At 60.2% G+C, this 56211-nt stretch carries 60 protein-coding genes (2 of these 60 running past the window's edge); 36 read left to right on the top strand and 24 right to left on the bottom strand.

The window, feature by feature from the left end; translation table 11 throughout:
- The 4 genes in view from ICL81_RS05380 to ICL81_RS05365 are tightly spaced (at most 27 nt apart) and all read left to right on the top strand, a layout consistent with a single transcriptional unit that may run on beyond the window.
- Positions 1-490 carry the end of a methyltransferase gene (locus ICL81_RS05380; RefSeq protein WP_188033917.1) on the top strand. Its footprint begins 1082 nt before the window's first position, so only the last 490 of its 1572 coding nucleotides appear in the window; the start codon falls outside the window, past its left edge; it ends in the stop codon at positions 488-490.
- Positions 491-517: 27 nt separating this feature from the next.
- Positions 518-1828 (top strand): histidinol dehydrogenase, encoded by a 1311-nt coding sequence (gene hisD / locus ICL81_RS05375; protein WP_188034140.1) that lies wholly within the window; start codon positions 518-520, stop codon positions 1826-1828.
- Complete coding sequence (gene nrdR, locus ICL81_RS05370) at positions 1828-2310, top strand: transcriptional regulator NrdR (RefSeq protein ID WP_188033916.1); 483 nt, start codon at positions 1828-1830, stop codon at positions 2308-2310. The genes hisD and nrdR overlap by 1 nt, the downstream gene beginning before the upstream one ends.
- A 13-nt stretch (positions 2311-2323) precedes the next feature.
- Positions 2324-3358 carry a quinone-dependent dihydroorotate dehydrogenase gene (locus ICL81_RS05365; protein WP_370566856.1) on the top strand — a complete coding sequence of 345 codons (1035 nt, stop codon included), beginning with the start codon at positions 2324-2326 and terminating at the stop codon, positions 3356-3358.
- A gap of 117 nt (positions 3359-3475) precedes the next feature.
- On the opposite strand, the gene ICL81_RS05360 is transcribed toward ICL81_RS05365, so the two are convergent.
- A complete protein-coding gene (locus ICL81_RS05360) occupies positions 3476-4009 on the bottom strand; it encodes a DUF3043 domain-containing protein (RefSeq protein ID WP_251381823.1) in 534 nt (177 codons plus the stop codon).
- A 206-nt stretch (positions 4010-4215) separates the two neighbouring features.
- Here ICL81_RS05360 and ICL81_RS05355 point away from each other — a divergent pair, with 206 nt between their 5' ends.
- The 6 genes from ICL81_RS05355 to ICL81_RS12165 all read left to right on the top strand — a co-directional run bounded on the left by ICL81_RS05355 (position 4216) and on the right by ICL81_RS12165 (position 8597).
- Positions 4216-4578 (top strand): iron-sulfur cluster assembly accessory protein, encoded by a 363-nt coding sequence (locus tag ICL81_RS05355; RefSeq protein ID WP_251381821.1) that lies wholly within the window; start codon positions 4216-4218, stop codon positions 4576-4578.
- Between the two features lie 162 nt (positions 4579-4740).
- Positions 4741-5592: a cytochrome c oxidase subunit II gene (gene coxB / locus ICL81_RS05350; protein ID WP_188033913.1), complete on the top strand. Its 852-nt coding sequence runs from the start codon at positions 4741-4743 to the stop codon at positions 5590-5592.
- Positions 5593-5609: 17 nt separating this feature from the next.
- Positions 5610-7244, top strand: coding sequence for a cytochrome c oxidase subunit I (ctaD, locus tag ICL81_RS05345; protein WP_188033912.1), 1635 nt, complete (start codon positions 5610-5612; stop codon positions 7242-7244).
- A gap of 18 nt (positions 7245-7262) precedes the next feature.
- Positions 7263-7685, top strand: coding sequence for a cytochrome c oxidase subunit 4 (locus tag ICL81_RS05340; RefSeq protein WP_188033911.1), 423 nt, complete (start codon positions 7263-7265; stop codon positions 7683-7685).
- A gap of 18 nt (positions 7686-7703) precedes the next feature.
- Complete coding sequence (locus ICL81_RS05335; RefSeq protein WP_188033910.1) at positions 7704-8147, top strand: GNAT family N-acetyltransferase; 444 nt, start codon at positions 7704-7706, stop codon at positions 8145-8147.
- Positions 8148-8150: 3 nt separating this feature from the next.
- Positions 8151-8597 (top strand): TetR/AcrR family transcriptional regulator, encoded by a 447-nt coding sequence (locus ICL81_RS12165; RefSeq protein ID WP_188033909.1) that lies wholly within the window; start codon positions 8151-8153, stop codon positions 8595-8597.
- Positions 8598-8661: 64 nt separating this feature from the next.
- On the opposite strand, the gene ICL81_RS05325 is transcribed toward ICL81_RS12165, so the two are convergent.
- Positions 8662-9498, bottom strand: coding sequence for an aldo/keto reductase (locus ICL81_RS05325; RefSeq protein WP_188033908.1), 837 nt, complete (start codon positions 9496-9498; stop codon positions 8662-8664).
- Positions 9499-9718: 220 nt separating this feature from the next.
- A complete protein-coding gene (serB, locus tag ICL81_RS05320; protein ID WP_188033907.1) occupies positions 9719-10366 on the bottom strand; it encodes a phosphoserine phosphatase SerB in 648 nt (215 codons plus the stop codon).
- A 77-nt stretch (positions 10367-10443) separates the two neighbouring features.
- On the opposite strand from serB, the gene ICL81_RS05315 reads away from it, so the two are divergent.
- Together ICL81_RS05315 and ICL81_RS05310 are read left to right on the top strand one after the other, a co-directional pair.
- Positions 10444-11229: an ABC transporter ATP-binding protein gene (locus ICL81_RS05315; protein WP_188033906.1), complete on the top strand. Its 786-nt coding sequence runs from the start codon at positions 10444-10446 to the stop codon at positions 11227-11229.
- Positions 11230-11400: 171 nt separating this feature from the next.
- Complete coding sequence (locus tag ICL81_RS05310) at positions 11401-11649, top strand: type B 50S ribosomal protein L31 (RefSeq protein ID WP_188024045.1); 249 nt, start codon at positions 11401-11403, stop codon at positions 11647-11649.
- A 243-nt stretch (positions 11650-11892) separates the two neighbouring features.
- Here the strand turns inward: ICL81_RS05310 and ICL81_RS05305 are convergent, their stop codons facing one another.
- Positions 11893-12597: an exonuclease domain-containing protein gene (locus ICL81_RS05305; RefSeq protein WP_188033905.1), complete on the bottom strand. Its 705-nt coding sequence runs from the start codon at positions 12595-12597 to the stop codon at positions 11893-11895.
- Between the two features lie 108 nt (positions 12598-12705).
- Between ICL81_RS05305 and ICL81_RS05300 the strand changes: the two genes are divergently transcribed.
- From ICL81_RS05300 to ICL81_RS05290, 3 genes are read left to right on the top strand one after another with little or no spacing between them, the layout of a single operon-like run.
- Entirely contained in the window at positions 12706-13569 is an 864-nt protein-coding gene (locus ICL81_RS05300) for an alpha/beta hydrolase (protein ID WP_353055426.1), read from the top strand.
- Positions 13566-14393, top strand: a complete 828-nt coding sequence (locus tag ICL81_RS05295; protein WP_188033904.1) for an RNA methyltransferase — start codon at positions 13566-13568, stop codon at positions 14391-14393. Before ICL81_RS05300 ends, ICL81_RS05295 begins: the two co-directional genes overlap by 4 nt.
- Before the next feature lie 17 nt (positions 14394-14410).
- Positions 14411-15061, top strand: coding sequence for a hypothetical protein (locus tag ICL81_RS05290; protein ID WP_188033903.1), 651 nt, complete (start codon positions 14411-14413; stop codon positions 15059-15061).
- 42 nt (positions 15062-15103) lie between these two features.
- On the opposite strand, the gene ICL81_RS11950 is transcribed toward ICL81_RS05290, so the two are convergent.
- Together ICL81_RS11950 and ICL81_RS05285 are read right to left on the bottom strand one after the other, a co-directional pair.
- Positions 15104-15466 carry a P1 family peptidase gene (locus ICL81_RS11950; RefSeq protein WP_353055425.1) on the bottom strand — a complete coding sequence of 121 codons (363 nt, stop codon included), beginning with the start codon at positions 15464-15466 and terminating at the stop codon, positions 15104-15106.
- A 40-nt stretch (positions 15467-15506) separates the two neighbouring features.
- On the bottom strand, positions 15507-16265 hold the full coding sequence (locus ICL81_RS05285; RefSeq protein WP_251381817.1) for a P1 family peptidase: 759 nt from the start codon (positions 16263-16265) through the stop codon (positions 15507-15509).
- A 110-nt stretch (positions 16266-16375) separates the two neighbouring features.
- On the opposite strand from ICL81_RS05285, the gene ICL81_RS05280 reads away from it, so the two are divergent.
- The 7 genes from ICL81_RS05280 to ICL81_RS05250 all read left to right on the top strand — a co-directional run bounded on the left by ICL81_RS05280 (position 16376) and on the right by ICL81_RS05250 (position 22308).
- Positions 16376-17836, top strand: a complete 1461-nt coding sequence (locus ICL81_RS05280; RefSeq protein WP_188033902.1) for an APC family permease — start codon at positions 16376-16378, stop codon at positions 17834-17836.
- A 77-nt stretch (positions 17837-17913) separates the two neighbouring features.
- Positions 17914-18519 (top strand): hypothetical protein, encoded by a 606-nt coding sequence (locus tag ICL81_RS05275; RefSeq protein WP_188033901.1) that lies wholly within the window; start codon positions 17914-17916, stop codon positions 18517-18519.
- A 15-nt stretch (positions 18520-18534) separates the two neighbouring features.
- Positions 18535-19323 (top strand): phosphatase PAP2 family protein, encoded by a 789-nt coding sequence (locus tag ICL81_RS05270; protein ID WP_188033900.1) that lies wholly within the window; start codon positions 18535-18537, stop codon positions 19321-19323.
- A 97-nt stretch (positions 19324-19420) separates the two neighbouring features.
- The gene (locus ICL81_RS05265) at positions 19421-19603 is read left to right on the top strand and encodes a hypothetical protein (RefSeq protein ID WP_188033899.1); all 183 of its coding nucleotides are present in this window, start codon (positions 19421-19423) and stop codon (positions 19601-19603) included.
- Between the two features lie 181 nt (positions 19604-19784).
- Positions 19785-20663 (top strand): hypothetical protein, encoded by an 879-nt coding sequence (locus tag ICL81_RS05260; protein ID WP_188033898.1) that lies wholly within the window; start codon positions 19785-19787, stop codon positions 20661-20663.
- Positions 20664-20670: 7 nt separating this feature from the next.
- A complete protein-coding gene (locus tag ICL81_RS05255) occupies positions 20671-21339 on the top strand; it encodes a phosphoribosylanthranilate isomerase (RefSeq protein WP_251381815.1) in 669 nt (222 codons plus the stop codon).
- A gap of 168 nt (positions 21340-21507) precedes the next feature.
- Entirely contained in the window at positions 21508-22308 is an 801-nt protein-coding gene (locus ICL81_RS05250; RefSeq protein ID WP_188033897.1) for a M23 family metallopeptidase, read from the top strand.
- A 65-nt stretch (positions 22309-22373) separates the two neighbouring features.
- Here the strand turns inward: ICL81_RS05250 and trpD are convergent, their stop codons facing one another.
- Positions 22374-23441: an anthranilate phosphoribosyltransferase gene (trpD, locus tag ICL81_RS05245; protein WP_188033896.1), complete on the bottom strand. Its 1068-nt coding sequence runs from the start codon at positions 23439-23441 to the stop codon at positions 22374-22376.
- A gap of 161 nt (positions 23442-23602) precedes the next feature.
- On the opposite strand from trpD, the gene ICL81_RS05240 reads away from it, so the two are divergent.
- The 5 genes from ICL81_RS05240 to ICL81_RS11945 all read left to right on the top strand — a co-directional run bounded on the left by ICL81_RS05240 (position 23603) and on the right by ICL81_RS11945 (position 28864).
- Entirely contained in the window at positions 23603-24217 is a 615-nt protein-coding gene (locus tag ICL81_RS05240; RefSeq protein ID WP_188024237.1) for a heme-copper oxidase subunit III, read from the top strand.
- Positions 24218-24237: 20 nt separating this feature from the next.
- The gene (locus ICL81_RS05235; RefSeq protein WP_188033895.1) at positions 24238-25035 is read left to right on the top strand and encodes a c-type cytochrome; all 798 of its coding nucleotides are present in this window, start codon (positions 24238-24240) and stop codon (positions 25033-25035) included.
- Between the two features lie 42 nt (positions 25036-25077).
- On the top strand, positions 25078-26166 hold the full coding sequence (locus tag ICL81_RS05230; protein ID WP_188033894.1) for a ubiquinol-cytochrome c reductase iron-sulfur subunit: 1089 nt from the start codon (positions 25078-25080) through the stop codon (positions 26164-26166).
- Positions 26163-27773: a ubiquinol-cytochrome c reductase cytochrome b subunit gene (locus tag ICL81_RS05225; protein WP_188033893.1), complete on the top strand. Its 1611-nt coding sequence runs from the start codon at positions 26163-26165 to the stop codon at positions 27771-27773. The genes ICL81_RS05230 and ICL81_RS05225 overlap by 4 nt, the downstream gene beginning before the upstream one ends.
- 404 nt (positions 27774-28177) lie before the next feature.
- Positions 28178-28864, top strand: coding sequence for a CPBP family intramembrane glutamic endopeptidase (locus tag ICL81_RS11945; protein ID WP_353055424.1), 687 nt, complete (start codon positions 28178-28180; stop codon positions 28862-28864).
- A 73-nt stretch (positions 28865-28937) separates the two neighbouring features.
- Here the strand turns inward: ICL81_RS11945 and fabG are convergent, their stop codons facing one another.
- Positions 28938-29648 (bottom strand): 3-oxoacyl-ACP reductase FabG, encoded by a 711-nt coding sequence (fabG, locus tag ICL81_RS05215; protein ID WP_188033892.1) that lies wholly within the window; start codon positions 29646-29648, stop codon positions 28938-28940.
- Positions 29649-29790: 142 nt separating this feature from the next.
- Here fabG and ICL81_RS05210 point away from each other — a divergent pair, with 142 nt between their 5' ends.
- The 3 genes from ICL81_RS05210 to ICL81_RS05200 all read left to right on the top strand — a co-directional run bounded on the left by ICL81_RS05210 (position 29791) and on the right by ICL81_RS05200 (position 32392).
- Positions 29791-30168 carry a DUF3099 domain-containing protein gene (locus ICL81_RS05210; protein ID WP_188033891.1) on the top strand — a complete coding sequence of 126 codons (378 nt, stop codon included), beginning with the start codon at positions 29791-29793 and terminating at the stop codon, positions 30166-30168.
- A gap of 259 nt (positions 30169-30427) precedes the next feature.
- Entirely contained in the window at positions 30428-31339 is a 912-nt protein-coding gene (locus tag ICL81_RS05205; RefSeq protein ID WP_353055423.1) for an SURF1 family protein, read from the top strand.
- Between the two features lie 42 nt (positions 31340-31381).
- On the top strand, positions 31382-32392 hold the full coding sequence (locus ICL81_RS05200; protein WP_188033890.1) for a cutinase family protein: 1011 nt from the start codon (positions 31382-31384) through the stop codon (positions 32390-32392).
- Positions 32393-32457: 65 nt separating this feature from the next.
- On the opposite strand, the gene ICL81_RS05195 is transcribed toward ICL81_RS05200, so the two are convergent.
- The 6 genes from ICL81_RS05195 to sufB all read right to left on the bottom strand — a co-directional run bounded on the left by ICL81_RS05195 (position 32458) and on the right by sufB (position 38306).
- Entirely contained in the window at positions 32458-34056 is a 1599-nt protein-coding gene (locus tag ICL81_RS05195; protein ID WP_188033889.1) for an ABC-F family ATP-binding cassette domain-containing protein, read from the bottom strand.
- Positions 34057-34259: 203 nt separating this feature from the next.
- Complete coding sequence (locus ICL81_RS05190) at positions 34260-34610, bottom strand: metal-sulfur cluster assembly factor (RefSeq protein ID WP_223160387.1); 351 nt, start codon at positions 34608-34610, stop codon at positions 34260-34262.
- A 9-nt stretch (positions 34611-34619) separates the two neighbouring features.
- Positions 34620-35378 carry a Fe-S cluster assembly ATPase SufC gene (gene sufC / locus ICL81_RS05185; protein WP_188033888.1) on the bottom strand — a complete coding sequence of 253 codons (759 nt, stop codon included), beginning with the start codon at positions 35376-35378 and terminating at the stop codon, positions 34620-34622.
- Positions 35375-35707 carry a non-heme iron oxygenase ferredoxin subunit gene (locus ICL81_RS05180; protein WP_188024026.1) on the bottom strand — a complete coding sequence of 111 codons (333 nt, stop codon included), beginning with the start codon at positions 35705-35707 and terminating at the stop codon, positions 35375-35377. The genes sufC and ICL81_RS05180 overlap by 4 nt, the downstream gene beginning before the upstream one ends.
- The gene (gene sufD, locus ICL81_RS05175) at positions 35707-36885 is read right to left on the bottom strand and encodes a Fe-S cluster assembly protein SufD (RefSeq protein WP_188033887.1); all 1179 of its coding nucleotides are present in this window, start codon (positions 36883-36885) and stop codon (positions 35707-35709) included. Before sufD ends, ICL81_RS05180 begins: the two co-directional genes overlap by 1 nt.
- Before the next feature lie 2 nt (positions 36886-36887).
- Positions 36888-38306: a Fe-S cluster assembly protein SufB gene (sufB, locus tag ICL81_RS05170; RefSeq protein ID WP_188024024.1), complete on the bottom strand. Its 1419-nt coding sequence runs from the start codon at positions 38304-38306 to the stop codon at positions 36888-36890.
- A 253-nt stretch (positions 38307-38559) separates the two neighbouring features.
- Here sufB and ICL81_RS05165 point away from each other — a divergent pair, with 253 nt between their 5' ends.
- Complete coding sequence (locus tag ICL81_RS05165; RefSeq protein ID WP_353055422.1) at positions 38560-39480, top strand: COX15/CtaA family protein; 921 nt, start codon at positions 38560-38562, stop codon at positions 39478-39480.
- Here the strand turns inward: ICL81_RS05165 and ICL81_RS05160 are convergent.
- A complete protein-coding gene (locus ICL81_RS05160; RefSeq protein ID WP_188033885.1) occupies positions 39477-40928 on the bottom strand; it encodes a CdaR family transcriptional regulator in 1452 nt (483 codons plus the stop codon). The genes ICL81_RS05165 and ICL81_RS05160 overlap by 4 nt on opposite strands.
- Positions 40929-41071: 143 nt before the next feature.
- Here ICL81_RS05160 and ICL81_RS05155 point away from each other — a divergent pair, with 143 nt between their 5' ends.
- On the top strand, positions 41072-42175 hold the full coding sequence (locus tag ICL81_RS05155; protein ID WP_188033884.1) for an alcohol dehydrogenase catalytic domain-containing protein: 1104 nt from the start codon (positions 41072-41074) through the stop codon (positions 42173-42175).
- A gap of 48 nt (positions 42176-42223) precedes the next feature.
- Positions 42224-43651 (top strand): APC family permease, encoded by a 1428-nt coding sequence (locus ICL81_RS05150; RefSeq protein WP_188033883.1) that lies wholly within the window; start codon positions 42224-42226, stop codon positions 43649-43651.
- 397 nt (positions 43652-44048) lie between these two features.
- Here the strand turns inward: ICL81_RS05150 and ICL81_RS05145 are convergent, their stop codons facing one another.
- Positions 44049-44975, bottom strand: a complete 927-nt coding sequence (locus tag ICL81_RS05145) for a heme o synthase (protein ID WP_188033882.1) — start codon at positions 44973-44975, stop codon at positions 44049-44051.
- A gap of 84 nt (positions 44976-45059) precedes the next feature.
- On the opposite strand from ICL81_RS05145, the gene tkt reads away from it, so the two are divergent.
- The 3 genes from tkt to ICL81_RS05130 are packed head-to-tail and all read left to right on the top strand — an operon-like array spanning position 45060 to position 49872.
- Positions 45060-47129, top strand: a complete 2070-nt coding sequence (gene tkt, locus ICL81_RS05140; RefSeq protein ID WP_188033881.1) for a transketolase — start codon at positions 45060-45062, stop codon at positions 47127-47129.
- Positions 47130-47137: 8 nt separating this feature from the next.
- Complete coding sequence (gene tal, locus ICL81_RS05135) at positions 47138-48250, top strand: transaldolase (RefSeq protein ID WP_188033880.1); 1113 nt, start codon at positions 47138-47140, stop codon at positions 48248-48250.
- Positions 48247-49872: a glucose-6-phosphate isomerase gene (locus ICL81_RS05130; RefSeq protein ID WP_188033879.1), complete on the top strand. Its 1626-nt coding sequence runs from the start codon at positions 48247-48249 to the stop codon at positions 49870-49872. Before tal ends, ICL81_RS05130 begins: the two co-directional genes overlap by 4 nt.
- An 82-nt stretch (positions 49873-49954) precedes the next feature.
- On the opposite strand, the gene ICL81_RS05125 is transcribed toward ICL81_RS05130, so the two are convergent.
- From ICL81_RS05125 to uvrC, 8 genes are all read right to left on the bottom strand, one after another.
- The gene (locus tag ICL81_RS05125) at positions 49955-50311 is read right to left on the bottom strand and encodes an RNA polymerase-binding protein RbpA (protein WP_188033878.1); all 357 of its coding nucleotides are present in this window, start codon (positions 50309-50311) and stop codon (positions 49955-49957) included.
- A 28-nt stretch (positions 50312-50339) separates the two neighbouring features.
- Positions 50340-50588 (bottom strand): preprotein translocase subunit SecG, encoded by a 249-nt coding sequence (gene secG / locus ICL81_RS05120; protein WP_188024016.1) that lies wholly within the window; start codon positions 50586-50588, stop codon positions 50340-50342.
- Between the two features lie 87 nt (positions 50589-50675).
- Positions 50676-51470, bottom strand: coding sequence for a triose-phosphate isomerase (tpiA, locus tag ICL81_RS05115; protein WP_188033877.1), 795 nt, complete (start codon positions 51468-51470; stop codon positions 50676-50678).
- Positions 51467-52669 carry a phosphoglycerate kinase gene (gene pgk, locus ICL81_RS05110; RefSeq protein WP_188033876.1) on the bottom strand — a complete coding sequence of 401 codons (1203 nt, stop codon included), beginning with the start codon at positions 52667-52669 and terminating at the stop codon, positions 51467-51469. Before pgk ends, tpiA begins: the two co-directional genes overlap by 4 nt.
- 85 nt (positions 52670-52754) lie before the next feature.
- Positions 52755-53369: a superoxide dismutase gene (locus ICL81_RS05105; RefSeq protein ID WP_188033875.1), complete on the bottom strand. Its 615-nt coding sequence runs from the start codon at positions 53367-53369 to the stop codon at positions 52755-52757.
- Between the two features lie 127 nt (positions 53370-53496).
- Positions 53497-54477 carry a DNA-binding protein WhiA gene (gene whiA / locus ICL81_RS05100; protein WP_188024012.1) on the bottom strand — a complete coding sequence of 327 codons (981 nt, stop codon included), beginning with the start codon at positions 54475-54477 and terminating at the stop codon, positions 53497-53499.
- 50 nt (positions 54478-54527) lie between these two features.
- Positions 54528-55406 carry an RNase adapter RapZ gene (gene rapZ / locus ICL81_RS05095; RefSeq protein ID WP_188033874.1) on the bottom strand — a complete coding sequence of 293 codons (879 nt, stop codon included), beginning with the start codon at positions 55404-55406 and terminating at the stop codon, positions 54528-54530.
- Positions 55403-56211, bottom strand: partial view of an excinuclease ABC subunit UvrC gene (gene uvrC / locus ICL81_RS05090; RefSeq protein ID WP_188033873.1) — the 3' portion only. Its footprint extends 1123 nt past the window's final position; the window shows 809 of its 1932 coding nt (coding positions 1124-1932); the start codon falls outside the window, past its right edge; it ends in the stop codon at positions 55403-55405. Before uvrC ends, rapZ begins: the two co-directional genes overlap by 4 nt.

Here is a 56211-nt window from a genome sequence, read left to right as displayed (position 1 = left end):
TGCTGCGCGCCGCATCGCTGGGGTGGGGCTTGGATCGATCCGCATCCGTCGGGAAGTCACGCCGGAAGTCGATCCGCTCGTGCACATCGAGCAGGTTGCCGGCGCGTACGGTGGGCCCCGTACGGGTGACCTGCTCGCATCAGCGTTTGCGAACGGCGTCATTGCCGCGCGAATGAGCGACGCAGACGTGCTGGCGACGCACTGGCTACGGTCACGCGACGTCGTTGAGGAACGCGAACACACTCCGGGCGAAGAGTCGCCGCGCGCGCTTGCTCTCACGATTGACCGCCCGCTCGCGCGGCGCGTCGGAGCGGACCCCCTCATTGCCGCCGCGGTAGGCGCGTGCGATGGTGACCTTGACCTCGGCCAGATTGCAGACGCGCTTGCGACGATCCTTGAGGTCGACGGCGGCGCGGCTGCTGAGGCGCTCGTATCAGCGGTGCGTGAGCTCGCATGGCTCGGAATGCTCGCGCCGTCGACGGGAGTGTGACCGGCCGCCAGGTAGACTGGAAGGGTGATGCGAACGATTGATCTGCGGGGGCGCGAGCTTACCCGCGCTGACCTGCTCAAACTCGTCCCGCGTGCTGCCCTCGGAGCAGAGGTCGCCGTAGAGCGTGTCCGTCCGCTTGTCCAGGACGTAGCCGTCCGCGGCGAGCTCGCCCTGCGTGAACAGGCACGCGACTTTGACGGCGTGGGAGGGCATGTGCTCCGTGTTCCCGAAGCTGCTGTGCAGGAGTCGCTTGCCGACTGCCCGCCCGAGGTTGAGGCCGCACTTCGCGAGCTAATTGTGCGTCTGCGTCAAGGCTCTGCGGCGCAGGTTCCTGCCGAGCAGGTCACCCGCATCGCTGACGGTGCCACCATCACGCAGCGCTGGCAGCCCGTCTCCCGGGTAGGGCTGTACGCGCCGGGCGGCAAGGCAGCATATCCGTCGTCGGTCATCATGAACGCCGTCTCTGCCCAGACCGCAGGCGTTCCCGAACTTGCCCTTGCCTCGCCTGCCCAGGCGGACAACAACGGTCTTCCGCACCCTGCTGTGTTGTGGGCAGCTGCGCTGTGTGGAGTGACTGAGGTGTACGCCATTGGCGGCGCTGGCGCGATCGCAGCGTTTGCCCACGGTGTCCCGAGCATCGACCTTGCCCCCGTTGACGTCGTTACTGGCCCGGGCAACGTGTTCGTCGCTGCTGCGAAGCGCGTCGTGAGCGGCCTCGTTGGCATTGACTCTGAAGCAGGAACGACTGAGATCCTTGTCCTCGCAGACTCGAGCGCTGATCCCCGCTTCGTCGCTGCCGACCTCATCAGCCAGGCTGAGCATGACGAGGCAGCAGCTTCGGTGCTCGTAACCGATTCAGAAGAGTTTGCGACGCGCGTTGCCGCAGAGATTGCGGCGCGTGCGGGGGAGACCCGGCATGCCGAGCGTGTCGCCGTGGCACTCGGTGGCCCGCAGTCGGCAATTGTGCTGGTAGACGACATGACTGTTGGCGCGCGCGTGAGCAACGCATACGGTCCTGAGCACCTCGAGATCCAGACCAGCAATGATGACGAAATTCTCTCGCTCATCACCGACGCAGGTGCGATCTTCGTCGGGAGCTACACTCCGGTCAGCCTTGGCGACTACCTCGCGGGTTCGAACCATGTACTTCCCACCGGTGGTACCGCACGCTTTGCCTCCGGCCTCGGTGCACACACCTTCCTGCGTCCGCAACAGATCATTTCGTATGACCGCGATGCGCTGGCACAGGTCGAGGCACCATTGCTCTCACTCGCAGGCGCCGAGGGCCTTCCCGCCCACGGCGAGGCAGTCTCGGCGCGATTCGAAGAGGCACGCTAATGCACTGCCCATTCTGCCGTCACTCAGACTCGCGCGTGATCGATTCGCGTACCGCCGATGACGGTATGTCGATCCGCCGCCGCCGTCAGTGCCCCGAGTGTGGTCGCAGGTTTACCACGACCGAGACTGCGAGTCTCACGGTCATCAAGCGTTCGGGTGTTGTTGAGCCGTTCAGCCGTGAGAAGGTCGTGAGCGGTGTTCGCAAGGCCTGCCAGGGGCGCCCGGTCACCGACGCGGATCTTGCAGTGCTTGCACAGCGGGTGGAGGAGTCGGTACGTTCGGCTGGCATTGCTCAGTTTGAAGCCAATGAGATTGGCCTTGCGATTCTGCCGCACCTGCGCGAGCTTGATGAGGTCGCCTTCCTGCGATTTGCAAGCGTCTACCAGGCCTTCGATTCGCTCGCAGATTTTGAGAGCGCGATCAGTGATTTGCGCTCAAACGCTTCGTCCCCGAGCGCAAGCTCAGAACCCATCAAGGAGTAACTCCGGCATGCGCCTGTACCCCGCACTGTTCAACATCTTTTTCAAGCCGATGGACCCCGAGGTGGCACACCACCTCGCGTTCCGCGTGATCCGCGCATCGCCGCTGCTTGGTGGACTCGTGCGGCGCTACTGCGCTCCCGATCCCTCGCTCCAGGTTGAGGCACTTGGCCTCACCTTCCCGAGCCCGTTCGGTCTGGCAGCAGGCTTTGACAAGAACGCAGAGGGTATCCGCGGGCTCGGCGAGATTGGCTTCGGCCACGTTGAGGTTGGCACCGTCACGATGCATGCACAGCCCGGCAATCCGAAGCCGCGTATGTTCCGCTTCGTTGCAGACCGCGGTCTCATCAACCGCATGGGCTTCAACAACGGCGGATCGGCAGCCGCGGTTCCTCGCATCGAGCGGGCCCGTCTGCGCAAGGATCGCCCCATCATCGGCGCAAACATCGGTAAGAGCCGAGTGACCCCGGTCGACAACGCGATCGACGATTACGTGTGGAGCGCCGGCCGGCTCGCGCCGATCTCTGACTACCTCGCCGTGAACGTCAGCTCGCCCAACACGCCCGGCCTGCGAGGCTTGCAGGAGATCGACATGCTCGAGCCGCTGCTCGCTGCGGTGCGTGAAGCTGCGGGGGAGACCCCACTGCTTGTGAAGATCGCACCCGACATGGGGGACGAGCAGATTGACGGCATTGTCGCGCTCGCTGTGCGTCTCGGGCTTGACGGGATTATTGCGACCAACACTACGATCTCGCGCGAAGGCCTCTCTGTGACGCCCGCTGAGATTGAAGCAATCGGAGCTGGTGGCCTCTCGGGTGCTCCGCTCAAGGATCGCTCGCTTGAAGTCCTCACGCAGATTCGCAAGACCGCTCCCGCTGACTTCTGCGTTATCTCGGTAGGTGGCGTCACGACTGCTGCCGACGTCATCGAACGCCTCGACGCCGGCGCCACCCTGGTGCAGGGCTTCACCGCGTTCATCTACGAAGGGCCGCTGTGGGCACGTGCGATCAACCGCGGCCTGAAGAAGGCTGGTTGGCGCCAGGCCGCTTAGCGGTGAGGGGGTGGATCCGCTCACGCGATCGGTAGCCCCGCAACGACTGAGCCCCGGGTGAGAATCAATCTCACCCGGGGCTCAGTCGTTGCTTCGTGCACCGCGCGGTGTACGAGCTTATGCGGGGTAGCTGCCGCGCTTGACCTGAGGCTTCGGTACGCGAAGCGGACGGAACTGCATCGCACGCATAGCGCCGTACCAGCGGAACCCGCCCTGAACGTTTTCTTCACCGAACTTCTCTGCGAGCTTCTTCTTGAGCCGGAAGCCGAGGAAGACAGCGTCGAGAATCGCGAGTGCCACGAACGCCCAGATGAGCACGAGGCTCAGAACCTGAATGATGCCCGGAATGAAGGTCATGACGAGCACAACCAACATAAGGGGGATCAGCAGCTCGCCGACACTCCAACGTGCGTCGACGTAGTCGCGAACGTAGCGGCGCTGCGGGCCGCGGTCACGTGCGGTGAGGAAGCGTTCCTCACCCTGCATCATGCCGACGCGAGCGCGTTCACGCTCGGCGACCTGATTACGCCGCATCTCTTTCTGCTGCGCCTTGTCTTTCGAACCGACGATCGGGCGTGCGTTTGCTGCCTGGGCAGCCTTACGCGAGGGGGTAGGGCGTCCCTTACCGTTTGCTTCTTCGTTGGAGCTCATCCCGGAGTCCTGGGCCTGTGGCTGCTCTGCGCGACTCATTATTCTCGTCGTTATTCCTTTCGAGTCCGAAACCCGTTGGCTCCGGGGCCGTGCCTCGCGCATACGCGTGAGGGAAACGGGCCACCTAACAGCGTACCCTCTCCCTCTGAGAGGCGTAGACTTGTCGAGATACGAATTCGCTGAGTTTTATACGTAAAGGAGCAGCCATGGAAATGGAGACTGCTGAGGGCGCCGTTGATCAGGCGCACGGCGTTGCGTTGAGTGATGCGGCGCGAGAAAAGGTTCGCAGCCTGCTCGCGCAGGAAGGTCGAGATGACCTTCGTCTGCGAATCGCCGTGCAGCCCGGTGGTTGCTCAGGCTTGATTTACCAGTTGTACTTCGATGAGCGCACGCTCGAGAACGACGCGATTGTCGATTTCGATGGCGTTGAGGTCGCAGTTGACATGATGAGCGTGCCCTACCTCAGTGGCGCAACCATCGGTTTCGAAGACACCATCGAGAAGCAGGGCTTCACGATTGACAATCCAAACGCCGAGGGCAGCTGCGCCTGTGGCGACAGTTTCAGCTAAAACTGTTGAATTTTCGCGTTCCTGTTTGCGACACCCGTACATCCGTGTTCGGGGAACGTTCAGGTTCGCGCTAAGCTAACAGGTAGTCATCAGATTCGTCTGCCCGAAATGGGGCGACGAGAAGTAGATATCGAAAGGTATGCGGTGCGTTCCAATCGTCTAATGAAATGGGTCGCGGCCCCTGTGGCGCTGTCCGCGGCACTTGTGCTCGCGGGCTGCACGCCCGAAGAGCAGCGCGGATTCCTCCCCGAGGGATCCACTAATGCGACGAACCACACCGAAGGTATTACTGGCCTCTGGGTAACCTCGTGGATTGTGCTCCTTATTGTGGGCGTAATCACCTGGGCACTCATCATTTGGGCGACGATTGCTTACCGTCGTCGCAAGGGTCAGACTGGTCTCCCCGTTCAGCTGCGTTACAACATGCCGATCGAGACCTTCTTCACCGTGGTCCCCGTTCTCCTTGTCCTCGGCTTCTTCGCCTTCACCGCTCAGGAGATGGCAAAGATTGAAGCTCGATACGACAACCCGGAGAACGTCGTAGAGGTTATTGGCAAGCGTTGGGCGTGGGACTTCAACTACGTCAACGAGGATGTCCACTTCCAGGGCGTTCAGGTCCAGACCGATGAGACCGGTGAAGCAACCGAAGAGACCATGCCGGTTCTCTACCTCCCGGTTGATACCAAGACCGAGATTCGTCTCGAAACCCGTGACGTCATTCACTCCTTCTGGATCGTAGAGTTCCTCTACAAGAAGGACATGATCCCGGGTCAGACCAACTACATGAGCTTCGAGCCCAAGGAAATCGGCACCTTCATGGGTAAGTGTGCTGAGCTCTGCGGTGAGTACCACTCAATGATGCTCTTCCAGGTCAAGGTTGTCTCGCAGGAAGATTACGATCAGTACATCGATACCCTGAAGGCAAACCCGGAGAACCAGGGTCTGGTTGGCGAAGAGTACAACCCGAACCAGGCTTCGTTCACCTCGGACGAGGCTAAGGCTCAGAACGACTAATAGGGGATAGCAGAAAGATGAAGAAGGGCAACGTAGTTGTCACGTGGATGACTTCCACGGACCATAAGGTGATCGGGTACATGTACCTGATCAGCTCCTTCGTGTGGTTCCTCATTGGCGGCCTGATGGCCCTGGTGATCCGCGCGCAGCTGTTCCAGCCTGGCCTCGAGGTCATTGCTACCAAGGAACAGTACAACCAGCTGTTTACCATGCACGGCACGATCATGCTGCTGATGTTTGCAACGCCGCTCTTCGCTGGCTTCGCAAACGTTATGATGCCGCTTCAGATCGGTGCACCGGACGTGGCTTTCCCCCGCCTCAACGCCTTCGCGTTCTGGCTCTACACCTTCGGCTCGCTTATCGCGGTCGGTGGCTTCCTTACCCCGCAGGGTGCTGCTTCGTTCGGTTGGTTCGCCTATGCGCCGCTGTCTGAAATGACGTACTCACCTGGCGTTGGTGGAAACCTCTGGGTTCTTGGCCTGGGCATCGGCGGCTTCGGCACCATCCTCGGTGGCGTGAACTTCATCACGACCATCATCACGATGCGTGCCCCCGGCATGACCATGTGGCGTATGTCGATCTTCACCTGGAACACCCTGGTGACCTCGATCCTCGTGCTCCTCGTCTTCCCCGTTCTCGCAGCAGCATTCTTCAGCCTCGCAGCTGACCGTATCTTCGGTGCTCACGTGTTTAACGGTGAGGGTGGCGCCATTCTCTGGCAGCATCTGTTCTGGTTCTTCGGCCACCCCGAGGTGTACATCATTGCGCTGCCGTTCTTCGGTATCGTCTCTGAGATCTTCCCGGTATTCAGCCGTAAGCCGATCTTCGGTTACAAGACCCTGATCTACGCGACCATCGCAATTGCTGCGCTCTCGATGACGGTGTGGGCTCACCACATGTACGTCACCGGTTCGGTGCTCCTGCCGTTCTTCGCCCTGATGACGATGCTGATCGCGGTTCCGACCGGCGTGAAGATCTTCAACTGGATCGGAACAATGTGGCGCGGATCGATCACCTTCGAAACTCCGATGCTCTGGTCGCTTGGCTTCCTCGTGACCTTCGTCTTCGGCGGCCTCACCGGTGTTATCCTCGCTTCGCCTGCGCTTGACTTCCACCTCTCTGATACTTACTTCGTGGTCGCTCACTTCCACTACGTGATCTTCGGTACGGTCGTCTTCGCGATGTTCGCTGGCTTCTACTTCTGGTGGCCGAAGTGGACCGGCAAGATGCTCAACGAGCGTCTTGGCAAGATCCACTTCTGGGTGCTGTTCATCGGCTTCCACACCACCTTCCTCGTGCAGCACTGGCTTGGCGTCATGGCTATGCCTCGCCGTTACTACACCTACATGCCGAGCGATGGCATTACCTGGGGTAACCAGCTCTCGACCGTTGGCGCAATGATCCTCGGTGCATCGATGATTCCGTTCCTTGTGAACGTATACGTCACCGCGCGCCGCGCTCCCAAGGTCACTGTTGATGACCCCTGGGGCTACGGCCGCTCGCTCGAGTGGGCAACCTCTTGCCCGCCCCCGCGCCACAACTTCACCTCGATCCCGCGTATTCGTTCGGAATCACCTGCTTTCGACCTGCATCACCCTGAGGTGAGCGGTGTTGAGCAGCCCGTCGTGCGTGAAATCGCAGAAGCTAAGTAGTAAGGAAGGAACAAGGCTATGAAATCAAACATCGTAATCTTCTGGATCCTTGCGATTTACTTCGCTCTCCTTGCAACGGTGTACACCGCATGGAACTTCATCGTCCACGGCTACCTCGAGTGGTCAGGTTCGATGTCGATCTTCGGTGCGGCATTCCTTGCCGGTATGATCGCCGTGTACCTGGGCCTCGTTCAGAAGAAGCAGGGCGGCCTTGCGATTGAGGATCGTCTTGATTCTGACATCGATGATGGCGATCCCGAGCTCGGCGACTTCAGCCCCTGGAGCTGGTGGCCGTTCATGCTCGCACTTGCGTGTGCACTCGTCGTTCTCGGCATGTGCCTCTCGTTCAACTTCTGGATCTCGTTCTTCTCGGTTCCTCTGCTGATTGTTTCGGTCGTGGGCTGGGTGTACGAGTACTACCGCGGTAACTTCGCCCGGTAATCAGATCTGGATGATTTCGTGAGCATCACGATTCGACGCGGCCAGGCCGAAGACGCAAAATCTGTCTTCGGCCTGGCCCGCCAGTTTTCCACCGGTCGCGAGCCGATCGGTCGAGATGAGTTCATGGTTGCGTACGACAACGTCATGATCCGCCGCGAACAAGAGACCAACGTGCTCTTCGTCGCGGAGATTGATGGAAAAGTTGTCGGCTATTCGCTTCTCACCGTGTCTCGTCTCCTCCATGCACCGGGCCTCACCGCCCATCTGCAGGAGATCGTTGTAGATGAATCCGCACGTGAAAACGGCATCGGAGATCGACTCATGTCAGCTAATGAGCACTATTGCTCTGGGCGTGGCGTGCGACAGATCTCTGCTTCCACTGCTCGTATGGGTTCGTTCTACAACCATCGAGGTTTCGAAGCGGTAGGCGAGCACTACCGCAAACTTGTCGATATCTATTAACGGATGACAGACGCTTACAAGGGTCGAAGACGCCCAGGTGAAAATCGTCGCCGCCTGGTAGAGGCCGGACTCGTAGAGTTCGGCCTCTACGGCTATCACGGCACTTCAACTGGTCGTATAGCAGCTCGGGCTGACGTGCCTCAGCCCCATCTGTACGCAAATTTCTCGTCTAAGCGCGCATTGTTGCTTGCTTGTGCAGAGGACTCAATTGAGCGCTTATGTGCGCTCACAGAGGCTTCTGGAGCTTCACCAGAAGATCTTCTCTTACTCGTTCAATTGATTGCTGCGATGCCAGACAATGAGGTTGGTCCAGCGATCGCTCCGTTGATTCACGAGCTTTCTGACCTGTACGGCCCAACTGAGTTCACGCTGCTGACTCAGCTTGGGGTCACAGCCTTGTTAGCGCATGGCAGTGATGTGAGTTCGGCGCCAGCCGAGTCCTCTGGGTGAAATTGCAATACGGCCGGTACATCTCCACGGATGTACCGGCCGTATCGTTGTGCACTGCTGAGCTCTAGCCGTTGAATTCTGCTGGGTTCGGGCCGACACGACCTTCAGCGCTGTCCAAGCTATCGATGACAGCGAGATCGGTCTCCGAGAGTTCGAAACCGAAGAGGTCAAGATTCGAAGCCATACGTGACGGGGTCTGCGACTTCGGGATGATGACGCGACCCTGCTGCAGGTGCCAGTGCAGGATGACCTGCGCCGAGGTAACTCCTAGCCGATCCGCGATTTCGACCACAGCCGGGTGTGAGAGCGCGGCACCCTGTGCGAGCGGGCTCCAGGCCTCGGTGACGATGCCACGCGCGGTGTTTGCAGCCACGCTCGCTCGATTCTGGAACAACGGGTGCAGCTCGATCTGGTTCACAACGGGGACGATGTCACTGACTTCACCCAGGCGCGCCAGGTGCTCGGGGAGGAAGTTGGAGACACCGATAGCGCCGACGCGTCCCTCCGCGTACAACTGGGTGAGCGCGCGCCAAGCCTCAAGGTAGGAGTCGGTCGCAGGTGCGGGCCAATGCAGCAGGTAAAGGTCGAGCTTTTCAAGGCCGAGCTTTTCGAGTGAGGTTTCGTAGCCGCGCAGCGCACCTTCGTAGGTGAAGTCTTTTGGCCACAGCTTTGAGGTGATGAAGAGGTCTTCACGCGTAACACTTGTCTGCGCAATTGCCTGTCCCACCCCCTGCTCGTTGCCGTACAGTGCCGCAGTATCGATGCTGCGATAACCGGCCTCGATCGCATGCGTAACGACCGTCGCCGCGTCGTCGTTTGACACCTTGTATACCCCGAAGCCGAGCTGCGGCATTTCGAGCCCGTTGTTGAGCGTGACAGTGGGGACTGACGTATGAGGCATGCCGTCTCTTTCTCGCGTGTGAATAACGTCGCCATAGGGCGCTTCGTGGACAACGATAACGAGGACAGCGCGTCATGGGAATAGAAATGTGGCAAAGAAGGCCGGCTCAGCCGTCTTGGGTGCTTGGAGAATGCACATGGCGGTCGTGCTTCCCGCTGTGCAGAGAATCACGACCGCCATGGAGATGCTTTCACCCAAATGGTGAAGCTTGTGCGTGAACCTACTCCTGCATAGGCAGGCGATCAAGGAATGGGATCGCCAGCTGGAGATCTCCCTCAATCGCTTCGTCAGCCTGCTCCTGCACGATGGGCTTTGCGTTGTAACCAACACCGATCGCAGCAATCTTCATCATTTCGAGGTCGTTCGCGCCGTCGCCGATTGCAACCGAAGAATCGAGCGCGATCCCGCTCTCGCTCGACCACAGGCGGAGCTTCTCAGCCTTCGCCTGTGCGTGGATCACGGGGCCAACGGTGCGGCCAGTGAGCACACCGTTCTCGACCTCGAGGCGGTTTGCCGACCAGAAGTCGAGCTTCAGATCCTTGGCCAGAAGATCGAGCACCTCGTGGAAGCCGCCCGACACAACACCAACCTTGCCACCTCGCGCGTGAACCTCGCTGATCAACTCAACGATGCCAGGGGAGAGGCGGATCCGCGCATATACATCGGCAAACACGCTCTCGGGCGTGCCGGCGAGCGTCGCAACGCGCTCAGCGAGACTCTCAGCGAAGTCGAGCTCGCCGCGCATCGCGCGTTCGGTGACCTCCGCCACCTGCTCGCGGGTGCCTGCGGCCTCCGCGATAAGTTCAATCACCTCGTCCTGGATCGTCGTGGAATCACAGTCGAGTACTACAAGCGGTGCAACGGTCATGGAAGACAGTTTAGAGAATTCCGACGCACTGCGTTTCATGTACGCGCGGGCGCGCGACAAGTCGTTAGTGTGGAGGCATGGCAACTGTTCTCGAGCTTTCCGACGTTTCGTACGTCCGTAATGGCCGTCCGATTCTTGACGGCATCAATTGGTCGATCGATTCGGCGGATCGCTGGGTCATTCTCGGCCCCAACGGCGCGGGTAAGACCACGCTGATGAAGCTCGCAACTGGGCAGGACTACCCGTCGAAGGGCACGGTCGATGTGCTCGATCAGCGCCTCGGTCGTGTCGATGTGCGCGAACTGCGCACCCGCATCGGCTTTGTGTCGTCGGCTGCAATGCGCCGAATTCCCGCGGACGAGACCGTGCTCAACCTCGTTCTCACCGCGGCATACGCGGTCGAGGGTCGTTGGAACGAGTCGTACGACGAGATCGATGTGCGTCAGGCGCGTCGTGTGCTCGCTGAGTGGGATCTCGAAGCACTGGCGGATCGTCGCTTCGGTACCCTCAGCGATGGCGAACGCAAGCGCGCAATGATTGCTCGTGCGGTGATGGCTGATCCCGAGATGTTGCTCCTCGATGAGCCGGGCTCGAGCCTCGATCTCGGTGCTCGTGAGCGTCTCATTCAGATGCTCTCGGGTTTCGCGCAGTCGGAGTACTCGCCCGCGATGATCCTCGTGACGCACCACGTTGAGGAGATCCCACCAGGGTTCACCCATCTCATGCTCATTGCAGACGGTAAGGTGCAGGCAGCCGGCCCGATCGCTGAGACGCTGACCGCAGAGAACCTTGAGCGCACGTTCGACTTGCCGCTTGTGCTGACCGAGTCGAACGGCCGCTACAACGCGACTGCGCGCGCTTAGGGAGCTCGCCAAGCAGCTTTGCTGGGTGGCCGTTTTAGGTGCCCAGCGAATTGCGTCTGAAATGCGGCGAATCTTTGCGAATCGTCTGCTAAACTAGACGCTTGTTGCGGCTCTGGCCGCAGGCCCACGGTGTGCTGTTACACACCATCATCAAGGCAAAAGGATTATTCCATGAAGACCGCAATTCACCCCGAGTACAACGCAATCGTTTTCCGCGACCTGGCTTCGGGCGAGACCTTCCTCACCCGTTCGACCCTCAAGAGCGACAAGACGATCGAGCTTGACGGTGTGACCTACCCGGTTCTCGATGTGGAAATCTCGAGCGCTTCGCACCCGTTCTACACCGGTAAGCAGCGTATCCTCGACTCGGCTGGCCGCGTTGAGAAGTTCAACCAGCGCTTCAAGGGCTTCGGCGCCTAAGTCTCGCTTCACGAAAGCCCGGGTTCTTCGGAACCCGGGCTTTCGTGCGTTTGGGCGCTGTTCTGCGGGCTCAACCCCGCGAATCATGCGCCCCACCCCGAAACGTGAGCCAACCCCGCGAAATTGCCTGTTTCTCTCGAAGCAAGGCGTTTCTGGCGCAAGAAAGGGCCCTTCTCGAGAGAAAGGCCCCTTTTTGCGGGGTTCGCGGGGATTTAGCGAGGAGCGCTACGCGTGCCGCCCCTCCTAGCCGCGACGAATCGGCCAGCGGCCGTCCGCGGTGAAGTTCGGATCCCGGTTCTTACGCATGTAGTCCTGGAAGTTTTCGGCCTGATCCGCCGCCCACTTGATCTGCGCGGCATGGATGGACTCAAGGTCGTCCGCCATCGATTCGCCAAACTTGGCTGCGATCTGCTGCATGACGCGGCCAGCTGCGATTGCATCATCGCCAGCATCATGCGCCGTGCCCAGCTCGACTCCGTAGTGCGCTGACGCCGCCTCGAGGGTGCGTTTTCCACGACGGTACTTGTCGACCTGCTTGTCGATGATGAGCGGATCGAGAATCGGCATCGTCGGGACGCCCGCATCGATGTTGTGACGCTCCAGTTCGGAAGCGAGCAGCGACAGGTCGTAGGGCGCGTTGTAGATGACGACGGGGAATCCGCGATCAACCATTTCGGCGAGGCGTGCGGCGATCTGAGCAACGCCCACGGCCGCATTGGTGCCGCTTGTGCGCGCGATTGCGGTCGTGATGCCGTGTACACGCGCCGCTGCGTCAGGAATCTCCACGCCCGGATCCAACAGCCAGTCGTAGCGCTCAAGCACCTCTCCCTGGTCGCCAAGCAGAGCGACCGTCGCGCTCACAATGCGTGACGTGTCAGTGTCGATGCCTGTGGTTTCGGTATCGAACACGGCAATTTGTGAGGCCCAGAGGGGGAGTGGTCGCTGCAACGGAAGTCCTTTCGAGCTGCGGGCGCGTTGACTTCGATGCTATCGGCTCACTGTGGCGCGCGGGCGGCGGCGAGCTGGAATGTCAGGGGTGGCCGATACGATAAACAGGTGAATACGAGCACGGTACACACGTTCGAGGTGGCAGGAACCCACACCCATGTGTGGGAGTACGGCTCAGCCGATGGCTGGCCGGTGTTCCTGGTGCACGGTTTCCGAGGCGATCATCACGGTCTCGAGGGGCTCGCTGAATCGCTTGCCGAGAAGAACCCTGGCAAGCGTTTCCTGGTACCTGATCTGCCCGGCTTCGGCGAGACCGGGCCGATGGCTGGCACCGAGCACAACCTCGCTGCGTACGGCGACTGGTTGGTCGCGCTGGTTGCTGAGGCTGCGCCCGAGGGGCACACGATGCTGGGCCACTCGTTCGGCTCACTGGTCGTCTCTGCTGCTCTCCGTGCCGGTCTCTCGCCCGACCAGGTCATTCTGGTGAACCCCATCGCTTCTCCCGCGCTAGAGGGCCCGCAGGCAGTACTCACGCAACTTGCCATCGGTTACTACAAGGCCGGCAGCCTGCTTCCCGAGCGTGCCGCGAAGGAGCTGCTCGGCAACCGCCTGATTGTGCGAGTGATGAGTGAGGTCATGGCCAAGACTCGTGACCCCGAGCTCCGCGCCTGGATCCACGCCCAGCACCACGCCTACTTCAGCGCTTTCTCTGACTCAGCGACGCTGCTTGAAGCCTTCAAAGCCTCGGTCTCGCACACTGTGCGCGAGTTCGCGGGGGAGTATCGCGTCCCAACGCTCCTCATCGTGGGCGATCGTGACGACATCACGCCGCTCGCGGCGCAGCTCGACCTTGAGCGACGAATCCCGGGCGCAACGCTGCGCATCATCCCCGGCACTGGACACCTTGTGCACTACGAAGCCGTGGCAGACGCGGCCGCATGGATCACCGATGCGTTGGGAGGCGCCGAATGAACCTCATTCCGATCACAGACATCAATGCCCCCGAGCTCAACGACTTTACGCAGCTGACTGACGTCGCGCTGCGCCGCGTTCGTGAGCCCGAAGAAGGTCTCTACCTCGCGGAATCTTCGAAGGTCATCGCGCGCGCGATCGCGGCCGGCCACAAGCCTCGTGCCGTGCTCACGACCGAGGCCTGGCTGTCACAGCTGGGGGAGTCACTCGCCGAGCACCCCGACGTGCCCGTCTATGTCGGCAGTGAGGCGCAGCTCGAGCAGCTCACCGGCTTCCATATGCACCGCGGCGTGCTTGCTTCCATGCACCGTCCGGCGGATCGCGACCCGTTCGAACTCCTGCAGGCTTCAAAGCGCGTGGTCGTCCTCGAAGACCTCATGGACCACACCAACGTTGGTGCGATCTTCCGATCGGTCGCCGCGCTAGGTGCGGACGCCGTGCTGCTGTCGCCTGGCTGCGCCGATCCGCTGTATCGCCGCGCGGTGCGTGTGAGCATGGGTGCCGTGTTGCAGGTGCCGTGGGCGCGCCTCCCTGACTGGCGCGAGGCAGGTCCGATGTTCCGCGACGCGGGCTACGATCTCACCGCGTTCGCGCTGCGCGACGACGCTGAGGACCTTGCTGATTTCGTCGGCAACGTCCCCGATAAGCTCGCGCTCATGTTCGGCTCAGAGGGTCCCGGACTCTCGCGCCGTGCGCTCGCATCGTCGGCACGTACCGTGCTGATCCCGATGGAGCACAGCGTCGACTCACTCAACGTTGCGACCGCCGCGGCGCTCGCGCTTTGGGCGGTTCGTTCGGCAGATCAGGGCAAGTTCTCGGCGTAGCGGCTGACGATAGCGATATGAAGCTCTCCAACACTTGGCGTTCAGCAGCGGCACTGACTGTCGCGCTCATCGGTGCTGCATCGCTGTCGGGGTGTATCCAGGAGGTTCCGGTCGTGTCGCGCGAATCGGGGAATCCGACCACAAACATGACGTTGGATGAGCAACGGGCGTGGGTAGCAGCTCAGTTCGACGAGGCCGTTGACGCCACCGGCGTCTCCGAGGGATGGCACTGGGGCAGTGACACAGTGGTTTCATGGGATGCGAACGCAGAGCACCGCGAAACCATTTTGGGTTCTTGGTTCCCGCGCAGCTGTAGCGCGGGTGGCAAGCTGGTTGAGTCGTTGCGCTTCAAAGACACTGTTGCCGATCCGGCCGCGACCGCAGCGGCCGTGCGCGCGTTCTGGGAATCGGAAGGCTGGGTCGTGACCGACGTGCGCGAGGATGCCGCCAATCGCGATCCCTACATTCGAGCGGATCGCGAAGACGGCGCCGGTCTGGGATTCCAAGCAAGCGATCTCGGTATGTCCTTGACCGCTACGTCGGCCTGCTCCGTCAACAACACAGTGACAAATTGGCAAGACCATGTCGGCACAGAGGCGACTGCGTTCGAGGAAGAGCTCGATCGCAAGGTGGCGGAGCACGTGCGTCAATACGAGGAAACCGACTAGCCGAACAACTGGGCGAGCTTGGAATGATCCGCGCCGAAATGGTCAGCCAGTGAACGCGGCGCGCACCTCACCGTGGGGGAGCGCGAAGCTCTGATGGCCGTTGCGGCCGGTCACGTCCCGCGCGGCGACGAGGGCGTTGAGCACAGCCTCCTCCGTTGCTTCCACGACCGCTTCAAAGAAGGGGTCAATTGATCCCCATGCCACGTAACTCAAGGTCTCGACAGCCACGGTCTCATCGCTCATGCGCGAGGCGAGTGAGCCTTCGTTCGCAGTGGAGAATGCAAGGAAGATATCGCCAGAGAAGTGACTTCCGGTTGTGCCAGTGCGGGCAAGGCCGAGCGGGACCCGGCGCGCGAGTGCTTCACACTGGACGGGAAGCATCGGCGCATCCGTTGCAACGATCACGATGACGCTGCCCGCACCCCCGGGAAGTGTGCCAGCTGCCTCATGTTCTTTTGCAAACCAACCGCTGGACTCCATTGGGCAGGGGGGCAGCAGACGACCGCCCGAGCGTTTGGCCCGCGACGCGCAATTCCTTGCGCGAGCCGAAGTTTGCCTGCAGAAGAACTCCGACCGTCCATGACTTCTCACCGGATGTCACAACGCGCGAGGCAGTCCCGGTGCCACCCTTGAACCCGTAACAGTTCATGCCGTTGCCGCCGCCAACGTTGCCTTCTTCGACCGGACCAGAGGTTGCGTTCTCAATCGCCGCGATCGCGTGCTCGGGAGCGATTGTTTGTGCGTTGATCGTATTGAGGTAGCCGTCCCAGGTCTCACCGACCACGGGAAGCATCCAAGCCGCAGCCGCCTGTGGGTGGTTCGCCGCCATCCAACGGTCGATCCCGGCATGGACGGCGCCGACGGCATGGGAGTTGGTGATTGCAATAGGGGTTTGCAGCTGCCCGGATTCCTCGATCCAACTACGGCCAGTGAGTTCACCGTTCCCGTTTAGCACGGCGATGCCAGCGGCGCAGGGGAGTGCCGCCTTCTGCTTGCCGCGAGGCAGGATCGCAGTCACCCCGGTTCGCAGCCCGCCAGGCGCGCCAGGAGCGTCGCCTGTCAGAGTGACGAATCCGACCTCAATGCCAGGGACATCGGTGATCGCGTTCTGCGTGCCAGGGACGCCATCGAACGGGACTCCAAGGTCGCGAGCGCGCTCGTGGCGAATATCTGCTTCTTCTGGCAACAATTCAACATTGAACATTGTTTAATCCTTTCCCTTCTGCTTACTATACGTAACATTCATTCAATGCTGAAGAGTGGATCACTGTTCAATGTTGCGCTTTCGCCGCAATGAGACAAGGGAGTCTTTCAATGAGTCAGAGTGAGCAATCGACCACACGCGCCCCCAATGCGCTGGCACAAGCCCGGCTTGGTACCTGGGACATTGTGTTCTTCGTTATCTCAGCCGCAGCGCCACTCACTGTCATTTTGAGCGGTGCGATCACGTCGTTCCGAATGGGCGGCATTGGGGCTCCTGGTGCGATCTTGTTCTGTTCCATTGTGCTGATTTTCTTCGCACTCGGCTTCACTGCAATGTCGAAAAGTGTGCGAAACGCGGGCGCATTCTATGCATACGTCTCGAGGGGGATGGGCAAGCCGTTTGGGATTGGCGTCTCGTCAATCACCGTGTTCGCGTACATCTCGTTGGTGATCTCGTTCTATGGCTTCATTGGTTTCTTCGCCCAATTCACCTTCGCGGAACTCTTTGGCATTGACTTGCCGTGGGGAGTGTGGTCGCTCATTGCAGTCTTGATTGTTGCGTTCCTCGGATATCGCAAGGTTGATGTTGGTGCCAAAATTCTGGCAGTACTCCTCGCGCTCGAACTCGGAATTCTTCTCGTGCTCTCGGTCGCTGTGCTCGTCGACGGCGGTCCCGAACCCTGGAGCCTTGCCTCGTTTGATCCCAGCAATGTGTTCTTCGCGACAGGTGCCGGTGCACTGTTTGTGATGGGTTTCGGCGCCTTTTTGGGGTTTGAGAGCACAGCAATCTATGCAGAAGAGGCCAAGCGGCCGGAACGCACTATTCCGCGGGCGACCATTCTGTCGATTGCGTTCCTCGGCGTGTTCTACGCCTTCACCTTCTGGATGCTTACTGCTGCCTTTGGTGTCGACGGCATCATCGAACTCGCTCGGAGCGACGCTTTCGAGACCATGGTGATTGAAGGTACTGGCGTCTATGCCGGGGCGTGGGCTACATTTGTTATGAAGATCTTGATCGTGACCAGCTTCTTTGCCTGCGTGCTGTCGTTCCACAACGCTTGCACACGCTACCTGTTCTCGCTCGGCCGGGAAGGCTTATTGCCACGCGCGCTCGGCCGTGCGAGCGCAAAGAGCCAGTCGCCGGCCGTCGCTAGTCTCACGCTCAGCGCGTTCTCATTGCTTGGGGTACTCGTGGCAATCCTGGTCCAGGCTGATCCATTCCTTGGACTCGCACTCTGGACATACGCAACTGGCGTGCAGGGGCTGGTCTTCGCTCAGGCGGTCACGGCGGTTGCGGTGGTCTTGTACTTCGTGAAAGATCGTCGCGGGTACAGCGCCTGGCGCGTGCTCGTGGCGCCAACGATTGGCGCTCTCGGCCTTATTGCAGGATACGTGCTCATCGTCCTGAACTTTGAAATCGTCACCGGCTTTGAAGGCGGTATTAACCAGGTCCTTCTCTTGCCCACGCCGATTCTCTTCATGGGCGGCATCATCGTGGGACTCGTGCTCAAAGCGCGAAAGCCCAAGTACTACGCAGGGCTCACCGAATCGGTGAAGGTCGTGGGGGAGTGAAGCGAGTTGGCTCTTGATGGGTCCGTGGGTGCGGTTCACTCACCTCACGGATACATCTGAGCAATAGGGTGTAAACCATGAGCGTCATTGACCAGCGCAGAAGCGAGCGCCGCGAAGACATCATCCGCGCGTTTTGGCGAGTGGCACGATCGCGCCCGCAACGCCAGGTAAACGTGCGCGCTGTTGCAGCAGAAGCTGCAATGAGCCCCGCAAACGTCTTGCACTACTTCGAGAGCGTGAACGAACTGCAGATGACCGCCATCTCGGGCGCCATGGAGCAATTCGCAGAGCAGAGACAGCAGATTCTAGACCGGCCTGAATCCGCGGCGCAGCGGATCTTGGCGATGATCGATGCTGGCGTCCCAGACGTCATCAGCGACGAGCTTCGACACGTATATGAGAGCATCCCTGTACTCGCAGAACACCCGCAGTACAGGCCAGCGCATCGCGCAATTACGGAACGGCAGGTCATGCTGTACCGCACGCTCATCGAAATTGGTGCCGGCACGGGAGAATTCACACTCGCCTCGGCCCCAGCAATCATTTCACGCAATTTGGTCGCGCTTGAGGACGCTTATGATCTCTACCCGCTCGTGGGAGACACGACGCCACGATCCGTTGCGAGAGCGGCGGTGCGCAGCTATGCGGAGCTGGCACTCGGTGTAACGTTTGGCGATGGCTAGTCGGAAGGAACGCCCATGAAACAAACAGCAGGTCGCCGCACGGCACTGTGGACTCTGCTGTTCTGGGCAATCGTTGGCGGCGGATCGTATCTGCTCGGCGTGCAACTCGAACTGGGACAGCGCGCAGAAAACAGCGTGCTCGACGCCGCTGATTTCACCACGCAACCGCCGCCTCCGCTCAACCTTGTTTCGGTACCGATGATCGGCGTCTCGCTTGTTGTGATCGGCATGATTGCGTTTTTTGCCCACGGAATTCGGCGCGCGCTGGTCGTGGTTATTGTTCCAGGGCTCGGCATCGCAGCATCACAGCTCCTGAAGCTGGAACTCCTCACGCGACCTGAGCTCTTCGAGTTTGACGTGCCCAATACCTTTCCCAGTGGACACATGACCGTATTCACTGTGCTCATCGGTGGCTTGGTGTGGGCGGTGCCTGCACGATTCCGCGCGCTCGTGCTGGTCGTTGGCGCGGCGGTGCTCGGAGCTGCCGCCTGGCAGCTCCTGGAGTATGGCTGGCATCGCCCCAGTGACGTATTCGGTGGTCTCGCGCTCGGCGTGAGTGCGTTCGCGATTGCCTGCGTGCTCAAGCCCGCCACCGCACGCGGCACCGTGACGCTCGGCCAGGCCGCTTCAATTGGGCTTGCGCTCTGTGGCTGGGCTCTGATCGTCGGTGCGCTGCTGTTGGCGTTGTGGTCTTGGATGTCTGGCCGATCCGCGCTCATGTTAGGTTCGGGGCAGTTCGGCGCGATTGGCCTGTCTGCGCTCGCTGCTCGCGCACTATTGCGTTTGGGGAGCGGTAAGAAGTAACTGTGTTGCTGGTCAAACATCGCCAAACCTGATTTACTTATCTACACACGTAGAAAAACCGGGGTGAGGGTCGCGAGATCGCGGCGCAGTGCTCACTATGACGATCGACGGTGAAGAAAGTTACATCGCCCAGTCGGGTTCGATCTACATTCCCGCCGGCGTTAAACATTGCCCGCTGAGCGTGGATCGCGTCACGCACCCATTCGCGTTCAGTGCGCTGTCGATCGCGCCCGTATGCGACGCTGAGCCGACGGTGCAAGTTCTCCCAGATCGATCCTAAGCGTGGCATGTGCAGGGCTTACTGACCCTGCACGCGCCGTTGCTGTGGGCATCGCGTCCAGCTACGCCGTAAACGTCCAGATCTGGGGCCATTTCTCAATGGTGGGTATGCGCGGATAATCTATATTATGTCAGCTCATTGATGTCGAGCACCTCTCCCTGCAGGCGGATATGCTCTGCGTATGCCAAATCTTGAACCTCAGGCGCGTTCATGGAAACGAGACGCTCAGCTTGCAGCTGCGACCGTCCTCCCACTTGCTGTCCTGTGGCTTTGCGGTTGGCTGTTGCTGAATGCGCTTGCCGTCAACGCAGCTGAAGGATTCGATCCCAATGATGTCAATTCCAGTGAAGCCTGGCTCGACGCAATTACGGCGGCAAGTGAGTCACTTGACAGCACTTATGCCAGCCTTGCAATTGCATTGACTGTGATCGCCTGTGGCACTGCGCTTGCGGCCTGGCATAGATCTAGGCCTTGGCTGATATCACTTACGGTGTCTGCTTCCTTGCTGCTCGGAACCCTGGTGCTTGGTGGCGGAATGGCGAGCAGCAACGTAACTTGGGCTACCGGCATGGCCCAGCGATTTATCACCTCAGAGCGAGCCGAAGTGGAGTGGACTGACGAAGCTGAACTCCCCCAGCAGGTCTTCTCTATTGCTGATGCCGATGCGCAGATTTCGGAGCTACTTGAGCACGCCAGTGAGGTTACGGATTCCCGTCCAAAACTGCAGCAGGACTCCGAATTGCCGACGGCCAGCTTAGAGGCCATGCCGGTGCTCGTGCGCGAAGCTTGCGCAACCTCTGATGGGCAAGCTCACGGCACCTCGGGATCACTCACCGTAGTTCTTTCCGGTGACGAAGGTGGAAACGCGGTGGCAACCATTGTTGGCGCGTGGCAATCGGCCGGGTATTCGCTCGAAGATAAGATGAGATCTCAACAGGTCTTTGTGAGTGATGCTCACCCTGTCTCCTCACTGTCAATCAATGATCGGTTTACGATCGACGGAAGCCTTACCCTACGCTTCCAGACCGCCTGTCTCTTTGGGGAGCAGGCTGGTGAATAGGCAGAAGATGTCAGAACGGAATTTCCGACGCATGTATGTGAAAATCTGCGGAATCACAGATCCGCGCACCGCTGACTTCGCAGTGCGCGCCGGAGCTGATGCCATTGGCGTGGTGTCGTACCCTCAGAGCCCACGCCACATTGATGCGGATCTGGCACAGCCAGTGCTTCGCGCCGCCCGAGGTGCGGCTGCAGAGCTCGGCCGCGCGGTAGACACCGTGCTCGTGGTGCGCGGCATCGATGTGAACGAAGCAATTGCGCGAATGGCAACATACGGGGCGGACGTGCTGCAGTTGCATGGCGGCTACTCTCCTGCTGACTTTGAGTACGCACGTACTGCAGGCCTCCGGGTCTGGCGTGCGGCATCATTAAGTGATGAGCCAGAGATTGCGGCTGGCGAGTGTGGTGAGGAACGTTTGCTCCTTGATGGCAGCGTGCCGGGTTCAGGAGATCTGTGGGACGTGGATGCCGCTGCGCGGCTGCACCTCGGCAACGAATGGCTCCTCGCGGGCGGCCTCTCCCCCGCAAACGTATCTGAGCTGTTGACTCGTTCCGGTGCGGGGGGCGCTGATGTGTCGAGTGGCGTTGAATCTACTCGGGGTGTGAAAAATCTCGATCTAATCGAGGCGTTTGTGACAAACGCAAAAGGCGCGGCGCAGGTAAAACCTGGAGATTAGGTGCAAATGCGGTCATTCGAGGCGCACCTGACTGGTGTCTCAAATTGCATCGCTGTAACATAATCGTTACCTTAGAGTGTTGACTGCTCGACCGCCTATATTCAGGGATGTATGAACTCCGATAGTAATTCCACGCCGCGAGCGTTTCCGTCGCGACGCGAAATCCGGATGCGTGAACAGCTTGCCGAAGTCTCGACCGCGGCAATCACGACAATCGCTACCCTGCCCAACGAGCGGAAGGAGATGCCGCAGGATGCTCATGAAGCGCCTGCCCGTCCGATCTCCAAGCTGAAGCGCGCGCTCCAAGTTACAGGAGCAGCCAGCGCTGCCGGTCTGGTGCTCTCGCTCGCATTGCCTTCGCTTGCGGCAACAGCAGCCGGCGGCAGTGAGAACGTCGCAGGGCAAAAGTTCTACAGTGCTATCGGCAATGATGACAGCACTGCGAGCGCGCTTGGCGAGATCCCCGCGGTGGCCCTTGGCGCTGACGTTGGAAGCAACTTCTTCGCCCTCCCCGACGCGATCGTTGGGTACCCACTTAATCAGCCATCAGTACTTACGGACGGCTTTAGTTACCGGTCAGAACCTGTCGAGCAGTTCCACGCTGCGCAGGACTTCGGTATTGCTGAGGGGTCGCCAGTGCTCGCAATTGCAGATGGCGTTGTCAGTGCCGGGCCGTTCATTACTGAGGCGTGTGGTTTTGCGCTCGAAATTCAGCATGAGATTGACGGCAAGGCTACCAAGAGCCGTTACTGTCACATGCAGACCGACTCCCACAGCTGGCAGGTTGGCGACGCCATTAAGAAGGGCGATGTTGCCGGAAATGTCGGTAACACAGGATTGTCCTTCGGCGCCCATTTGCACCTGGTCGTTGAGATCCAGGGCGTTCCGGTAGATCCCATGCCATTCCTCGCCACATATAGCCGAGTAGTGCCAAAGGTTGAGGCTACTGCAACCAAGCCGGCTGCGTAGTTCGCACATATTCGTAGGGAGCCGATCCACCATTCACTTGGCGGATCGGCTCCCTACGTTTATTGCTACTGTGCGGCAGCCTGGCGTGAGGTTGCAGTGGCCCAAGCCTCGAGTTTTGCTGCTGCAGCGCCGCTATCAATCGCGGCCTCTGCACGCTCGATTCCCTCGCGAAGGCGAACGAGCAGCGGGCGCTCGTCAGCGTCTGGCTTGGATGCGAGATCGTAAGACACGAGACCCGCGGCTGAGTTCAATAGCACGATGTCACGGACGGGCCCGCGCTCGCCGGCCATTACTCGGTGAACAACCTCTGCGTTCTCCTGTGGGGTGCCGCCGAGCAGATCCTCCATCTTTGCGCGGGGCAGGCCGAGGTCGCGCGGATCAATGTCGTGCTCACTCAAGTTGCCGCGCGAAATCTCCCACAGACGGGAGTGGCCGGTAGTCGTGAGCTCGTCTAGCCCATCGTCGCCGCGGAAGACGAGCGCGGAAGCTCCACGTAGGCGGAAGACGCCAACGAAGAGCGGAATGCGATCAATGTCAGATACGCCGACCGCAGACGCTTCGGGACGAACCGGGTTGCAAAGCGGGCCGAGGAAGTTGAACACAGTAGGGATACCGAGTTCCTTGCGCGCGGGCGCAACGTGGCGGAATCCGGGAAGGAAGTGCGCAGCGTGAACAAACGCAATTCCAGCTTCGTCAAACGATGCAGCGAGTTGGCCAGCGTCAAGGGTGAGGTCAATTCCGAGCTCAGACAGAACGTCGGAAGAACCTGACTTGCTCGACGCTGCGCGATTACCGTGCTTCACTACGGGTGTCCCTGCTGCAGCAGCGACAATGGACGACATTGACGAAATGTTGACGGTACCGTACCGATCACCACCCGTACCTACGATGTCGAGCGACATTGCGGGAAGGGAAATCGGCCGCGCCTCCTCGAGGATTGCGTCGCGGAAGCCAATTACTTCTTCCACGGTTGTGCCCTTGCTGCGAAGCCCAACGAGGAATGCGCCCATTTGCGCTTGCGTCGCGGCGCCGGTCATTACCTGGGACATTGCCCATTCCGACTGGGAAACACTGAGGTCTTCCCCCGCAAGTAGGGCGGTGAGGACTGCTGGCCAGGTCTGAGCATCGATCATACGTAAATACTATCCGGCACGCCACGGCGAGGCGTGGCACACAAAGCTCTTCGGTTCACGATAGGATTGTCAGGTATTTCGCAGTAATCTGCATACTTTGCGCTGCGATGAAAAATGCACACCAAACTTTCAGCCATAATGGAAGGGTGACCAAGACCACTATGAATACCAAGTCAGCCGTGCCCGCGGTTAAGCGACCCAATATCGTCGCCGTCGGCACGATCGTGTGGCTGGGCAGCGAGGTCATGTTCTTCGCAGGCCTCTTCGCGATCTACTTCACGCTTCGGGCCATGAACCCCGATGTGTGGGCAACGCAGACCGAGAAGCACAACTTCACTTTTGCCCTTATTAACACCTTGATCCTGGTGGCGTCTTCGTTCACCGCACAGGCAGGCGTGTTTGCGGCAGAGCGTATGCAGCCCCGCCGTACTGGCCGCGGAATCCGTAACTGGGGAACGGTTGAGTGGTTCTATCTCACCTTCATCCTCGGTGCGATCTTCGTTGCTGGCCAGTCCTACGAGTACGCAACGTTCGTTTCTGAGGGTGTCACCCTCATGAGCGATCCTTACGGCTCGGCCTTCTACATGACCACTGGCTTCCACGGCATTCACGTGTCGCTCGGCCTGGTTGCGTTCCTCCTCGTGATCGGTCGTATCTACGCGGTCAAGAACTTCACGCATAAGGAAGAGACCACCGCTGTCGTCGTGTCGTACTACTGGCACTTCGTCGACGTTGTGTGGATCATTCTGTTCCTCATCGTTTACGTACTTAAGTAAAGCTCAGGAGTTAGAAGATCATGGCAATCGCCAAGAAGAATCGACAGACTGGTCGCCGCCATCCGCTGGCCACCATTGCTCTGCTCGCTGTGGGTCTCGTTGTTACCGGCGCTGCATATGCCGGCTTCACCCAGACTTCGGCAACCGCAGAGGTTGACCTCAACTCGACTGAGGTAATCGATGAAGGACGCAAGCTGTTCGGTGCAAACTGTGCAACTTGCCACGGCATCAATGCAGAAGGAACGGTAGACGGCCCCACCCTTATCGGTGTGGGCGCAGCTTCGGTACACTTCCAGGTCGGAACTGGCCGTATGCCCCTCGCGTTCCAGGGCCCTCAGGGCATGGTGAAGCCTCAGCAGTTCACCGAGGAGCAGACCCTCGAAATGGCTGCGTACGTAGCATCGCTGGCTCCTGGCCCTGCACTCCCCGAGTCGCAGTACCTCCAGGCTGACGGTGACATCGCTCGCGGTGGAGATCTGTTCCGCATTAACTGCGCAATGTGCCACAACGTTGCAGCAGCTGGCGGTGCGCTGACCCAGGGCAAGTTCGCTCCTTCGCTTGATGGCGTCGAGGCGACGCACATCTACAACGCAATGGTGACCGGCCCCCAGAACATGCCTGTCTTCAACGACGCAAACCTCGCGCCGCAGGACAAGGCAGACATCATCTCGTACCTCAAGTACATCGAGAACGAGCCTGCCGTTGGCGGCTTCAAGCTCGGTTCACTTGGTCCGGTTGCAGAGGGTCTCTTCATCTGGGTTATTGGCCTCGGCCTTATCGTCGGTCTGACCGTTTGGGTCACCGCGAAGTCCAACTAGCGGCAACGCATCAGCAGTTTATTTCTTAAGTCAAGGAGCAACATGGCAGAGGAAGCGAAGAACGACGGCGCTCAGGACGCTGTCGTCGGCGCCCACGGCCACAGCGGTGACGGTGCCTCGGTGGGAACCGCGGTCATTTCGTCTGACGCAGTGCAGAATCCCGGGCTTCCCCCTCATCGGAAGCGCGTTACTGATATCGACCCGAAGAAGGAAAAGAGCGCGAACCGCGCTGTTTACACCCTCTTCTACCTCTCGATCGTAGGAAGCCTTGGCGCGGTTCTCGCGTACATGTTCTTCCCGATCGAGGACGGTGCTCTCGCATCGATCCGCATGCACACGGTGTTCGTCGGCCTCGGCATGACGCTCTCGCTGCTCGCGCTCGGTATCGGCGCAGTCCACTGGGGCAAGGCCCTCATGGCTGACCACGAGTCGATCGATTACCGCCACCCTGTGGCAAGTGCACCTGAGGTGCGCGAAACCGCAGCTGAGGTATTCGAGCTCGCTGACAAGGAGTCGGGCTTCTCGCGTCGTACTCTTGTCCGCAACAGCCTCCTGGGCGCGCTTATCGCGTTCCCGATTCCCGGCATCACTCTCCTCCGCGGTCTCGCACCGCAGGACATCGATCCGGTAGAGGTTCTCCGCCACACCATGTGGGAGAAGGGCACCCGCCTCGCACGTGACCTCGGCGGCGCAAACGTCGGTGGCGCAATCCGCGCGGCAGACGTTACCATCGGCTCGGCGTTCCACGTTGTTCCCGAGAACCTTGCTGCTGCAAGCGACATTCTCAACCAGAAGGCGAAGGCGATTGTTCTCCTGATGCGTCTGGACGAGAAGGAGCTCCACCCGAGCCCGGGTCGCGAAGACTGGGCATACAACGGCATTGTTGCTTACTCAAAGGTTTGCACCCACGTCGGTTGCCCCGTTGCTCTGTACGAGCAGCACACCCACCACCTCCTCTGCCCGTGCCACCAGTCGCAGTTTGACGTGTCGCAGGAAGCAAAGGTTGTGTTCGGTCCCGCTAAGCGTCCTCTCCCCCAGCTGCCGATCACGGTTGACAGCGAAGGCTACCTCGTGGCGCAGAGCGATTTCCATGAACCTGTCGGTCCGAGCTATTGGGAGCGCCTGAAGTGAGCACCGTAACTGATACCACCGCACAGAGCGGCTCGACCCGCTTCACGTCTGCGGCTTCCTCCTACATCGACGATCGCACCAAGATCGGCGTTGCAGTCAAGGAGTTTGGCCGTAAGGTCTTCCCCGACCACTGGTCGTTCCTCCTTGGAGAGGTGGCGCTGTATAGCTTCGTCATCATCCTCCTCTCAGGAACCTTCCTGACCCTGTTCTTCCAGGCGTCGATGGTTGAGACTCACTACACGGGTCCCTACGTTCCTATGAAGGGCGTAGAGATGTCGGCAGCAATGGCCTCGACCTTGGACATTTCGTTCTCGGTTCGCGGCGGCCTGTTGATGCGCCACGTCCACCACTGGGCAGCTCTGCTCTTTGTTGCGTCAATCGGCCTTCACATGCTCCGTATCTTCTTCACTGGCGCTTTCCGTAAGCCCCGTGAGCTGAACTGGGTCATTGGCTTCGTTCTCTTCGTTCTCGCAATGGCAGAGGGCTTCACCGGCTACTCGCTCCCCGATGACGTTCTGTCGGGTAACGGCCTGCGCATTATTGATGGCATCATCAAGGCAATCCCCGTCATTGGCACCTGGCTCTCCTTCCTCTTCTTTGGTGGCGAGTTCCCCGGTACCGATATCGTTGGTCGCCTGTACATGCTGCACATCATGTTGCTGCCTGCTTTGGTCATCCTCTTCGTCGCACTGCACCTTGCTTTCGTGGTCATCCACAAGCACACGCAGTACCCCGGCCCCGGCAAGACTGAAAATAACGTAGTTGGCTTCCCCGTTCTTCCCGTGTACGCGGCGAAGGCTGGCGGCTTCTTCTTCATCGTCTTCGGTGTTGTTCTGATGATCGCAACCTTCGTTGGCATCAACCCGATTTGGAACTACGGCCCGTACGACCCGTCACCGGTTTCGGCTGGTACTCAGCCTGACTGGTACATCGGTTTTGCCGATGGCATGCTTCGTCTCGTTCCCCCGGGGCTCGAGACTGAATGGTTCGGCTACACCTGGTCTTGGAACATGCTGCTTCCGCTGATCATCATTGGTGTCTGGCTCATTCTTGCGGCGATCTACCCCTTCGTTGAAGCTTGGGTAACCGGCGACAAGCGCGAGCACCACATCCTTGATCGTCCGCGTAACGCTCCGACCCGTACCGCTATCGGTGCGGCAGGCGTCACCTTCTACGCTGTTATGTGGGCAGGCGCAAGCTCTGACCTCATGGCAACGCACTTCCAGCTCTCGATGGAGGGTGTCATTCACACCCTGCAGGCGCTCCTCTTCATTGGCCCGATCGTTGCGTACATCCTTACGAAGCGCATCTGCCTTGGCCTCCAGAAGAAGGATCGCAGCATCGCGCTCCACGGCTTCGAGTCGGGTCGCATAGTCCGCATGCCGGGCGGCGAGTTCGTCGAGGTCCACAAGGAGCTCAGCGAGTACGAGCGCTGGGAGCTCGTCAGCTACGACGATTACGCCCCCATGATGCTCCGCCCGGACGACAACGGCCAGATTAAGTTCTCGCAGCGTCTCCGTGCAGGCATGAGCCGCTGGTTCTACGAGGACCGCATCGTTCCCCCCACCGCGGGTGAGATCGAGAAGGCGAAGCACGAAGGTCACTAAGCCAAACTGCTTGTCAACAGAGGGAAGCCCTCCACTAGGATTTCTAGTGGAGGGCTTCCCTCTGTTTTTGCTAGTTGAAGGAGCGCCCTGTGTCTCGATCGGGTAGGTTCACTCAAGTTCCCTGGCGCGCTGTCATTGTGTTCACGACTGTTGCAATGGGACTCGCTTGGGTAGCGGCGCTCCCCCTATGGCTACTGGATTCGGAGCGTCCCGGCTATCAGGCGTTGTTTGGAGCAATTGCAAGTGGCATGATGTTCACGCCGCTTATCGCAACCTCGGTCGTGGTTTTCCTGTTGAAGTGTCCGCAAGAGCAACGGCCTCGTCTGCTGGGCATCTGGCCGCTACGCCCCGCGGGCAGGGTTGTTTGGTTCATCGTATTGGGAATGTTCGCTCCAATACTCCTGGTGTCGTTTTCTGTCTGGGTAGCAACGTTGCTCGGGTGGCTGGAGTTAGATCTCGTGAGCTTCTCTGGCTTCACTGAGCTGCTCAATGAGCAGCTCGCGCCAATGGGAATGGACGCGTCAAGCCTCGGGCTGCCACCAATGTCGCTACTCGTCATTGCGCAGATCGCTTCGATTCCGATCGGCGCACTGTTTAACTGTCTCTTCGCCTTCGGCGAGGAGGTTGGTTGGCGCGGCTGGCTCCTCCCCGCACTGCGTCCGCTGGGCACCTGGGCCTCGCTGTTGATCTCGAGCGTTATTTGGGGACTGTGGCATGCGCCAGTGATTCTGTTGGGCTACAACTTTGATCGCACCGACGTTGTTGGCTTACTCCTCATGGTTGTCGGGTGCGCTGCCTGGGGTGTGTTCTTTGGCTGGCTTCGGCTGCGGAGTGCTTCACTCTGGCCCGCAGTCATTGCGCACGGATCATTGAACGCAGCGGCTGGACTCTTCATGCTCCTTGGTGCGGCCGGCGCACAGCCAGACGCTGCACTTGTGAGTCCGCTCGGCGTGGCCGGGTGGATCGTGCTTGCGGTGACCAGTGTGATCCTGTTTGCGTGCGGACAGTTCAAGAAGCAGCCGGTACTGGCTGAAAAGCGGCAGAATGACGGGTCAGATGTAGTTACACCCACGCTTGGAGAGGTGCTGTAATTAAGTGTGTATGTAAATACAGCCCGGATGCGTAATGCACTCCGGGCTGTATTTATGCTGTTGCGGCAGGCAATTAGTGGCCCATTCCGAGGCCGCCATCGACCGGGATGACAGCGCCTGAGATGTACGCGGCGTCGTCGCCAGCAAGGAACGAAACTGCACCGGCGATTTCCTGCACCTGACCGAAACGGTTGGCGGGGATCGTGCCGAGGTACTGCTTCTGCGTTTCTTCGGGCAACACGGCGGTCATGTCGGTCTCGATAAAGCCTGGGGCAACCACGTTTGCGGTGATGTTACGTGCACCGAGCTCGCGAGTGAGTGAGCGAGCGAAGCCAACGAGGGCAGCCTTCGATGACGAGTAGTTGATCTGACCAGGGCCACCGTAGAGGCCGACGACGCTGGAGATCATGATGACACGACCGAAGCGCCCCTTCAGGAGTCCCTTAGCCGCGCGCTTGACGACTCGGAAGGTGCCGGTGAGGTTCGTGTCGATGACGCTCGTGAAATCTTCCTCGCTCATGCGAAGCAGAAGCGTGTCCTTGGTGATGCCCGCGTTTGCGACGACAACCTCAACGGAGCCGTACGCTTCTTCGATCTCGGTGAACGCGCGATCGATGGACTCGGCATCGGTCATGTCTGCGCGAACAGTGAGCGAGCCCGCAGGGCCCTCGCCCGAGCGTGCCGTCACGGCAACACGGTGACCGTCGGCAAGCAGGCGCTCAGCGATTGCGTAGCCGATGCCGCGGTTGCCACCGGTAACGAGAACGGTACGGGAAGTCGTCATGAGAGTCCTTTCGAAAGACATACAGATGAATACAGCCTAAGTTACCTGGCGAAGGCGAGATGCCAGGCGCGCGCAGGCGATTCACGGGCATTTCCTCAGGCCGAAAGGCGTAGGCTGGGGTGGTATTGATCGTGGGAGCAGGATGTCCAAGACCTATCGCGTAACCTCCGCTGGCGTGAACCCGGCAGCTGATCGCGCACATCGCGAGAAGATGTATTACATCTCGATGGGTCTTCGTGTCCCCTGCGTACTCTCCCTCTTCTGGGTGCAAGGCTGGTGGGTTCTGCTGTCCGCTGCGGGCGCGATTATTCTTCCCTGGTTTGCGGTAATGATTGGCAATGCCGTGGCTCACGGTGGCGGTGAAGAAGTTGATGCCCCCGAACCGTTGCAGCTTGAGCCTCTCGTCGCCGAGGAGGAGCTTGCTGGTGAGTCTCACCCACAGGCCCAGCCAGTGATTGTTGTTGATGTGGACCCGCAACGACGGAGTGGTTCACGCGACAGTGAAGGTGACGACGCATGATCACGGTTCCGCAGATTGGCCTCGGGGGCGAGCTTGATGAGCGTTTTCGTTGTTCACGCGCCCGCTGCTCCGACACAGCACAGTGGGCGATTCAATGGCGTAACCCAAAGATCCACACCCCCGATCGACGTAAGACTTGGCTTGCGTGTGAGCCGCACCTTGCAGTGCTCCGCGAGTTTCTCGAAGCGCGCAGTTTCCCACTCGAAGTGTTTTCAGTGGTGGATCTGCCAGCACCAACCCCGGAAAGCGAACAGTTATCGTGACGTTGTCCAAGAGTGACACCGAGCTTCCAGGCTGGAAGTTTCTTTATTCCCCGCGCTGGCTGGGGTATTTTGCCCTGCTCGTGATCTTTGCGATCGCCTGCGTCTACCTGGGCAACTGGCAGTTTGAACGTCGCGCTGAAGCGCGCGCGGAGATCGATCGCATTGATCTCAATTATGATTCGGATCCTGTTCCGCTCGCTGAGGAAGTGCCCGACCGGTCGGTGTTCAATGAGGATAAACAGAAGTGGCAGCAGGTTACCGTTACTGGCGAGTACCTTGACACGATCATCCTCGCGCGCAACCGTCCGGGCCCCGGCAGCGTTGGCTCAGACATGATCGTGCCGTTCAAAACGAATGATGGCAAGGTCTTCTTTGTGGACCGGGGCTGGGTAAACGTTGACGGCGCACAGTCTGAGTCGGAAGACTCTGCTGCGCGTGAGATGGCGATAGCATCGCTCCCCAGCGTTCCAGCTGGACAGATCGAACTCACGGCGCGACTGCGCGCGAGTGAACCTGAGATCCCAGGCCGCACTTCCGATGGCATGACAGTGGCGAGTATTCAGTCGTCTGAGATTGCGCGCGTAACGGGCACACAGGCGAACGCATACCTCGAAACCTACGGCATGCTCGTCAAGGAAGCGTCGCTCGATGGCGAGGAGATCGCTACTGAACATGGCACACTGCCAGCTCGCCCTGAGCGCGATGAAGGACCCCACCTCTCGTATGCACTGCAATGGTATGTCTTTATTGTCATCGCGGGCATTGGTGTCACATACGCAGCACGTCAGGAATACCGTGGAATGAACACCGGTTCCGAAAAAGTGCGGAAGGCAGACGCTGTTCGCGCAGCAAAGCGCAGCAAAAAGGTCACCGACGCTGATGAAGAAGACGCGCTGCTTGGCGCGTAGCATCACAGATCACCTGACGTTCCGTTACGAAAGCAATACGGCATGACGAAGCAGCAATCAATCATTCGAAGGTATACGCGGATCGGCGCGACCACACTGGCCGCGCTCACGATACCGCTCCTCGTAGCGTGTTCCTCGCCCCAGGTTGACCCGGCGGCAACCCGTGATGCGGTTGCCGAGGCAATTGAGGAGCCGTCGGTCGACTCGGCATCGGTCACCGATGAGACCTACGACTTCGCACTCCACCCGGAGCCGATGGTAGAGCCGCTCGAGTGCACGCCATACCTTGTAGTGACGGTGCGCGGTACAGGCGAACCAACAAAGGGGCAACTGCTCTCCCCCGTCGCGCGTGAAATCTCTAAGGCGCGTCCCGATGAGGTCACGCAGGTTGATCTGGACTACCCCGCCGATACCGAGGTGCGTGAAGGCGGATCAAAGGGGGTTCGCGTGCTGCTGGACACCCTGCGCGTGCAGTCGGAAACCTGTGGCGACGAGCAGTCGTATATCTTGCTCGGATATTCCCAAGGTGCATTGGTTATTGGCGACGCACTGTCGGCTCCTGAAGACCGCATGGTTGGCGTGACCGCTGGCGAGGTTCCTGATGAGGCCGCGGCTCAGGTGCGTTCGATCGTTATGTACGGCAACCCCAGGTTCCAGTCGTCGGAAAAGTACGATTTCGGCACATACAAGATGAATCGCGACGGAGTCTTTCCGCGTCGCGAGGGCGCGTTGACGGCATACGAAAACCGTATCCGTGACTTCTGCGTTGACAAAGACCTCGTCTGCCAGAGCGCATTTGACGCGACTGAGGACGCGCACATCGAGTACTTCGACAACGGTATGCAGCAGGACGGCACGGCATTCGTCGTGTCGCGTCTGGACCCGGCAAAACCGAAGCCGAAGAAAGACGCAAAGTCCAAGAGCGGACAGACTCAGAACGACAAGTCAACCGACGAAAAGTCCACTGATGACAAGTCTTCCGGCGACAAGCAGGGTGACTCCCCCGCGACCGAGAACGACCAGGGCTCAGCGGGAACCGATCCGCGCCCCTAAGCGATACACACAGAGGGCCGGGCAAGCAGTATTCGTGCTTGCCCGGCCCTCTGTGTGTACGCGGGTTACGCGAGCTCGATGAGCTCGAGGTACTCCTTCGACCAGTGATCTTCGGTGCCCTCTGGCATGACAAGCACGCGTTCGGGGTTGAGCGCCTCGACCGCACCGGGGTCGTGAGATACGAGCACGACGGCGCCGGTGAAGTGTGCGAGTGCGTCGAGGATTTCCTCACGGCTCGCAGGGTCGAGGTTGTTCGTGGGCTCATCGAGGAGCAGCACGTTTGCACTCGAAACCACGAGCTTCGCGAGCGCGAGACGTGTCTTCTCGCCACCCGACAGCACGCCGGCGGGCTTGTGTACGTCGTCACCCGTGAAGAGGAACGACCCGAGTACCTTGCGAGCTTCGGTCTCGGTGAGGTGCTGCGACACAGAGATCATGTTCTGCAAAACGCTCGCCTTGACGTCGAGGGTCTCGTGCTCCTGTGCGTAATAGCCAACCTTGAGGCCGTGGCCCGCGATAATCTCACCGGTATCTGGCTCGTCGACCTGCGCAAGCAAGCGGAGCAAGGTGGTCTTTCCGGCGCCGTTGAGGCCGAGGATGACAACCTTCGAACCACGGTCGATTGCGAGGTCCACACCTGCGAAAATCTCGAGAGAGCCGAAGGACTTCGACAGGCCCTCTGCCATGATCGGGGTCTTGCCGCAGGGTGCTGGATCCGGGAAGCGCAGCTTTGCGACGCGATCTGCCTGACGGACCTCGTCAAGACCGGAGAGCATCTTCTCGGCACGCGCAACCATCTGGTGCGCTGCGGCGGCCTTCGATGCCTTCGCGCCGAAGCGAGCAGCCTGATCCTTGAGAGCAGACGCCTTCTTCTCAACGTTTGAGCGCTCCTTGCGGCGTCGCTCCTCATCTGCTGCGCGCTGACGCTGATACAGCTTCCAGCCCATGTTGTAGACGTCGATGACCTGACGGTTTGCGTCGAGGTAGAAGACGCGGTTCACGGTCTCGCCGACAAGGTCGATATCGTGACTAATCACGATCACGCCGCCCTTGTAGGTCTTCAGGAACTCGCGCAGCCACACGATCGAGTCAGCGTCAAGGTGGTTGGTCGGCTCATCGAGGATCATCGTGTCGGCATCCGAGAACAGAATGCGCGCGAGCTCAATACGACGGCGCTGGCCACCGGACAGCGTCTTCAGCGGCTGGTCAAGCACACGGTCGGGCAGGCCGAGGTTGTGCGAGATCGACGCAGCCTCAGATTCGGCAGCATAGCCCCCGAGTGCGTGGAACCGGTCGGTGAGGTTACCGAAGCGCTTCATCGCTTTCGCGGCAATCGCGGGATCATCGGAGGCCATTTCAAGCGTTGCCTTGTCGATGTTCTTCTGCAGAGTACCGAGGCCGCGGGCGTCAAGAATGCGGTGACGCGCGATCTGCTCAGGGTCGCCAGTGCGCGGATCCTGAGGCAAGAAGCCGAGTTCGCCCGAGATAGTGACCGAGCCCTCAGCGGGCTGCAGCTCGCCGGAAAGCGTGCGGGTCAGCGTGGTCTTGCCGGCACCGTTACGGCCGACGAGGCCGATCTTGTCACCGGGGTTCACGCGGAAATCAACGCCCCCCATGAGACGGCGTGCGCCAACGTCGATCGCAAGATCCTCGACAATGATCATGAGGGGGTCCTTAAAGCTTGAGTGATGTAGGTCTGCCGATCCGCGTCGGATGCATGGCGACCAAAGAGGCGACGCAAATCTGCGTCAAGAAACACCAATGGTTCGGGGATCGATTTCACCAATTCGCGCGCTTGCGCCAGGCGGGCCAGAGGCCATGCCTGACACAAGAGTGCGGGAAATCGATCCCCGAACCGAAGGATGTTTTAGATTGCGAACCCGAGGGCGCGCATCATGTCGCGCCCTTCATCGGTGATTCGCTCGGGCGTCCAGGGCGGCATCCATACCCAGTTGATACGGAATGCAGCTACCAAGCCGTCGAGCGCTTCGGCGATGTCGTTCTCGATGACGTCAGTAAGCGGGCAACCCGCGCTGGTGAGCGTCATGCTGATTACGAGTGCATCGTGTTCCTCATCGTACGCAAGATCGTAGATGAGGCCGAGGTCGACGATATTGACGCCGAGCTCGGGGTCAGAGACGTTCTTCAGCGCCTCGACCGCCTGCTCGCGAAACTCAGGATCGATGGAGACCTGAGGTGCGTTGTTATCGTTGGACATAAGGGTAGTTTACGCCTCGGTGAGGAAGCGGTCGTAACCCTCTTCTTCAAGTCGATCTGCGAGCTCCGGACCACCCTGCTCAGCAACGCGACCGTTCACGAAGACGTGAACGAAGTCAGGCTTAATGTAACGCAGGATGCGGGTGTAGTGCGTGATGAGCAGAACACCGAGACCGGTGTTGTCCATCGCGCGGTTCACGCCCTCCGAAACGATCTTCAACGCATCAACGTCGAGGCCCGAGTCGGTCTCGTCGAGCACTGCGAACTTCGGCTTGAGGAGCTCAAGCTGAAGAATCTCGTTGCGCTTCTTCTCGCCACCCGAGAAACCCTCGTTGACGTTGCGTGCAGCGAAGGACTCGTCCATGCGAAGGTTGCCCATCGCTTCCTTGACGTCCTTCATCCAGGTGCGGATCGCGGGAGCTTCGCCATCAATAGCGGTCTTCGCGGTGCGGAGGAAGTTTGCGTTGGTCACGCCGGGGATCTCGACGGGGTACTGCATAGCGAGGAACAGGCCAGCCTGTGCACGCTCGTCAGCTTCCATCTCGGTGACGTCTTCGCCGTCGAGGATGATCTGGCCGCCGGTGATTTCGTAGCGGGGGTGGCCGGCAATCGCGTATGCGAGAGTCGACTTGCCCGAGCCGTTGGGGCCCATGATTGCGTGGGTTTCACCCTTACGGATCGTGAGGTTCACGCCCTTCAGGATGGGCTTGGGACCCTGCTCGGTCTCAACGCTGACGTGCAGATCCTTGATCTCAAGAACGGAAGTCATGCTTCAATCTCTTTCGTAACGTGGGGGTCAATGTAAACAGTGCCGTCTTCAATTTCGACGACGTAAACGGGTACCGGCTCGTATGCCGGAAGATTCTGAGGAACGCCGGTGCAGAGATCGAACGCCGATCCGTGCGCCCAGCACTCGAGGGTATTGCCCTCGACGAAGCCCTCCGAGAGGCTGATCTGACCGTGGCTGCAGGTATCACCTATAGCGTGCACCACACCCTGATTATCAAGCACGATCGCCATGGGAACTCCATCGAGCTCGACGCGTACGGCCTGGTCTTGGGTGAGGTCGCTCAGATCGAGTGCCTTGAGACGTGCCATTATGCGAGCACGCTCTGCTGGAGCTCAGCGTCAATCGCAGCCTGGAGGCGCTCCTCAACCTGCTCGTTGCCGATGCGCTGGATCACGTCGAAGAGGAAGCCACGCACAACAAGCTTGCGCGCCTCATCTTCCGAGATGCCACGGCTCTGGAGGTAGAAGATGTGCTCTTCATCGAAACGACCGGTGGTTGAAGCGTGACCTGCGCCCGCGATGTCACCGGTTTCGATCTCGAGGTTCGGGATCGAGTCGGTGCGCGTGCCCTCGGTGAGGGTCAGGTTACGGTTCTCTTCGTAGCTGTCGGTGCCGGCAGCAACGCGGCGGATCAGGACATCGCCGATCCAGACAGCGTGTGCGCCCTCGCCCTGCAGCGCTCCCTTGTACACCACGCGACTGCGGGTGTTGGGTGCGTTGTGGTCGATGTAGACCTGGTGCTCGAGGTGCTGGCCTGCGTCAGCGAAGTATGCGCCGTATGCCTCGCCGTTTGCGCCCTGGCCGTCAAGGTGCAGCGTCGGGTTGACGCGAACGACCTTGCCGCCGAGCGAAACAACGATGTGCTGGAGGTCGCCGTCGCGGCCGATGGTCGCGTTGTGGCTTGCCAGGTGAATCGCGTTTTCGTTCCACTCGTGGATCGAAACGACAGTCAACTTCGAAGCTTCACCGACGACGATCTCGACGGTCTCCGTAAGGTTCGCGTCGCCCGAGTTCTCGATGATGACGAGCGCCTGCGCGTGCGGCGCAGTCTCGATCACGGTGTGAGCGGCGGTCGCGTCGGTCGAAAGCGCGGTGCGCTTCACAACGACGGTCTGGTGCTCTTCGCTCGTGAGGAGGATGCGCTGTGCCGCTGCAACCTGTCCCCATGCGTTTGCTGCTGCCTGGTCCTCGGGGATGCCGGCGCGGCCGACGAGCTCCGAGTCCATTGCAACCTCGGTGACCGTCACGCCAGCGGCGTCAGAGATCTCGAGTGTGGTCGCTGCGCCGTTGAGGTCGCCAGTGAGCAGGTGCTTAATCTGGGCGATCGGGGTGAACTTCCAGTTGACCTCACGACCGGTCACTGCCGGGAAGTCCGCGAGGGTGGTCGACTTGAAGCGGTCCGAACGAGTCTGAATGGGTGCACGGTTGTCCCAGTCGCCATCGCTGTGCGCCTTGAAACCGAGCTGTTCAGTCTGAAGATTCGACATGATTAACCGACGGATCCTTCCATGCTCATTTCGATGAGCTTGTTCAGCTCGAGCGCGTACTCCATGGGGAGCTCGCGCGCGATCGGCTCGATGAAGCCGCGAACGATCATTGCCATTGCTTCTTCTTCCGAGAGGCCGCGGCTCATGAGGTAGAAGAGCTGGTCTTCGCTCACGCGCGTCACGGTTGCCTCGTGCGCAAGCACTGCATCGTCCGTACGAATATCAATCGCGGGGTACGTGTCCGAACGCGAAATGGTGTCAACGAGGAGCGCGTCACACACGACTGAGTTCGCTGCGTGGTGCGCGTTTGCGTCAACACGAACCTCGCCACGGTAACCGGTGCGGCCGCCGCCACGAGCGATCGACTTCGAGAGGATCGAAGACTTCGTGTGGGGAGCCATGTGAATCATCTTCGCGCCCGCGTCCTGGTGCTGGCCGGGGCCAGCGAAGGCTACAGAAAGGGTCTCGCCCTTTGCGTGCTCGCCTGCGAGGTAGATCGACGGGTACTTCATGGTGACCTTCGAGCCGATGTTGCCATCGACCCACTCCATGGTCGCGCCCTCTTCAGCAATTGCACGCTTGGTGACGAGGTTGTACACGTTGTTCGACCAGTTCTGGATCGTCGTGTAACGAACGCGAGCGTTCTTCTTCACGATGATTTCGACGACTGCCGAGTGCAGCGAGTCTGACTTGTAGATCGGAGCGGTGCAACCCTCGATGTAGTGCACGTAGCTGCCCTCGTCAGCGATGATGAGGGTGCGCTCGAACTGACCCATGTTTTCCGTGTTGATACGGAAGTACGCCTGGAGCGGGATCTCTACGTGAACGCCCTTGGGGACATAGACGAACGAGCCACCCGACCAGACCGCAGTGTTCAGCGCAGCGAACTTGTTATCGCCCGAGGGGATAACGGTGCCGAAGTACTCCTGGAAGATTTCAGGGTGCTCGCGGAGAGCGGTGTCGGTATCGAGGAAGAGCACGCCCTGAGCCTCGAGATCCTCGCGGATCTGGTGGTACACGACCTCCGACTCGTACTGAGCAGCAACACCCGCGACGAGACGCTGACGTTCAGCCTCGGGGATGCCGAGCTTCTCGTACGTGTCCTTGATTTCGTCGGGAAGATCTTCCCACGTCGTCGCCTGCTTTTCAGTCGAACGCACGAAGTACTTGATGTTGTCGAAATCGATACCGGTGAGGTCTGCACCCCAGGTCGGCATCGGTTTGCGACCGAAGATCTGGAGGGCCTTGAGGCGGCGCTCGAGCATCCACTCGGGCTCGTTCTTCAGGCCAGAAATATTGCGTACAACGTCTTCGTTCAGGCCGCGCTTCGCGGCCTCGCCGGCTGCGTCGCTGTCGTGCCAGCCGAATTCGTACTGGCCGAGCCCTTCAAGCTCTGGCCGGTCGATCAGCACTTCAGACATGATCACTCCCTCATTCATCGTCTTGCGCGGGATCTTAGCTCGCGGGATGCACCGCGCTTGGGCACTATCTCGTAGAGCTAATTCCCTGCAGCGGTGCAGTAGTCTGGGCGTTGAACGGCCGCCTCTGCGAATTCGCTGAGGGGCTGAATCGTTCTCAACCACAACTCATCACTCTACAGGTTCCCACTGACAATCTGGTGGGGGGCGCGCAAGTGCAGTCGAGATGGATGAGCGCCTATATAAGGAGCACCAAGTGTCAGAAGTGCGACTCCCCCGCACATTGAAGACGTTCGCCTGGATCTCATTCCTCTTGAACGTGCTGATCATCGCAACGGGTGGAGCCGTTCGCCTGACAGGCTCCGGCCTCGGCTGTACCGAGTGGCCGCTCTGCACTCCGGGATCGCTTGTCCCGACTGCTGAGTTGAGCTATCACTCGCTCATCGAGTTTGGCAACCGAACCATTAGCGGGCCGCTCCTCATCGCGGCACTCGCTGTAGTGATTCTCACACGGCGGATCCGCGCACAGCGCCGCGATCTCTCAATTCTCTCTTGGCTCGTTCTCAGCCTTGTGCTCCTGCAGGCGTTCGTTGGTGGCGTAGTGGTTTGGGTTGACCTCGCTGCGTTCCTCGTTGGCTTCCATTACATCGTGAGTCTCATCATCATTGGCATCGCCGCAGCGTATGTCGTCCTGATGAAGCAGCCGGCTGGTCCCCGCGTGCGCGTCGTACCCAAGGGCTACGCGATTCTTTCCCACGTCTCGACGCTCGGAATGGCGATCCTGATCATCATGGGTGTGCTCACTACGGCCAGCGGCCCGCACTCGGGCGATGAAAACGTCATCCGCAACGGCTTTGACGCGAGCTTCCTCGCACACCTCCATGCATGGCCTGGCTACATCACCGGTACGCTCCTGGTGATCCTGATGGTCTGGTCAATTGCGAAGAAGCTGCCAACCGCGAAGTGGGCTGTCACGCTTGCGCTCCTCGTGTTTGTGCAGATCCTTGTTGGTATTTACCAGGCACGCAACGGACTCCCCGCTCTCGTTGTTGGTGTACACATGGTGCTCGCTGCACTCAGCGTCGCGACAATGACGGCCGCAATGCTGTCGCTGAAGCGCCCAAACACCTCACCCATTGATGCGCCTGTGGAGTCAGTGCCGGTCGCAGCAAACTAACGAAGCACTCCCTCGCCATCAATGGCTCGCAGCGCGAGCCAGGCTGTCGTTCGGTCATCAACCTGATCGAGCGTCAGCCCGGTGAGGTCTTCTACCCGCTGCAGACGCGTCGTCAGTGTCTGGCGGTGGATGCCAAGGCGATCCGCGCTCGCTCGGTGTCGTCCGTTCTCGGCGAGGAACACGCGCAGGGTTGCCGTGAGATCGCCGTGAATGCCACGCTCATCCCGGAGCGGGTCGAGCACCTGCGCAAGCTGCGCACGCGGGGTCTCAGCGAGCGCACCGAGCACCAGTGATACCGAGGACACACGCTCGTAATGCACCACGGTTTGCCCGTCGTCGAGCGCGGTTTCAAGTGCTTGCAAGGCCTGGCTTGCCGAGTGTGACAGGTTGTCGCCTGGTGCAGCTGTGCCAACTCCCGCGTGCAATCGTTGCCCGGCAACCGGCCGCAGCTCCTCCACTCGCTGCAGGAGGTTTGGCACCAGGTCTTCACGCACGAAGCCCAACATCCTTCCGCCGCGTGAGGCGAACACGTACTCGGCGCCCATCTCGTGGAGCCAGCGTCGCAGGATTCGCTCCGCGTCGATCGTGCGTGAGCGAGAGCCGAGCGCGAATGCGGTCAGCGTGTGCTCGTGAACACCCCACCTGCGCAGGAGTTCTAGCGCTGCGGGCCCACCTTCGAGCAGAGTCTTCATGAGGGCCTCGCGCCCAAGGTGGTCCGTCCGGGACGGGTCGTGCGTACGCAGGAGTAAGTCGCACAGTTCGGCAGCGAGCGAAGCAAGATCGCGTGCATGACTCATTGTGCCCGACCGGGTGGCAATGACCAGGTACCCCGCAATGTCGCGGTCTGATCCGACCTGATGAATCTGCAGCCCCTCATGGCGCACGCGCACGGGGCGGCCGAGTGCGACGGCCGAGGCATCGGTGATGTGCAAGCGGCCCGCTCCGGCACTTGCAATTAATTGACCCTGTGGGTCGAGCAACACCGCCCAGCCGTTGACGCGGTGCGTGAGTTCAGCGATGACGGCGGTAACTCCCCCTCGGCGCGCTGCCTGCGTGAGTACCTTCATGCCGCCGGAGACGAGGCGGTCAGACGCGGCGCGGTCCTCAACGAGAAGTGCTGTGATTGAGGCATGGAGTGCGTCTGCATCGAGCGCGCACCCGAGGATGGCGTTGAGTCCGCGTGCGGCCAGCTCGGATCGTATCTTCGGGGTGTCGGCAAAGGACACCCAGACGGTGTTTGCAAAGAGGCGCACGTTCTCCGGGCTTGCATCTACTCGCGTGAGTAGCGCGTCAATGTCGCCGGTAATGAGTGTCGAATAGCCGGGGTTGCCGACCACGACGAGGTCCTCGTGCGCGGTCACACTATCAATGGGACTCAGGCTCGATAGCCCCTGCGAAATGAACGCGCCTCGCACGGCGCGAGTAACAGCCGATACGGTAAGTGCCATGTAGTGAATGTACCAAATGCAACTCGTTCTGGACAAGATTCACCAATTGGTACAGCGACAAAGCGCGTAAACGGTACGTACGATCTCGGAGTAGCCTCGCGCTGAATGAGCAGCGCGAACAGTATCCAATGGAGGAATGACCAATGAAGGCTGTCGTATTTCGCGACCCAGACACGCGTGTAGAGGTCGTTGAAGCAGAGCTTGCTGGCCCGAAGGCAGGTGAAGTTCGTGTGAAGATTGCCGCGGCCGGTGTGTGTCACTCGGATCTGCACGTCAAGCGTGGCGAGTGGGATGCACCCGCACCGCTCGTTATGGGACATGAGGGCTCTGGCGTGGTGGTCGAGCTCGGTGAGGGCGTCACCTCGCTCGCCGTTGGTGATCACGTCGTCCTGAGCTGGGTTCCGCCCTGTGGCGAGTGCCGCTACTGCCTCCAGGGGCACGAGGCGCGCTGCCAGAAGGTCGTCGAGGTGAACAACGCCACCGGCTCGCTTTTCGACGGTACTTCGCGACTGACCAATGCAGAGACCGGTGAATCATTGCGTCACTACCTGAGTGTCTCATCGTTCGCAGAAGAGGTTGTTGTGCCGGTATCCGGCGCAGTTAAGGTGCGCGATGACGCGCCACTCGATGTGATCGCAGTTGTCGGTTGTGCGGTCGCGACCGGCGTTGGCGCCGTGCTGAACACTGCTGCTGTCGAGCCCGGCTCGACCGTCGCCGTGATTGGCTGTGGTGGCGTTGGCCTCAACGTCGTACAGGGTGCAAAGCTTGCTGGCGCAGAACGCATCATCGCAATCGATTTGCTGCCCGAGAAGACCGCGATGGCACTGCAGTTCGGCGCCACTGACCGCATCGACGCCGCGAACGGTGATGTTGTCGAGCAGCTCTTCGCGCTCGTACCTGACGGTGTGGACTACGCATTCGATGCAATCGGCCGCACGATCACGACTGAGCAGTCGATCCGCATGCTCGGCCTTGGTGGCGCTGCAGTCATCGTTGGTCTGCCGCCGACCGGCGCAAAGGCCTCGTTCGAGCCCCTCGTGCTCGCCGAGGCAGACCAGCGAATCCTCGGCTCGAACTACGGCTCGGTACGCCCCTCGATCGATATCCCCGCGCTCGTGGACCGTTACATGGATGGTCAGCTGAAGCTCGATCCGCTCATCTCAGGCCGACGTCGCCTGGAAGACGCAGCAGAAGCGCTCGATGATCTCGAAGCAGGCGGCGTTCTTCGCACGCTGCTCATCCCGTAAGTCTCCTCCGAGATATTTAGACCACTCGAAGGAGAGTGATTCATTTTCATGTCTACTACTGAACGGCAAGCGCCCGTAGATGCGGGCCTGCGTCAGGGCGTGATGTCTGGCGCAGAGCTCTCTGCCCAGGCTATTGCCAACATTGCCCCGAGTGCCGTCATGGCCTTCACCGCAGCTGGAATCTTCGTTGGCGCTGGCAACGGCACCATGATGTCGTTCCTGCTCGCAACGATCGTCATTCTGTGCGTTGGTTGGTGCGTGGCCGTCTTTGCGAAGAAAAACGCCTCGGCCGGCTCGCTGTACACCTACGTTTCGAAGGGACTCGGCCCGACCGGCGCATACATCGCTGGTGTCGCCCTCATTATTGGCTGCTGGGGCATCGCAGCCGGCTCGCTCGGTGGCGCGGTGTCGTACACCTCTGACTTGCTCACCTTGCTGGGGGTTCCCGCGGACGGCGTCATTTGGCTGATTGCGCTCGCAGTCATCATCGGCGGACTCGCAACCTTCTTCACGATCCGTGGTATTCGAGTCTCTGCTCGCGTATCGCTCGTGCTTGAGCTCGTCTCGCTCGCGATCATCCTTGTTCTGCTGGTCGTTGCACTGATCGCTGTTGGCCCCGACGCATGGGATCCCGCGCAGTTTAAAATGACCGGCGCACCCTTCCAGGGTGTTGCTGCGGGCATGGTACTCGGCATTCTCGGCTTCGTCGGTTTCTCCTCGGCTGATGCGCTCGGTCGCGAGGCAAAGAACCCGTACACCGCGATCCCCCGCGCAATCATGTGGAGTGCCGCAGCGGTCGGTATTCTGTATATCTTTGCCGCATACACGCAGATCGCCGTACTGGGCGAGGAGCTGGGCGAGGTAGCAAGCCCGCTGCAGGCCATCTCTGACAAGATCGGCATGCCCGTCTGGTTCACGCCACTGCTCGTATTCGGTGTAGCTGCATCGTTCTTTGCTGTCGTTGTTGCGCCGCTCAACGTGGTTGGTCGCATTGTCTACGTCATGGGCAAGGAAGGCGTTGTCCCCGAGCGCTTCGGCCGCACGCACGAGACGCACCTTACCCCGCATCGCGTGCTGCTGATCGCTGGTCCCGCAGCAATCGTGCTCGATATCATCTTGCTCGCTTGCGGCGTGCACCCGATGGATATCGTCGTATGGGTTGATACCTACGGAACCTACGGATACATGGTGGCGTACGCGCTTGTCGCGATCGCTTGTGTCGTCTACGTTCGCCGCGAGAAGATGCGGAGCGCGCTCGTCACCCTCTGCGCTACCGTCGCGGTCGTCGCAATGGCGTACGTGTTCTTTGCAAACGTTTGGCCCGTGCCTGCGTTCCCGCTGAACGTCATTCCGTACCTCTTCTTGCTCACGATGATTTTGGCGCTCACCCGCTTCGTCTATCTCAAGCAGAAGCGCCCCGATGTGATTGCGCGGATCGGCAACACCGACACCGACATGCTTGAGGGCGTCGGATAACAGCGTCGCAGACGCTCAGAGGTGGCGATTCTCCCCGGTTTTCTGGGGCGGATCGCCACCTCTTTTTTGTGTGAGTTGTCTGAGGCTGGCCCATCCCTTTCACGTGGTAACACACGAGATGAGGCGCTTTGAGTGCCACCGCGTGGCGTGTGGCCTGATCCGCGCCCCATCATGGACCCCCATGAAACTGGCCCTTCTGGCACAGTGGACCGATTCATGCGTATAACAGTCATCTTTATGCCAGACGGGGGTCTCTTCACGAGGCCGCCCGCAGCGAGGGGGCCTCGGCGAAAGCCGGCAGTGGTGAAGCTCTCCCGCCCAGACACAGCGAAAGCCCTGAGCCAAACGGCCCGGGGCTTTCTGCGAGTACGACCACACAGCGGCCGCACGCGGGAGGTTAGAAAGGAAGCAGCGGATCCACTGCAATCGCAATCGACAACACTGAAAGGTATGTGATCGATGCGTGGAACACCTGCATCGGCTTGCCCTCGTTGCCGCGAATGGCCTGGTTGTAAAGCTTGTGCGCTTCAACGATGAAGTAAATACCGCTTGCGAGCGCGACGACCGTGTAGGTCCAGCCCATGTTTGCTACGGGGATCATGAGGAAGCTCGACACCACGGTTGCCCAGGTGTACAGGATGACCTGCAAGCCAACGGTTGTACGGCCGCGAACAACAGCGAGCATGGGCACGCCGGCAGCTGCATAATCTTCACGGTACCGCATGGACAGCGGCCAGTAATGAGCCGGGGTCCAGAGGAAGATAATGATGAAGAAAATCCAAGCGGGCCATGCGAGCGACTCGGTAACGGCCGCCCAGCCAATCAGTACCGGGAAGCAGCCAGCGATGCCGCCCCAGATGATGTTCTGCTCGCTACGACCCTTGAGCCACATGGTGTACACAACGACGTAGGTGAAGATCGCGGCGAGGCTCAACAGCGCGGCGAGCCAGTTCGTGGTGAAGTACAGCCAGACAATCGACGCAACGCCGAGTGCGTACGCAAAAATCAACGCGTTGCGATCAGAAATCTCTCGCGTCACGAGTGGGCGGTTCTTCGTGCGATTCATCACGCGATCGGCCTCGCGGTCGATGTAGCAATTGAATGCACCGGCGGAACCCGCGCTCATGGCGCCACCGATAAGCGTTGCAAGCACAAGCCAGAGGTTCGGCAGGCCGCCCTGAGCCAAAATCATGGCCGGAACAGTGACAACGAGCAGAAGCTCCATCACTCGCGGCTTTGTGAGTGCAACGTAGTTCTTCACCGTCCGGCCGAACGAACGCGGGGCCTGAACGGGAGCTGCTGGGGTAGAAATCTCTGCGGACATCACTCCCCATGGTACCTGTAGTCGGTAAGATTGGTTGGGAGTGCGCTGAGTAGGCGCAAAACGCAACATGAGAGGCTGGGGCTGTTGACGAACGGATTGCACTGGGACGAGCTTGATAATCGGGCGGTGGACACCGCTCGTGTGCTCGCTGCTGACGCAGTTGAGAAGGTTGGCAATGGCCATCCCGGAACGGCGATCAGCCTTGCCCCCGTTTCGTATCTGCTGCACCAGAAGGTAATGCGTCATGATCCGACCGATGCCGACTGGCTCGGCCGCGATCGTTTCATTCTCTCGATTGGCCATTCCTCGCTGACTCAGTACGTCCAGCTTTACATGGGTGGCTACGGTCTGGAGCTTGCAGACATCGAGGCGCTTCGCACCTGGGGTTCGAAGACCCCCGGTCACCCCGAATACGGCCACACCAAGGGCGTCGAGATCACCACTGGCCCGCTGGGTCAGGGCCTCGCGTCGGCTGTTGGATTTGCGTACTCGGCGCGCTACGAGCGTGGCTTGTTTGACCCTGAGGCTGCGCCCGGCACGAGCCCCTTCGATCACTTCATCTATGTTGTTGCCGGCGACGGTGACCTGCAGGAAGGTGTGACTGCTGAGGCAGCCTCGCTCGCGGGCCACCAGGAGCTCGGCAACCTCATCGCGATCTATGATTCGAACCAGATCTCGATCGAAGATGACACCGACATTTCGTTCTCAGAGGACGTTGCAAAGCGTTACGAAGCCTACGGTTGGCAGGTGCTCGAGGTCGATTGGAAGAAGACCGGCGCATACGTCGAGGACGTCGCTGAGCTGTACTCGGCAATCGAAGAGGCGAAGGCTGAGTCGACGAAGCCGACCCTCATCATTCTCAAGACCATCATCGGCTGGCCTTCGCCAGGCAAGCAGAACAGCGGTGGCATTCACGGCGCAAAGCTTGGCGCTGAAGAGCTCGCTGGCCTGAAGACTGTGCTCGGCTTCGACCCCGAGAAGCACTTCGACGTTGCTCCTGAAGTCATCGCGCACACCCGTGGCGCAGTTGACCGTGGCGCAGAAAAGCGCGCAACGTGGCAGGCATCGTTCGATGCTTGGGCTGCAGCAAACCCCGAGCGCAAGCAGCTCCTGGACCGCCTTGAGGCGCAGGCACTGCCCGAGGGCGTAGAAGCCGCGCTCCCCCAGTTCGAGACCGGCGCAAGCGTCGCGACTCGCTCGGCAAGCGGTAAGGTGCTTGCAGCTCTCGGCCCGATCATGCCCGAGCTGTGGGGCGGATCGGCAGACCTCGCAGGTTCGAACAACACGACGATCCCGAACTCGGCATCGTTCGTTCCCGCAAACCACTCGACGTCGACCTGGCAGGGCAACCCCTACGGCCGAGTGCTGCACTTCGGTATTCGCGAGCATGCAATGGGCGCGATTCTGAACGGCATTCAGTTGCACGGCAAGACTCGCAGCTACGGCGGCACCTTCCTGCAGTTCGCTGACTACATGCGTCCCGCAGTGCGTCTCGCCGCGCTCATGAACGTTCCGAGCGTGTTCGTCTGGACGCACGACTCCATCGCCCTTGGCGAGGACGGCCCCACGCACCAGCCGATCGAGCACATCGCTTCGCTTCGTGCGATCCCGAACCTCGCAATGGTTCGCCCCGCAGACGCAAACGAGACTGCAATTGCGTGGCATGAGATCCTCACCCGTCACGCTGGCCCGACGGGTCTCGCACTGACCCGTCAGAACGTCCCCGTTCTGGCGGGCACGCGCACCGATGACGTGCGTCGTGGAGCATACGTGCTCGCTGACACCCCGACAGATTCGCTTGACGTTATCCTGATGGCAACCGGTTCGGAGGTGCAGCTCGCAGTTGCAGCACGCGAAGAACTCGCGGCACAGGGAATTGGCGCGCGCGTTGTGTCGATGCCCTGCTTCGAATGGTTTGCAGAGCAGTCAGCAGAGTACCGCGCGAGCGTGCTCCCCGTTGCTGTGAAGGCACGCGTGAGCGTTGAGGCTGGCCTCTCGCTCGGCTGGGAAAAGTTTGTTGGCGACACCGGTCGTTCGGTTTCGATCGAGACCTTCGGTGCTTCGGCCGACTTTGAGACGCTGTTCCGTGAGTACGGAATCACAACTGAGGCTGTCGTTGCGGCAGCACAGGAAAGCCTGCAGGCGCAGGCATAGGAGGATCCATGTCCCACTCGCACACCGCTGACATCAGCAGTGCGGGCGTGAGTATCTGGCTTGACGATCTTTCGCGCCGCAGCCTCGAGAGCGGTCAGCTCTCGAGGCTCGTGCGCGAACTCGACGTCGTAGGCGTAACCACGAACCCCACGATCTTTGCCGCCGCACTCGCGGACGGCGAGGCGTACCGTGACGCAGTCACTGATTGCGTCACCCGTGGCCTGTCCGTAGCCGAGACGATTCGCGACCTCACGGTGACCGATGTCACCGCAGCGTGCGACTTGTTCGCCGACGTGTATGCGGCTACAGATGGTCGTGATGGTCGAGTTTCGCTTGAGGTTGACCCCGGTCTCGCGCACGACACTGCAGGAACAATCGCTCAGGCTCGCGACCTTTGGCAACGAATCAATCGTCCAAACGCGATGATCAAGATTCCCGCCACTGAAGCTGGACTCGAAGCGATCACGGCGGTGGTGAGTGAGGGAATCAGCGTCAACGTCACGCTGATCTTCAACATCACCCGTTACCGCCAGGTCATTCACGCGTACTACGCGGGGGTAGAGCTGGCACGCGCTGCGGGCAACGACGTTTCCCAGGTGCACTCAGTCGCCTCAGTGTTTGTATCTCGTGTGGATACCGAGGTCGATTCGCAGCTCACTGCAATTGGTACGGCGGAAGCGCTCGCATTACGCGGCAAGTCAGGCATCGCAAACGCGCGTCTCATGCACGAGATTCTCGTGAACATGAGTGGCACCGCTCGCTTGGGCTACCTGCACGATCGTGGCGCAACCCCCCAACGCCTGTTGTGGGCCTCAACCGGCGTGAAGAACGCCGAGTTGTTGACTGACACTGCGTATGTCGATGAATTGGTGACCAGCGGCACGGTCAACACCATGCCGCTGGCGACGCTCGAAGCGGTAGCTGATCATGCGCCGCCAGCGACCGACCGCGTTGTGACTGAATACCTCGAGGCAAATCAGCACTGGAACACGCTTGATGGTCTCGGAATTCACTATGACGACGTGATGACCAAGCTCGAGAACGAGGGTCTTGCCAAGTTTGACGCCTCATGGGCTGAACTCGTGGCAACCGTGACCGAAGCAATCCAGGAGAACAATTGAGTACGGCAGAGGTAAAGCTCACAGCCAATGCAGCAGAGCGCTCCGCCCCTGTCCTTGATCAACTCGTTCGCTCAAAGTTCGCTACGCGGTTGTTTGCGAAGGACGACTCGCTGTGGGGAGAGCGAGCCTCTGACGAGGCCGCTATCCGTCTCGGCTGGGTCGACTTTGCCCAGGAAGCACGTCAGGTACTTGAGCAGGTCAAAGAGTATCGCGCAGAGCTCTTGGAGCGTGGAATCACGCGCCTCGTACTGTGCGGCATGGGCGGATCAAGTCTTGCACCGTATGTGATCACCCGGCGTGACGGCTTTTCCCTCACAGTGCTTGATTCGACACACCCCGACACCGTACGCAGCGCCCTGTCAGATGATGTCGCACACACCGTTGCAGTCGTGAGTTCAAAGTCAGGTTCAACGGTCGAAACACTGAGCCATCGCGCGGTGTTCGCAGAAGCGTTTGCCGCGGCTGGTGTGGACCCTGCCGATCATGTGGTGGTGGTGACCGATCCGGGTTCGAGGCTTGAAGCCAGCGCTACCGCGGCTGGTCAACGTGTGTTCCACGCTGACCCCAACGTAGGCGGTCGATTCTCGGCGCTCACTGCCTTCGGTATCGTTCCTGCCGGACTCGCGGGGTCTGACATTGACGGACTCCTGCGTGAAGCAGAGTCTGTTCGACCAGAAATTATGCTCGACTCTGTCGAGAATCCCGCGCTACAGCTGGCGGCGGCAATCTTCGCGGAGCTTCCAGAGCGTTACGTGCTTGAACTCGTTGAGTCGGTGGCCCAGCCCTGGGGTCTCGGGCTTTGGATCGAGCAGCTTGTTGCGGAGTCAACGGGAAAGAACGGCAAGGGTGTGCTTCCGCTGTCACTCCCCCAGGGTGCACTCCCGACCTCGGCCGAGCCTGCACGCGTGGTTGAACTTCTCGATGAGCACTTCGTGGATTCCGATGTACAGCTTGCAAGCGATCAGACCATCGCGGTCGCTGGTGCACTTGGAGCACAATTCCTCTTGTGGGAGGTTGCGACCGCTGCGCTTGGACATCTCATTGGCGTCGATCCGTTCAACCAACCCGACGTAGAGTCAGCGAAGGTAGCTGCTCGCAAAAACCTCACTGCAGCAGAGGAATCCGCTGAGTCCTGGACTCCTGCATTCGCTGGCACCAAAGTGTCCGGTGTGAGCTGCGGTGTGAACGCCTCGATTGATCCAGGGAGCTTGCTTGCGGAGCTTCGCCGTGCCGTTCCGGTCAACGGGTACATCGCGATTCAGGTGTACGGTGCCCCCGAGGGTCCGTGTGCTGCTCCGCTTGAACGCTTGCGTTCGGCACTCGCCGACACGTGGGACATTCCCGTGAGCCTCGGTTGGGGTCCGCGTTATCTGCACTCAGTTGGACAGTTCCATAAGGGTGGTCGTCCACTCGGCGTCTTCTTGCAGATCATCGATACCCCGTCGTTCGACCTTGATATTCCGGGTGGTGAATCGAGCTTTGCGTCGCTGATGCGCGCCCAGGCAAACGGAGATGCGGCCGTGCTTCGAGAACGTGGCAGGTCTGTGCTCCGAGTCAGCGGTGACTCCACGATTCTTGCAATCGATGAGCTCATTGCCGCAGTCTCAGCGTTGGGAAGCTAGCAAACGAAAGCTGCCTGTAGAACACAATAGGAAAGGCCCCAAGCGTTTTGGTTGGGGCCTTTCCTATTGTGAGTCGTTGTGCCTAGCGGCGACCGCGACGAGCACGAAGCTTCTGCAGAGCCTCTTCGAGAAGCTCAACAGCTTCCTCTTCGGTGCGACGCTCCTTCACATATGCGAGGTGCGTCTTGTACGGCTCGTTCTTCACGACCTGCGGCGGCTCGTTCTTGTCGCGACCAGCGGGCAGGCCCGAGGTCGGCGAATCAATCTGATCCGGGATTTCTTCGTCGGCGACATCAGCCGAGAAGTAGCGGATCGTTTCGTTGCCCAGTGCGTCCCAGTATGAGACCTGTACACGTTCGGCACGCACGCCGTGATCTTGCTCCCCCATGGGACCAGAACCGACGCGGGCACCGCGGATAGCATTACTGCTGCCTGCCACGAGTGACCTGCTTTCTAGAAGATAAAACTTAGATCAGCGTGAAGCGATCAATAACGTTGACGCCGACGATCGAGAGAACCCAAACGATCGAGACGACAACCGTAATACGGTTAAGGTTTCGCTCTGCGACACCCGACGACCCGAGCGCTGACCCCATACCGCCACCGAACATGTCGGAGAGGCCGCCACCGCGACCCTTGTGCAGCAAGATGAACAGCGTCAGGAGCAAGCTCGTAAGAACAAGCAGCGCCAAGAGGATGATCTTAACTACGAGCACTGAGGAAACCTTTCACTTGGCGTCGCGCGAGGTGCGCGGCGCCGACGGACCAGACACCAGTATAGCCGCCGAACGGCCCTGAAATGGCTACGCGCCGACGTGTTGGCGGAATCGGATGATCCGCTGGAACTCGTCCACCTTCAGGCTAGCGCCACCTACCAGTGCGCCGTCAACATCTGGCTGGCGCATGAACGCTGCAATGTTGTCGCTGGTGACCGATCCGCCATACAGGACACGAGTTGCGTTGGCGACCTCTTCGCCTGCAACTTCGGTGATCGCTGCGCGAAGTGCCTGAGCGACAGCCTGAGCCTGCTCGGGAGTTGCGGCCTGGCCGCTCCCAATCGCCCACACGGGCTCATACGCAACCACGAAGGGAGCGCCGGTCGGTACGCCGGCGAGAGCCGCACGCAGTTGAGCAACGGGAACCGCGGCGGCACCGTGTGTCTCGAGATCTTCAGCGGTTTCGCCGACGCAGATCACAGGAACCATGCCAGCCTGTGCGGTTGCAGCAGTCTTCGCCGCCACGACCTCGTCAGACTCGCCGTGACCGTGGCGACGCTCCGAGTGACCGATAATGACGTACTGAACATCAAGCTTTGTGAGCATCGCGGCAGAGATGTCTCCGGTGAACGCGCCGGAGGCCTGCGGCGAAACATCTTGAGCGCCGAGACTCAGTGCGAGCTTGTCGGCAGAAAGCAGGGTCTGCACCGAACGCAAATCGGTGAACGGGGGGAAGACGGCAACCTCTGCGTCAGCGAAGTCGTGCTTTGCGTCCTTCAGGCCCCATGCAAGCTTCTGCACGAATGCGATTGCCTGCAGGTGGTCGAAGTTCATCTTCCAGTTACCCGCGATCAGCGGAGTGCGAGTGAACTGTGCGCTCATGCGATTACCTCGAGACCGGGAAGCTGCTTGCCTTCAAGGAACTCAAGGCTTGCGCCGCCGCCGGTCGAGATGTGACCGAACTGGTCATCTGCGAAGCCGAGTGCGCGAACTGCCGCAGCCGAGTCGCCGCCACCAACAACGGTGAAGCCGTCGGTCTCGGTGAGTGCGCGAGCAACGGTGCGGGTGCCATGTGCAAAGGAATCCATCTCGAACACGCCCATGGGGCCGTTCCAGAAGACCGTCTTCGAAGCGTGAATGACCTCAGCGAACGCTGCTGCACTGTCGGGGCCGATATCGAGGCCGATGCCGGCCTCGCCGAACGCGCTCGACTCAATCGCGTCAGCTGCGACGATCTCGTGTGCCGCATCGGCTGCGAAGCGCTCAGCAACCACGATGTCGGTCGGGAGAACGATGCGGACACCGCGACGCTCTGCGTCAGCGAGGTAGCCGCGGACGGTCTCGAGCTGGTCCTCTTCGAGGAGGCTCGAAGCGACCTTGTGGCCCTGGGCCGCGAGGAAGGTGAAGAGCATGCCGCCGCCGATGAGCAGCGTGTCAACGCGCTCGATGAGGTGCGAGATGACGCCGAGCTTGTCAGAGACCTTCGAGCCACCGAGGATGACGGTGTAGGGGTGCTCTGCGTTCTCGGTAAGGCGCTCAAGGACGACCGTCTCAGCCGCAACGAGGCGGCCAGCGGCGCTCGGAAGAATCTGAGGCAGGTCGTAGACGCTTGCCTGCTTGCGGTGCACAACACCGAAGCCGTCGGAAACGAAGAACTCACCAAGTGCTGCGAGCTGCTCAGCGAAGGCGCGGCGCTCTGCGTCGTCCTTACTGGTCTCGCCTGCGTTGAAGCGGAGGTTCTCGAGCAGCAGTACGTCGCCGTCGTTCAGTGCTGCAGCTGCAGCAGTTGCCTCTGCGCCAACGGTCTCCCCTACGAACTGCACGGGAGCTTCGAGAAGCTCAGCCATGCGAGCCGCAACGGGGTGCAGCGAGAAGCGATCCTCGGGCGCACCCTTGGGGCGGCCGAGGTGGGAAAGGAGCACCACGCGTGCACCCGCAGCGCGCAGCTCGCGGATGGTGGTGAGAGATGCGCGGATCCGCCCATCATCGGTAATCACGCCCTCCGAAAGGGGGACGTTGAGGTCGCAGCGAACGATAACCGTTCGCGAAGCGAGCGAGCCGAGGTCTTCAAGCGTGCGCATAGCGGTGAATACTCCTAGTGGTATTTCGGGAGAACATGCCGAAGCGGGTGGGTGACGAAAGAGTCACCCACCCGCTTAACGGAAATTAGATCAGGCCGGGGGTCTGCGAACGAGCGGTCTCGAAGCGCTGTGCGACGTCCTGCCAGTTTGCGATGTTCCAGAATGCCTTGACGTAGTCAGCGCGAACGTTGAGGTAGTCGAGGTAGTACGCGTGCTCCCACACGTCGAGCATGAGGAGCGGAGTGGTGCCAGCGGGAAGGTTGCCCTGCTGATCGAAGAGCTGAACGATGTTCGGACGCTGACCGAGCGAATCCCACGCAAGTGCAGCCCAGCCCGAGCCCTGCACGCCGAGTGCAGTCGCGGTGAACTGTGCCTGGAACTTCTCGAAGCTGCCGAAGAACTCGTCGATTGCAGCTGCGAGCTCACCCTCGGGACGTTCGCCACCCTCGGGCGACATGTTGTTCCAGAAGATGGTGTGGTTCACGTGACCGCCGAGGTTGAACGCGAGGTCCTTCTCAAGCTTGTTCACGTTTGCAAGGTTGCCCGATTCGCGAGCCTCTGCGAGCGCCTCAACGGCTGCGTTTGCGCCGGTAACGTATGCCTGGTGGTGCTTGCTGTGGTGCAGCTCCATAATCTTGCCGCTAATGTGCGGCTCCAGTGCTGCGTAATCGTAGGGCATCTCAGGAAGGGTGTAAACCATAGCCTTGCTCCGTTTCAAATCGGTGTTCGTGTATGCCCACTCTACTCGCTACGGCGCGCGGCGGGCGGGCAGATTCGTTCGCAGTTAGCGATACTCCCGGGGTATTCCGGGAGTATCGCTTAGAGGACTAGTTGCCTTCTGCGAATTCGGGCAGGCTCGCTTCGGTACCGGGGATGCCCTTTGCGAGCGCTTCCTTGTCTGCCATTGCGAGCAGGCGACGGATGCGACCAGCGATTGCGTCCTTGGTGAGCGCAGGCTCGGCCTTGGTACCGAGCTCATCGAGGCTTGCTTCGCGGTGCTGCAGGCGCAGCATGCCTGCGTACTTGAGATGCTCGGGAACATCGTCGCCAAGAATTTCAAGCGCACGTTCCACACGAGCACACGCGGTAACGGAGGCCTGCGCGGATCGGCGCAGGTTTGCGTCATCAAAGTTCACGAGGCGGTTTGCGGTCGCACGGGTCTCACGTGCCTTGCGCAGGTTGTCCCACTCGGTGCGGGCACCGATGGCACCCATCGCACCGAGCATCGCGCTGATGGCTTCACCATCGCGCACGAGGAGCTTGCTCGTACCGCGAACCTCGCGGTTCTTGGCATCGATGCCGATACGGCCTGCTGCGCCGACGAGGGCCATAGCGACCTCGCTGCTGGGGCAAGCGATCTCCAGGCCTGCGGTGCGGCCGGGAGGGGTGATCGAACCGCGCGCAAGGAATGCGCCACGGAGTGCCGCTGCGAGCTCTGCTGCATCGCCGGTAGCGACGCGGTTCGGCAAGCCGCGAATCGGGCGGCGGCGCTGATCGAGCAGACCAAGCTGACGGGCGAGGGTTTCGCCGTCAAGTACACGTACGAGGAACTGCGGTGCGCCTGGGCGAACCGTGGTGGGGGGCAGCTGCTTGGCGTCAGCGCGAACGCCGTACAGCTCGGCGAGGTCCTTACGGACACGCTGAACGATCTGCGGGGTGTGCAGTTCGGCCTCGAGGACGATGCGACCGTTGATGGTGTGCAGTCCTCCAGAAAGGCGAAGCGTCGTGGCAACCTCAGCCATCCGTACCCCAGTCGGCTGGACGGGAATGCGGACGAGCTCGCCCTTGACTTCAGCGGTAGTCGGCACGGAGAAGAGTCCTCTCAACGAAAGTTCAACAGAAAATCAAAATGTGTGCGCTACTCGCGACCGAGGTCGCGATGACGGAGCGACACGCTCACGCCAGGGAGGGCAGCAAACTGATCTGCGAGCTCGCGGGCCATTGCGACTGACCGGTGTTTGCCACCAGTGCAGCCGATTGCAAGCGCCGCATGACGTTTGTTCTCACGCTGGAACCCAGCAAGAACTGGCGCGAGAGAAGCTACGTAGTGCTCGAGAAACTCTGCTGCGCCTTCTTGCGCAAGCACATAGTCTTTCACAGGTCCGTCGAGTCCCGTGAGCGAACGCAGATCAGTTTCCCAGAATGGGTTTGGTAGGAAACGCATGTCTGCCATGAGATCCACGTCAGTTGGCGCTCCGTACTTAAATCCAAAGCTCATTACGCTGAGCTGCAGCCCGGGGGTGTCTTCCGACGAAAACAAGTCACGAACGTGGGTGGTGAGACCGTGAACGTTGTAGTTTGACGTATCGATCACCACGTCGCTCGACGCGCGAAGTTCGCTCGCGCGCTCACGTTCGAGGCGGATGCCTTCAAGGAGGCCGCCAGTTTCAAGCTGCAACGGGTGTGGGCGACGTACCTGTTCGTAACGACGCACAAGTACGTCATTGTTTGCGTCAAGGAAAACCACGTGTACTGACGCATTTTCTCGAAGTGAAGCAACTGTTGACTGAATGTCGCTGTACAAGTTGCGCCCACGCGCGTCAATGACGGCCGCAATCTGGGGCAATGCTCCGCCAGACTTATCTGCCATGTCAGCAAGAGTCTTCACCATGGAAAGCGGAAGATTGTCGACAACGTACCAACCAAGATCTTCAAGCGTGTTTGCAACGGTGCTACGCCCGGCACCTGACATTCCGGTGACGATCAAGATCTCTTGAATCGATTTCTCTTCGCTCATGAAGCCTCGCCTTTGGTCTGATCCGTTTCAGGAACCTCCAGCTTACCGGCTGTGGCGGCTTCTGTCGCCGCCGCGAGATGACGGTGTACCTGCTCCCCCAAGCGATCACCAAAACCAGGCATCGCGGAGATCTCAGCGACCGTTGCAGCACGCAAACGCTTGGCAGATCCGAAGCGCTTCAGCAGCTCCTTGACACGCTTTGGCCCGAGGCCTGGAATCTCAGAAAGCTGCGTCGAGATCGCCGAACTCCGCTTGTGCCGTTGGAACGTGATCGCGAAACGATGTGCCTCATCGCGAATTCGCTGGACCAGGAACAGTGCGTCACTTGTGCGCGGCAGAATGACGGGGAATGGATCTTCAGGAAGCCAGATCTCCTCGAGTCGCTTCGCGATGCCACACAGCATCACGTCGGTGATCTCATGTTCTGAGAGCGCACGGGCAGCAGCAGCGACCTGTGGCTCGCCACCGTCCACGATCAGCAGCTGCGGGCGATCACGGTACACGCCGTTGGGAAGATCGCCGGCTGCCTCACGCTGATTGAGCTGTGCGGCACGACGTGAGACCACCTGATAGATCGAGTCGGTATCGTCCGTTGTCGCCTCGATGGAATACTTTCGATACTCGCTCTTCGCAGGCAGGCCATCTTCGAACACCACGAGGGAGGCCACGACGTTCGTGCCTTGCAAATGCGAGACGTCGATGCATTCAATGCGTAGCGGCGCGACGTCCATACCAAGCGCATCTTGAATCTCGGCGAGCGCATCGGTGCGGGCGGTGATGTCACTCGCACGCTTGAGCTTGTGCC

The sequence above is a fragment of the Leucobacter sp. cx-328 genome (assembly GCF_014530035.1).
Lineage (GTDB): Bacteria > Actinomycetota > Actinomycetes > Actinomycetales > Microbacteriaceae > Leucobacter.
Note: the sequence above shows the minus strand (reverse complement) of the source record. Positions and strands in the feature narration are given on the sequence as shown.

Bases quoted from the DNA above. Each gene is read 5' to 3' on its own strand.
- hisD (WP_188034140.1), top strand. From the start codon at position 518: ATGCGAACGATTGATCTGCGGGGGCGCGAGCTTACCCGCGCTGACCTG.
- nrdR (WP_188033916.1), top strand. From the start codon at position 1,828: ATGCACTGCCCATTCTGCCGTCACTCAGACTCGCGCGTGATCGATTCG.
- ICL81_RS05360 (WP_251381823.1), bottom strand. From the start codon at position 4,009: ATGAGCTCCAACGAAGAAGCAAACGGTAAGGGACGCCCTACCCCCTCG.
- ICL81_RS05355 (WP_251381821.1), top strand. From the start codon at position 4,216: ATGGAAATGGAGACTGCTGAGGGCGCCGTTGATCAGGCGCACGGCGTT.
- coxB (WP_188033913.1), top strand. From the start codon at position 4,741: ATGAAATGGGTCGCGGCCCCTGTGGCGCTGTCCGCGGCACTTGTGCTC.
- ctaD (WP_188033912.1), top strand. From the start codon at position 5,610: ATGAAGAAGGGCAACGTAGTTGTCACGTGGATGACTTCCACGGACCAT.
- ICL81_RS05340 (WP_188033911.1), top strand. From the start codon at position 7,263: ATGAAATCAAACATCGTAATCTTCTGGATCCTTGCGATTTACTTCGCT.
- ICL81_RS12165 (WP_188033909.1), top strand. From the start codon at position 8,151: ATGACAGACGCTTACAAGGGTCGAAGACGCCCAGGTGAAAATCGTCGC.
- ICL81_RS05325 (WP_188033908.1), bottom strand. From the start codon at position 9,498: ATGCCTCATACGTCAGTCCCCACTGTCACGCTCAACAACGGGCTCGAA.
- serB (WP_188033907.1), bottom strand. From the start codon at position 10,366: ATGACCGTTGCACCGCTTGTAGTACTCGACTGTGATTCCACGACGATC.
- ICL81_RS05315 (WP_188033906.1), top strand. From the start codon at position 10,444: ATGGCAACTGTTCTCGAGCTTTCCGACGTTTCGTACGTCCGTAATGGC.
- ICL81_RS05310 (WP_188024045.1), top strand. From the start codon at position 11,401: ATGAAGACCGCAATTCACCCCGAGTACAACGCAATCGTTTTCCGCGAC.
- ICL81_RS05295 (WP_188033904.1), top strand. From the start codon at position 13,566: ATGAACCTCATTCCGATCACAGACATCAATGCCCCCGAGCTCAACGAC.
- ICL81_RS05290 (WP_188033903.1), top strand. From the start codon at position 14,411: ATGAAGCTCTCCAACACTTGGCGTTCAGCAGCGGCACTGACTGTCGCG.
- ICL81_RS05285 (WP_251381817.1), bottom strand. From the start codon at position 16,265: ATGTTCAATGTTGAATTGTTGCCAGAAGAAGCAGATATTCGCCACGAG.
- ICL81_RS05280 (WP_188033902.1), top strand. From the start codon at position 16,376: ATGAGTCAGAGTGAGCAATCGACCACACGCGCCCCCAATGCGCTGGCA.
- ICL81_RS05275 (WP_188033901.1), top strand. From the start codon at position 17,914: ATGAGCGTCATTGACCAGCGCAGAAGCGAGCGCCGCGAAGACATCATC.
- ICL81_RS05270 (WP_188033900.1), top strand. From the start codon at position 18,535: ATGAAACAAACAGCAGGTCGCCGCACGGCACTGTGGACTCTGCTGTTC.
- ICL81_RS05265 (WP_188033899.1), top strand. From the start codon at position 19,421: ATGACGATCGACGGTGAAGAAAGTTACATCGCCCAGTCGGGTTCGATC.
- ICL81_RS05260 (WP_188033898.1), top strand. From the start codon at position 19,785: ATGCCAAATCTTGAACCTCAGGCGCGTTCATGGAAACGAGACGCTCAG.
- ICL81_RS05255 (WP_251381815.1), top strand. From the start codon at position 20,671: ATGTCAGAACGGAATTTCCGACGCATGTATGTGAAAATCTGCGGAATC.
- ICL81_RS05250 (WP_188033897.1), top strand. From the start codon at position 21,508: ATGCGTGAACAGCTTGCCGAAGTCTCGACCGCGGCAATCACGACAATC.
- trpD (WP_188033896.1), bottom strand. From the start codon at position 23,441: ATGATCGATGCTCAGACCTGGCCAGCAGTCCTCACCGCCCTACTTGCG.
- ICL81_RS05240 (WP_188024237.1), top strand. From the start codon at position 23,603: ATGAATACCAAGTCAGCCGTGCCCGCGGTTAAGCGACCCAATATCGTC.
- ICL81_RS05235 (WP_188033895.1), top strand. From the start codon at position 24,238: ATGGCAATCGCCAAGAAGAATCGACAGACTGGTCGCCGCCATCCGCTG.
- ICL81_RS05230 (WP_188033894.1), top strand. From the start codon at position 25,078: ATGGCAGAGGAAGCGAAGAACGACGGCGCTCAGGACGCTGTCGTCGGC.
- fabG (WP_188033892.1), bottom strand. From the start codon at position 29,648: ATGACGACTTCCCGTACCGTTCTCGTTACCGGTGGCAACCGCGGCATC.
- ICL81_RS05210 (WP_188033891.1), top strand. From the start codon at position 29,791: ATGTCCAAGACCTATCGCGTAACCTCCGCTGGCGTGAACCCGGCAGCT.
- ICL81_RS05200 (WP_188033890.1), top strand. From the start codon at position 31,382: ATGACGAAGCAGCAATCAATCATTCGAAGGTATACGCGGATCGGCGCG.
- ICL81_RS05195 (WP_188033889.1), bottom strand. From the start codon at position 34,056: ATGATCATTGTCGAGGATCTTGCGATCGACGTTGGCGCACGCCGTCTC.
- ICL81_RS05190 (WP_223160387.1), bottom strand. From the start codon at position 34,610: ATGTCCAACGATAACAACGCACCTCAGGTCTCCATCGATCCTGAGTTT.
- sufC (WP_188033888.1), bottom strand. From the start codon at position 35,378: ATGACTTCCGTTCTTGAGATCAAGGATCTGCACGTCAGCGTTGAGACC.
- ICL81_RS05180 (WP_188024026.1), bottom strand. From the start codon at position 35,707: ATGGCACGTCTCAAGGCACTCGATCTGAGCGACCTCACCCAAGACCAG.
- sufD (WP_188033887.1), bottom strand. From the start codon at position 36,885: ATGTCGAATCTTCAGACTGAACAGCTCGGTTTCAAGGCGCACAGCGAT.
- sufB (WP_188024024.1), bottom strand. From the start codon at position 38,306: ATGTCTGAAGTGCTGATCGACCGGCCAGAGCTTGAAGGGCTCGGCCAG.
- ICL81_RS05160 (WP_188033885.1), bottom strand. From the start codon at position 40,928: ATGGCACTTACCGTATCGGCTGTTACTCGCGCCGTGCGAGGCGCGTTC.
- ICL81_RS05155 (WP_188033884.1), top strand. From the start codon at position 41,072: ATGAAGGCTGTCGTATTTCGCGACCCAGACACGCGTGTAGAGGTCGTT.
- ICL81_RS05150 (WP_188033883.1), top strand. From the start codon at position 42,224: ATGTCTACTACTGAACGGCAAGCGCCCGTAGATGCGGGCCTGCGTCAG.
- ICL81_RS05145 (WP_188033882.1), bottom strand. From the start codon at position 44,975: ATGTCCGCAGAGATTTCTACCCCAGCAGCTCCCGTTCAGGCCCCGCGT.
- tal (WP_188033880.1), top strand. From the start codon at position 47,138: ATGTCCCACTCGCACACCGCTGACATCAGCAGTGCGGGCGTGAGTATC.
- tpiA (WP_188033877.1), bottom strand. From the start codon at position 51,470: ATGAGCGCACAGTTCACTCGCACTCCGCTGATCGCGGGTAACTGGAAG.
- pgk (WP_188033876.1), bottom strand. From the start codon at position 52,669: ATGCGCACGCTTGAAGACCTCGGCTCGCTCGCTTCGCGAACGGTTATC.
- ICL81_RS05105 (WP_188033875.1), bottom strand. From the start codon at position 53,369: ATGGTTTACACCCTTCCTGAGATGCCCTACGATTACGCAGCACTGGAG.
- rapZ (WP_188033874.1), bottom strand. From the start codon at position 55,406: ATGAGCGAAGAGAAATCGATTCAAGAGATCTTGATCGTCACCGGAATG.